The sequence below is a fragment of the Methylomagnum sp. genome (assembly GCF_054333355.1).
Genome location: NZ_JBTEKS010000004.1, coordinates 1 through 45,754, shown reverse-complemented (window position 1 = coordinate 45,754; position 45,754 = coordinate 1). Strand labels below are relative to the sequence as shown.

Genomic DNA, 45,754 nt, shown 5'->3' with positions numbered 1-45,754 from the left:
TGGCCTTGTCGATCACCTTGCGGTCGGCCAACTGATTCTTGGTGTCCTGCAATTCCTGCCGCAGCGCCTCGAACTCCCGGAAGCGGGCCATCGCGACTTCCACGATGGGCATGATCCGCTCCCGGCTCAGGCCATCCACCACGTAGGCGCTCACCCCGGCCTGCACCGCCTGGCGGATGTAGTCGCCGTCGCGCTTGTTGGAGAACAGGATGATGGGCTTGGGCTGGTCGCGGCCAATCTCGCGCATCTGCTCCAAGGTGTCGCGGCCCGGCGATTCCATGTCGATGACGACGATGTCCGGCTGATGGTCCTGCACCTCCCGCAGCAGACTCCGGCCCGCCTCGACCCGCGCCACCACCCGGTGCCCGGCGTCGGACAGGGCTTGTTCCAGGATGGCGCTGCGGCCCGGATTCTGATCGACGAGCATGATCTTGAGGCCGCTCATGGGTTCACCCCGGCCAGCTCGTCCAGGGACAGCTTGAGCGTGTGGATGTCGAAACCGGCCAGATACCCCACCGGGTCCGCCGGATCGAACACCCGGCCATCGCAGAAGCAATCCGGTCCCAGCGAGAGTGGCGCGGTGGCTTCGCTCAGGTGTTGGACGTGGTCGTGGAGTCCTTCAATCTTGTAGCCCCGCGTCGGGAGCGGCAGGCCCAATTCCCGCGCCGCCTCCCGGTACAAATCGGGCCGGTAGACCTGCTCCGCCAGCTTGCGGATGTTCACCGCCTCGCGGAGTTGCCCCCAGCGGTACATCTGGGTGATGAACCACACGGCGTGGGAATGCCAGGGAAAATTCGCGGCGTAGCGGTGGAACACGTTGAAATCCGGCATCGCCACGGGTTCCTCGTCAACCCCAAATCGGAACGAGCCGCCCATGGACAGGCTCACCACGCCCGGGGCGGCGTTCACGTAGTCCTCGCGGGCCAGAATCTCCACCACTTCGGGGCGGTTGTCCGGCTGGTCGATCCACTGGGCGGCCTCGATCAGGGCCATCAGCACCGCCTTGTGGGTGTTGGGATGGCGCTCCGCCCAATCCAGGGTCACGCCGAACACCTTCTCCGGGTGGTTGTTCCAGATTTCGTAATCGGTGACGAGACCCCGGCCCACGCCCTCGGCGATGGCCTGGCCGTTCCACGGCTCGCCGACGCAGTAGCCGTCGATGTCCCCGGAACGCAACGCATCCACCATATAGGGCGGCGGCACCACTTGCAGGCGCAGGTCGCGATCCGGGTCGATGCCCGCCGCCGCCAGCCAGTAGCGCAGCAAGTAGTTGTGGGTGGAGAACGGAAACACCATGGCGAAATTAAGCGGGGCTGAATCCGCAGAGATGAGTTTTGCCAAGGCCCGCGCCGTGTGGGAACGGTTCGCCATGGCGGCGGGGTCAACCTCCCGCATCCGCTGGTAAAGCCCGTTGGAGACGGTGATGGCGTTGCCGTTCAGGTCCAGGGACAGGGCGGTGATTAAGGGTGTGCCCACTTCGCCGAGCCCCAAACTGGTGGCGATTGGCATGGCCGCCAGCATGTGGGCGCCGTCCAGCACGCCCGCCGCCACCTTGTCGCGGATGCTGGCCCAGGACACCTGGCGGGATAGGGTCACGTCCAGGCCGTGCTGGCGGAACAAGCCTTTTTCCAGGGCGACGGCCAGCGGGGCGCAGTCGGTCAGGGGGATGAAGCCGAGGGTTAGGCGGTTTTTTTCCGGGCCGTTGTCGGTGGTGATATTCATGCGTAAATCTTTATTGTGCTGGTTCCCACGCGCCGCGTCACTGCCATTGAGTTATCGCGACTTACAACCGGGTTCGATACGACGGGTCGCGAGGTAGGGGCGAATTAATTCGCCCCTACAGGTGTGGCACGTATCGAATCCGAATGAACACCGCTATTAAAACGGGTTTGGAGTCCGAACTTTAGTTTGGACACGGGCGTAAGCCACCAGGCGCTTGTCCAAACTAAAGTTCGGACTCCAGGTTTCCATAGGAATCTATTCGCCATAAATCTGCCGCAACAAGCCCTTCAACTCCGGCACGCAGGAGCCGCACTTGGTGCCCGCATGAAGGGCGCGGCCAATCTCTTCCGGCGTGGTGAGATTGCGCTGCCGGATGGCGCTCACCAAGGTCCGAACACCGACGCCGTAGCAGGAACACACGATGCGCCCCTTGTCCTCCATGGGCGAGGCGGGACGTCCGACCAACAGGCTGGTCCGCGCTGCGTCCGGCAGGCTCTCATGGGCGAATAAACCGCCCAGCCAATCGCGGGGCGGCAACTCCGGCCCGGCGCTGGCGAACAGGCAGGCGTTTAACCGGCCTTCGCGCAGCACCGCGCAACGGTAGCGTCCCGCGTGCGGGTCGGCGAATTCCAGCCACTCGCCCGCCGCCTCCCCATCCTGAAGCACATCCCGTGCCCAGCCGCCCCAATTCTCCGGCGCGGATTCCCCGGCCAGTTCATACAACCAATAACCCTCGCCCCGCACGCTGACCCGGTAATCGGCGGCGTCCACCGCGACAGGTTCCCGCGCCAAGAGGAAGCCATGCCAAGCCGGTCGGTAAGCTTCCACCCGCACCGGGGTGTGCTTGGATTCCGGCTCGCCGGAAATGGGATCGACCACCGGATTCACCAGCGCATTCACCCAGCCTTTGGGGGCGTTGCCTGCGGTCCAGTGCATGGGCATGAACACCGAGCCGGGCCGCTGCTCCTCGCTGACGCGGGCGCGGGCCAGGGCTTCCCCGTGGCGGGAAACCAACCGGACCAAGGTGCCGTCTTCGATGCCGAAACGGATGGCGTCGCGGGGGTGAAGCTCGGCGTAGGGTTCCGGCAGATGGCGGGTCAGGCGCGGCGTCTTGCCGGTGCGGGTCATGGTGTGCCATTGGTCGCGGATGCGGCCCGTGTTCAGCACCAAGGGATATTCCTCATCCGGGATATTGGCCGGTCCACGGTGGGAGAGAGGCAACAGCTTGGCGCGGCGGTTCGGTCCCGGAAATCCACCCTCGCCAAAAAGCCGGGCGGTGCCGTAGGGATGCGCCACGTTCACCGGCCATTGCACCGGCTTCAATCCGTCGTAAGCCAACCCGTCCAAATCCGCCAAGCCGGAAATGTCGAACCATCGTCCGCCCTCGTTGCGGAAGCCGGACAGCCGGGCGTGTTCCCGGAAAATCTCGTGGGGCGAGGCGAACTCGAAGCCCTCTCGGAAACCCAGCCGCTTCGCCACTTCGCAAATGATCCACCAATCCGGCTTGACCTCGCCGGGCAGTGGCAGGAAGGCCCGCTGCCGGGAAATGCGCCGCTCGGAGTTGGTGACGGTGCCCTCCTTCTCGCCCCAGGCCGCCGCCGGTAGGCTGACGTGGGCGTAGGGCGCGAGGTCGGTCGTGGCCTCGCACTCGCTGACCGCCACGAATTCGCACTGTTCCAGCGCCGCCCGCACCGCGTTGGCGTCCGGCAGGCTCACCGCCGGGTTGGTCGCCATGATCCACACCGCCTTGACCTTGCCCGCGCCGATGGCTTGGAACAGGTCCACCGCTTTCAGGCCGGGTCGTTCCGCCATGCGGGGCGCGTTCCAGAATTCCCCGACCAGGGCGCGGTGGGCTGGGTTGTCGAGGTCGAGGTGCGCGGCCAATTGGTTCGCCAAGCCGCCCACTTCCCGCCCGCCCATGGCGTTGGGCTGGCCGGTGAAGGACAGCGGCCCCATGCCGGGTCGGCCAATCCGCCCGGTGGCGAGATGGACGTTGATGATGGCGTTGACCTTGTCGGTCCCGGCGGAGGACTGGTTCACGCCCTGCGACCAGGCGGTGACGGTCTTCTCGGTGCGGGCGAAGGATTGGTAGAAGCTGGCGAGGTCCGTCTCCGCCACGCCACAGGCTTCCGCCACGGCGGGCACAGTGCATTCGTTCACGCTTTGCAGCGCTTCGGCCAGCCCGGATAAATGGGATTCCAAAAATCCGTAATCCAGCCGGTCGTGCTTACGCAGGTAATGCAGCAGGCCGTTGAACAGCAATACGTCAGTGCCGGGCCGGATCGCCAGATGCAAATCGGCGGATTCCGCCGTGGTGGTGCGGCGCGGGTCGATGGCGACGACCTTGAGCTTGGGGTTGTTCTGCCGGGCTTTGGCGATGCGCTGGAATAGCACCGGATGGCACCACGCGGTGTTGGAGCCGACTAGCACGATGAGTTCTGCCAACTCTAAATCTTCATAGCAACCGGGCACCACGTCCTCGCCGAAGGCCCGCTTCTGCCCGGCCACGGTGGAGGACATGCAGAGCCGCGAGTTGGTGTCGATGTTGGCCGAGCCGAGGTAGCCCTTCATCAGCTTGTTGGCGACGTAGTAGTCCTCGGTCAGCAATTGGCCGGACACGTAGAGGGCCACCGCATCGGGGCCATGCTTTTCGATGATGGCCCGGAACCGCTCCGCCACCGTGTCCAGCGCCTCGTCCCAAGTGGCCCGCCGCCCGCCGATTTCGGGATGGAGCAAGCGGGTTTGCAGGGACAGCGTTTCGCCCAGCGCCGCGCCCTTGGAGCAGAGCCGCCCGAGATTGGCGGGATGCTCCGGGTCGCCTTTGATGTCCGCCGACTCGGGGCCGGTGGGTTTCGCCAGGAGGCCGCAGCCTACGCCGCAATAGGGGCAGGTGGTTTGGGTGGGGGCTTGGGTGTTCATGGCTGGGTGCCTTTCGTCTTGGCTGTTCGGTTGACAATCATGGGCTTAGGCAGACACGATTGCTGGCATTAATTCGTAATGGCAAGAGCAAACCTATGTCGGATAGTAATGCGAATTCCGGGGAAATCGTTGTTCTTACAGCGTGCGGCGGACGGAAGACAGCGATGGCCCGCTCCGAGGCTAAATCCGTTTTAAAACTAGCGGTTGAATTCCAGGCGGTGATGTTCGATTTCTCCGATATGGAATTCATCGGCCCGTCCTTCGCGGACGAAATCTTCCGGGTGTTTGCAAATGAGCATCCGGGTGTTGAGCTTGTTTCGGTCAATGCGAATCCCGATGTGCAGAAAATGATTTCCCGAGCAATCCACCGCCGTCATGAATCCTGAAAATCCGAATCCAACGACAGACTTTGATGCCTCCGAGCCACTTGAATACCGCAATGGCTTTCCTGTCTTTTCGCGCCGAAACGAAACCATGACCCTGGACCACATCCGTCGGTTGATGGATGAGGAATTGTTGTGGGAGATGCGTGCTGCCCGGGCTGATTTCTCAGCCTTTGAGGCCGTTTTAGCCAAAGTTCCAGATATTGAGCCAATCCCGGAGGATCGCCTTTCAGTTAGTGGTGCGAAAAAAAACGGCGGGCCAGGAGCAACACGGTTGGCCCGCCCAATCTCCACACTCTCTACGCCTTTACCAAACTCTGTGGATCGGGTTTAAACCCGACCTACGTTTCAAACCTTTACCGGCGGACCCAAATAAACCCGCCCCGCCTCCACCCGCACTGCATAAGCCCCCGCGCAGCCCACATCCGGCGCCACCGCCTCGCCCGATTCCAACTCGATCACCCAGTTATGCAGCGGGCAGGTCACGCGCTTGCCGTGAACAATGCCCTGCGACAGCGGCCCGCCCTTGTGGGGGCAGCGGTCGCGGACGGCGAACAGTTGGTCATCAATGGTGCGGAACACCGCGATATCCCCGAAGTCCGTCGCGACGATGCGGGAGCCTTGCGCCGGAATGTCTTCGATTTGGCCGATTTCGATCCAGTTATTCATTGCGTGTTCAACCTCGTTGATTTTGGGTAGCATCGTCCGGCCCACATTCTCGACCGATTCGGAGATGTCCCCATGAAAATTTCCTTCGAAAAACTCGGCACCGCTGGCGCTTGGCTGGCCGCCGCCGCTAGCGCCGCGCCTTGTTGCTTGCCCCTGCTGGCCTCTGCGGGTGGCGTGCTGGGCCTGAGCTACCTAGCCGCTTACGCGGATACCCTCGTTTACGTCCTGCAAGCCTTTATCCTGCTGGCGGCGGTTGGCCACTGGTCGGCCTTCCGTCGGCATCGCAATCGGTTCCTGCTCGGCGCCGGATGGGCGAGCGCCGCCGCCCTTCTGTATGCCTACAACTGGGCGCCCACCGCCGCCGTCCCGATTTACGGCGGACTCCTGGGTCTCGCGGGAAGCGCCGTTTGGAGCTATCTGGAAAACCGCCGGTGTTCCGCCTGTCAACCTACGGCGCGGTTGCAATCGTTGCTGACTTGCCCTCACTGCGGCTTTCAGCGGGAGGAAACCATGCCCACCGATGCCTGCGTGTATTTCTACGATTGCCCCGGCTGCGGCCAGGTGTTCAAGCCCAAGCCCGGCGACTGCTGCGTGTTCTGCTCCTACGGTACGGTGAAATGCCCGCCGATCCAGGCCGGAACCGGAGCCTGCTGCGCCTGACGCGGAATCCCGCGAGTTCCGGGAAGCGGTCATCCCACCTTTCTCAATGGCTCAAACTGCCCACGCGCCGACTCCTGCGCCAACTCCGCCCAGGGGTCGACCTGCGCGGTTTGCTGGGATAGCAGGAAGCGCTCGTACAAGGTCTTGCGCCCCTCGCCGTCCTCGACGATCCGCGACTTCACATAACTCAACCCCACCCGCTCGATCCACGGCGCGGTGCGCTCCAGATAGCGGCCCTCCTCGCGGTAAAGCTGCATGAAGGCGCCGCAGTATTCCTTCACCTCCTCCTCGGTCGCGACCTTGCACAACAAATCGGTGCCGCGAATCTTGATGCCGCCGTTGCCGCCGACCTGGATTTCGTAGCCGGAATCCACGCAGACCACCCCGAAGTCCTTGATGGTGGCCTCGGCGCAATTGCGGGGGCACCCCGACACCGCCATCTTGAATTTGTGCGGCGTCCAGGAACCCCAGGTCATCTTCTCCAACTGGACGCCCAGGCCGGTGGAATCCTGCGTGCCGAAGCGGCACCACTCGGAGCCGACGCAGGTCTTCACGGTGCGAAGGCTCTTGCCGTAGGCGTGGCCGGACACCATCCCGGCGGCGTTGAGGTCGGCCCAGACTTTTGGCAGGTCTTCCTTCTTCACGCCCAACAGGTCGATGCGCTGGCCGCCGGTGACTTTCACGGTGGGAATCTGGAACTTGTCGGCCACGTCGGCGATGGCCCGCAGTTCGCCCGGCGTGGTGAGTCCGCCCCACATGCGCGGCACCACGGAATAGGTGCCGTCCTTCTGGATGTTGGCGTGGGCGCGTTCGTTGATGAAGCGGGATTGCGGGTCGTCCTGGTAGGTCTCCGGCCAGGCGCACAGCAAGTAATAATTCAGCGCCGGGCGGCAGCTATGGCAGCCGTCGGGGGTCTTCCAGTTCAGCGCGGAGAACACCGCCGGGAGCGAGGTCAGGCCGCGTTCCTTGATGGCGGCGCGTACCGTGTCGTGGGAATGCTCCGTGCATTTGCACATGGGCTTTTCCTTAGGGCTAGGGTCGTAGCTGCCGACGGTGGCGGCGAGGATTTGCTCCACCAGCCCGGTGCAGGAACCGCAGGAGGCCGACGCCTTGGTGTGGGAGCGCACTTCGTCGAGGGTGAACAGCTTCTTGCCGACGATGGCGTCCACGATGGTCTTCTTACAGACGCCGTTGCAGCCGCAAATCTCGGCGCTGTCGGCCATGTTCATGACGCTCTGGCCTTCGCGGCCCTCGTCGGCCATGTGGGCGCGGCCGAACAGCACGGTTTCCCGGAAGTCGCCGATGTCGGTGGCCTCGCGCATCAACTGGAAATACCAAGCGCCGTCCACGGTGTCGCCGTACATCACCGCGCCCTTCACCTTGTTGTCCTTGACCACCAGCTTCTTGTAGACGCCTCGGGCGTGGTCGTGGAACACCAGTTCCTCGAACCCCGCGCCGCCCTGGAAATCGCCGGCGGAGAACAGGTCGATGCCGGTGACTTTCAGCTTGGTGGACGTGACCGAGCCTTGATAGCGGCCTATGCCGTATTCGGCCAGATGGTTGGCGCAGACCTTGGCCTGCTCGAACAGCGGCGCGACCAGGCCGAACAAATTGCCGCGATGCTGCACGCATTCGCCCACGGCGTAGATGCGCGGATCGTAGGTCTGCATCGTGTCGTTGACCACGATGCCGCGCTCGCAGTGGAGCCGGGCGGATTTCGCCAGTTCGATGTTGGGGCGGATGCCGACGGCCATCACCACCAGGTCGGCGGGGATTTCCAGGCCGTCCTTGAAGCGTATCGCCCGGACCCGCGCCCTCACCCCCGACCCCTCTCCCAGAGGTAGAGGGGAGGAGAGCAGGGCTTCGGTCTGGGCTTCCATGAGGAAATTAAGGCCCGAATCTTCCAGCGCCCGTTTCAGCAGGGCGGAGGCGGGCTTGTCCAACTGCCTCTCCATGAGGCTGTCGAGGACGTGGACCACGGTGACTTCCATGCCGCGCTTGCGGAGTCCATTGGCGGCTTCGAGGCCCAGCAAGCCGCCGCCGATGACCACGGCGTGGCGATGCTTCGCGGAGGCTTCCAGCATCAGGTCCACGTCGCGGATGTCGCGGAAGCCGATGACGCCCTCCAGGTCTTTGCCCGGCAGCGGCAGGATGAAGGGCGCGGAGCCGGTCGCCAGCAACAGCCGGTCGTAGCTTTCCTCGTGGCCGCACTCGGTGCTGACCCGGCGGTGGCGGCGGTCGATGCCGATCACCTTCTTGCCCTTGTGCAGGGTGATGCCGTGTTCGGCGTACCAGGCGTCGCTGTTGATGATGATGTCGTCCAGGGTCTTCTCACCCGCCAGCACCGGGGAGAGCAGGATGCGGTTGTAATTGGGGTGCGGCTCGGCACCGAAGACGGTGATGTCGTATTTGTCCGGCGCGTGCTTCAGCAGTTCTTCCAGGGTCCGCACACCGGCCATGCCGTTGCCGACCAGGACGAGTTTTTGTTTGTTCATAGCCTTTCCTTCCTTTCACATGCCCGGTTCCGGCGGGTGGCGCGGGGTTCGGGCTGTTCTTTGGGCATAAAAAAAGCGCCAGGCATTCACCCGGAGATGGGTGGATGCATGACGCCTTTGTCGTGTGGCTTTAAGCGCCGCCGTTGGCGCGTGGGGCCGTTTGGACGTGAATTAGCAGGGATCGTGCCGGGTTGGGCGCGGGCTGGAAAATGCGGTATTTGGTGGGTGTTGAACGGGCATGGGCGCACCAGATGGGGGGAGGGTTGCGCGGTTGTGGTGCGGGGTTTCAGAAAACCCGCACGGTCGAGCCGTAACGGGTCAAGGCGGGATCGACCGTCAGAAGAATCAGCGGTTCGGTCAGGCTTTGCGCTACCAGCAGCCGGTCGAACGGGTCTTTATGGTCGGCGAATACCAGGAGGGAACGGACTTCCAGTAGGTGCGCATTCTTGATGTCCAGCCATTCGAAACCATCCGCTTCGATTTGGGCGATGAATTTCTCCAAATCCATGCGCAGCTTTCCCAAGGATATTTTGATGGCCATTTCCCATAGCGAAGCCCGGCTCACGTACACCGTCTCGGCTTGGTATTGAATGAGTTCCGAAACTTGTTCCGGCAAGCGTGGATGCTTCCCTTCCCACCACAGCGCCAAATGGGTATCCAGCAAATAGTTCACGGCGCCTCCCCTTCCCGCTCAAAATCAAACAGGTCATCCAAAGGGGCATCGAAATCATCCGCCATCCAAATCTCGCCCGCCATCCCGCCGGGTGGGGCGATTTTACATTCGGGTGGGCGATAAGGAATCAGGCGGATCACGGGTCGGCCCGCCCTGGCGATTACCACATCCTCACCGGATTCCACCTGTTCAAGCAGCCTGGATAAATGGGTCTTGGCTTCATGGACGTTGACGATTTGCATAGTGATTGCCTCGGGGATGGCTAAGGCTTAGTTTAGGCAGCAGGCGGAATTGAAGGCAAATGAAAACAGCAGTAGGTCGGGCATGAGTACATGGCCGATCTACCGCCCTACACCAGCCGAAACAAACACGCCATCATCCCCCCGAACAAAAGCAGCGACGTGAGCTTCCAGAACAACAGCGGATTGCGCTCGTACCAGGGCACCCGCCGCGTTGGCGTCCGCTTGCCGCCGCCCTTGGCGAGGCCCGCCTCCAGTTCGTAGGCCAGCTCGATGCTGTCGGCATAACGCTTGGCCGGGTCCACGGCGAAGGCGCGGGCCAGCACCGCGTCCAGCCAAGCCGGAAGGTCCGGGCGGAAGCTATCCAGCGGCTTGGGCCTGCCGAAGCGCGGCGTGCTGAACGGCTCCACCTCGCCGTAGGGATAGGCGTCGGTGAACAGCCGGTAGATCGTCACCCCCAGGGCGAACACATCGCTGGCGACGCTGCCCCGCTCGCCGTGGAACAGCTCCGGCGCCATGTAGCTGGGCGTGCCGGGCACCGGGTCGGCGGCGCCCTCGTCCCAGGCGGGCAGCCGGGCTATCCCCAAATCCAGCAGTTTCAGCCCGCCATCCTCCGCCAGCAGCACGTTATCCGGCTTGATGTCGCGATGCACCACGCGCTGCCGGTGCAGGGCATGGACCGCCTTGCACAGCTTGAGGGCGCGGTCTATCCCGGCTTCCAGCGCCATGGGCGGCCCGCGTCGCACCCGTTGCTCCAGCGTCTCGCCCGGATAAAACGGCATGACCGAATACAGCCGGGTCTGGCGTCCGGGTGGCTGCTCCAGGATTTCCGCCACCCACGGGCTTTTCACCCGCGCCCCGATCCAGGCTTCCCGCAGGAAGGCGTCGTGATATTCCCGCTCGGTCGCTACCCGTGGATGGGGGAATTTCAGCACCACCGGATTTTTGTTGCGCTCATCGGTGGCGATGAACAGGGCGCTGTAGCGGCCCGAGGCCAACAGCCGCTCCAGCCGGAATCCGTCCACCGTGTCGCCCGGCTTGGGCAAATCGAGCAAGGGCAAGGCTTCGATGATCTCCCGGAAAGAATGCCGGTCGGCCTTGGGCAAAGTCAGCACGTCCGCCACCAAGGCGGTCACGTTGTCCTGGCTGCCCCGTTGCAGGGCCAAATCGACCAAGCCCTCCGCCGTGCTGTCCGGGGTGGCCCTTGCCAGCAGGACGCGGGCGATGTCGGCCTGTTTCAACGCGCCGTACAGGCCGTCGCTGCATAGCAGGAAGCGGTCGTGGGGTTCGAGGGGATGCTCGCTGTAGTCGATGCGCAGCCGCGATTCCAAGCCCACGGCCCGGTACAGGATGTGGTCCTGCTCGGCACCGCCCAGGGTGTGGTCTTCGGACAGGCGCTCCAGATTCTCCCCCCGCAGCCGGTAGATGCGGGAATCCCCCACATGGGCCAGATGGGCGCGGCGTCCCCGCAGAATCACCGCGCTGAAGGTAGTGCCCAGACCGGCGAGGTTGGGATCGCGGCGGCCCATGGCGTGAATCCAGTGATTGGCCGAACCCAGCGCCCGGTCCACCCGTTGCTCCACACTCAAGGTTTCCGGCAGCCCGTACCACGCCTCCATGAAGCCATGCAGGCACATTTCCGCCGCCACCCGCCCGCCCTTGGCCCCGCCCATGCCGTCCGCCACCGCCAGCACGGCGCCGCACAGGGCCAAGTCCTTAGCCGAGGGCTGGGCGATGTCGGCGAAATCCTGGTTGTCCTCGCGGCGTCCCTGGCGGGAGGCGATGGCGGCGCGGAAGCTGAGTTGGGGGTCGGTCATCGAATCCAAGCGAAGGTTAATGGCTCATGATGCGCGACTTTTAGTGCCGTAGGTCGGGCATGTACTCATGCCCACCAAATAGCTAGGTAGGCTGGGTTGGAGCTTTGCGGAAACCCAGCATCGCCATACCCTGGGATGCTGGGTTTCGTGCCTCAACCCAGCCTACAACTGACCACTGCCTAAACCCGCGCCCCCGACACCGCCCCCCAAGTGGTGCGCCAGCGCCGCTTGACCAGCATCAACCCCGCCAAGCCCAAGAGCGGCAGCCCCGCGAACACGCTGAACCCTAAAGCGAAGCTGTGTTGCATGTCCCAGGACACGCCCAGCATCTTGGCGAGGAAGAAGCCGCCCACCCCGCCCGCGCAACCCACCAGTCCCGTCACCACGCCGATTTCCTTGCGGAAGCGCAGCGGCACCAACTGGAACACCGAGCCATTGCCCATCCCCAGCGCGAGGGTGCCCACGAAGAAGATGGCGACCGCGCCCCAGGCCAGCGCGGGCAATTCAAAGAAGCCCCAGCCAGCCACCTTCGCGTCGGCGCTGGTGACGGGCGCCGCCGGGCCTTCCGGCATGAAGGAGATGGCTAGGTAGCTCATGGACACCACCACGAACAGGACTTGCAGGACACGGATGCCGCCCATCCGATCCGCCAAGTAGCCGCCCAGGGGCCGGAACATCGACCCGGCGAACACCACAATCGCCGCCATCAAGCCCGCCGCCACGCCGGAGACGTGATACCAGTGGGTGAAGTACAGCGGCAGCGCGTTGCCCAGCCCGACGAACCCGCCGAAGGTGATGGAATAGAAGAACATGAACCACCAGCTATCCGGGTCTTTCAGCACGGCGGCGTAGCTGGCGAACGAGACCGGCGTCCGCTTGTCCGGGGCGTCCTTCACCAGGACGGCATAGATGACGAGGACGATGAGCAGCGGGATCATCAGGAAGCCGAACACCGCCTGCCAACCGAATTTCTCCGCCAGCACCGGCACGATCATGGAATCCAGCACCACGCCCATATTGCCCGCCCCGGCGATGCCCATTACCACGCCCTGGAACTTGGGCGGATACCAGCGGCTGGCCTGCGGCAGGGCCACCGCGAAGCTGGCCCCGGCCACGCCCAGCAATAGGCCGAGCAGTTCGACCTCCAGCTTGGAATGCAGGCCGAAGATGAACACGTAGGCCATCCCCAGGATCACCAGCAATTGGGCCAGGATGCCGGTCAGCTTGGCGCCCAGATGGTCGGCCATGGAGCCGAGGATGATGCGGAACACCGCGCCGGACAGGATGGGAATGGCGACGATGGTGAATTTTTCCGCCACCGGCAGCCCCAAATCCTTGGTGATGTAAAGCGACAACGGCCCGAGCATCACCCAGACCATGAAGGACACGTCGAAATACAGAAACGCGGAAAGCAGGGTCGGCCAGTGGCCCGATTGTTTGAATTCCTTGAAGTTCATAGCCTCACACCCGTGGTTGGAACAAAACGCGCCCGATTTTCGCGGGCACAAAAAAAGGCGTCCCGCGAACACCACTCATACGAATGATGTTCGCAAGACGCCTTTGTCCGAGATCACCGCGCCGCCGTTGGCGCAGCTTCATTTAAGATTTGGGATGCATGTACGATGCCATAAACCAGCCCGCGTGGCTTGCCTTGGATTATCAGGCGATTATTCGATGCCTGAGTCCCATGTCCTAAATGGCTTTGGCTGGATGCGCACCAAATCCCGTTGGGATTGCCCTCGACTGGTGCGGCTACCGCGTGTTCATTTTGAACTTTCTGCGCCCATAAAGGCCGACTCGATTTTGAAAACCGGGGTGGCCCTACCCGATTCGTTCGGCAACCACCTCAGCCAAGGCGCGGGCGTGGGCCGCGCTGTCGTTCAGGCAAGGAATCAGGCGATACTGGGAACCGCCCGCCGCCAAGAAGGCTTCCTTGTTGGCGATGCCGATTTCCTCCAGGGTCTCCAAGCAATCCACCGCGAAGCCGGGGCACACCACATCCACCTCACGGACGCCGCGCCCCGGCAATTCTTTCAAGGTGTCGATGCAATAGGGCTGCAACCATTTCGCCCGCCCGAACCGCGACTGGAACACCACCTGCCAAGCCCCGTCGGCCAATCCCAGGCGCTCCGCGATCAAGCGGGCGCTGGCGAGGCACTGGTCATAATACGGGTCGCCCAACTCGCGACTGCGATCCGGCAGGCCGTGGAAGGACATCATCAAGAAGCCGCTGCGGCCCTGCTCCCGCCAGAAGGCTTCGATGCTGTCCACCACGGCGGCGATATAGGCGGGATGCTGGTGATAATCGCTGACGAAATGCACTTCCGGCACATGCCGCCAGCGGGTCAGCGCCTTCGCCACCGCATCGAACACCGAGCCGGAACTGGACGCCGCGTATTGGGGATACAGCGGCAGCACCAGGAATCGCTCGACGCCCTTTGCCCGCAAGGCTTCCATCTGCTTGGCGACGCTGGGCTGGCCATAGCGCATGGCGATGTCCGCCACGGCGTCAGCACCGAGCCGCCCACTCAATTCAGTCCGCACCGCCTCGCCCAGAGCCTTGGTCAACACCATCAGCGGCGAGCCGCCCTCGGTCCAGATGGATTGGTAGGCATGGGCCGACTTGCGCGGGCGCACCCGCAGAATCACGCCGTGCAGGATCAGCCACCAAATCGGGCGGGGAATCTCCACCACCCGCGCATCCCACAGGAACTCCCCCAGATAGCGCCGCACCGCCGTCGTGGTGGGCGCTTCGGGCGTGCCCAGATTGACCAGCAAGATGCCCCACTTCGGTTTTTTCTCGTTGTCCATCCCGGCCCCCCGCGCTTATTTGCGGTTGATGAGATTGAGGAATTCCGAGCGGGTGCTGATTTCCTTGCGGAACGCGCCCAGCATGGACGATGTGGTCATCACCGAATTCTGCTTCTCCACGCCGCGCATCATCATGCAGAGGTGCTTGGCCTCGATGACCACGGCCACGCCCTTGGGGTCGATGGCGGTTTGCAGCGCCGTGGCGATTTGCTTGGTCAGGCGCTCCTGGATTTGCAGGCGGCGGGCGTACATTTCGACGATGCGGGCGATCTTGGACAGGCCAATCACTTTGCCCTTGGGCAAATAGGCGACGTGGCATTTGCCAATGAATGGCAGCAAATGATGCTCGCACAGGGAATAGAGTTCGATGTCCTTGACGATCACCATGTCCTCGGTGTCCGCCTCGAAAATCGCGTTGTTGAGAACGTTGTCGAGGTTCTTGTGATAGCCGCTGTTCAGGAACTTGAACGCGGCGGCGGCGCGCTTGGGGGTATCCACCAAGCCTTCGCGGGTCACATCCTCGCCGACTTCCTGAATGATTTGGGAGAAAAGGTTTTCCATTACGTTTTTGTGCATGTTGTGTTCACCTGTGGGAGGCCGGTAAAAATATCGGCGAAATTTGGATGCGCCTTTTTCGCGCTGGTTCCGTCATAGCGCCGCCCCTATGACGAGTTTACGAGAACATGCAGGGCGGGCATGTACTCACGCCCGCCACAAGGCCCGTTGAGCCAGTGGCCGCAGGTCGGGCATAGCTTCGAGCTTTTGGCGCAAGCCGAAGTCGGGCCGGGCACGAGCACAGGCCGGACCTACGGGGATTCTCGCCTGCAAAAACCCGCCGCCGTTCGCAGCACGTCGAGACCGGTGCCCGGCTGGTTGGCATTCTCGCCGATATACCGCCGCCACACCCGACCGCCCGGCATTCCGTGGAACAAGCCCAGGATATGGCGGGTGATGGTGTGTAAGCGGGTGCCCCGGTCCAGTTCGGCGCTGACATGGGGCAGGAATTGCTCAAGGATTTCCTGACGGGATGGGATGAGATGGGCGTCGCCAAAAAGCTGCCGATCCGCCTCCGCAAGGATGTACGGGTTGTGGTAAGCGGCGCGGCCAATCATCACGCCGTCGAAGCCGGCGGCCAGATGTTGCCCGGCTTGATCCAGGTCCATGATGCCGCCGTTGAGCACGATTTCGAGGCTGGGAAAATCGCGCTTGATGGCGGTGGCCACATCGTAGCGGAGCGGCGGGATTTCCCGGTTTTCTTTCGGAGACAGCCCGGAAAGCCAAGCCTTGCGGGCGTGGATGATGAAGACTTGGCAACCGGTGGCGGCGACGGTTTGGACGAACTGGGCCAGCTCCTCATAGGAATCCCGGTCGTCCACGCCGATGCGGCATTTGACCGTGACCGGCACGGACACCACCGCCCCCATGGCCGCGACGCACTCGGCCACCAAGTCAGGCTCGGCCATCAGGCACGCGCCGAAGCGGCCCCGCTGCACGCGGTCGCTGGGACAGCCGACATTCAGGTTGATCTCGTCGTAGCCGCAGCCCTCGGCGATGCGGGCGCATTCAGCGAGGTCGCTGGGGTCACTGCCGCCGAACTGGACGGCGAGGGGGTGTTCCAGCGGATCGAATCCCAACAGCCGGTCCCGATCCCCGCGCAGGATGGCGCCGGTCGTCACCATCTCGGTGTACAGCAGGGCGTGACGGGAAATCAGCCGCAGAAAATAGCGGCAGTGCCGGTCGGTCCAGTCCAGCATGGGGGCGACGGAGAGCAGTCTTTGCATAACAGGGGCACGGCCATCTTGGCCGTGATAACAGAGGGGAAACAGGCGCTTATGGACGGGCGGGATGCCCGCGTTCCTTGGGATCAGATCCCACGGTCAGCGCCGGGCGGCAAAAGCGGTGTCCGCAGGGACATGGCTTCGAGGTAGCGGGCATTGCGGCGCTGCAACACCCAGTAATAACCCAGCATCAAGGCGGTGCCCGTCGCCAGCCCGGCGGCGCAGAAATAAACGAGGTTTTTCAGTTCGCCCGCCTCCCGCAGCAATTCGTCATTGCGGGGCACGGGCTTCAATTCGGGCACGGCCCGGAAGCGGTCATGCTCCCGCCGAGCATAGTCGAAGCCCTGCGTGCCGTCGGTGACGGCGTAGTCTTCCAGCGCCTCAATGTCTTTCTGCAATTCGCCGAACGCCTTGAGGTCATCAAGATTGACCTTGCCGCTCGCCACCGTTTTTTCTAGTTCCTTAAGCCGGGTCTCGACGGATTCTTCCAAAAGCCCATGGAATCTGCCGCGCAATTCGCCTAGATGCTGGCTCATGGCCCGCAACCGGGAATCGCCGCCGGACTCCACCGCCAGCTTGGTCTCGACATGGCCGAGAAAGCCACGCACCTGCACGAACAACACCAATACCGAGCCGAGCAACAAGCATAGCGCCAGGAACGCCACGAGCTTGGCACGCCAACCCACCACCACGGGGGCCGGATGCCAGGGGCCTTCGGGTTGGCAGATCAATTCAGCCGCCATTCGCTCGCCTCGATAGTGTTCGTACATTCCGCTACCCCTGCCGGGTTGGGCCAAGTGTGCGCAAGCCTTTGTAATAAAAGGTTTCGGTCTGGTTCGTTGCGGGCGCAACTATCGCAGAATACGCCCTAGCGGTCAATTTCACAGGTCAACCTCAGAGCGATGACGCCTTGCCTCTGGTCCCCTCTCCCACCGGGAGAGGGCTAGGGTGAGGGGGATCAAATTAAGATTTCTTCCTTAATTGTCGCTTCGGCAGAGGGGCATGAAACGGCGAGCGACAAGGAAAAAATCCTTTTTCTTCCCCTCACCCCACCCTCTCCCGGCGGGAGAGCGGGAAATCATCGCCTGTCAAGGAAGCCCGCGCCGTTTCCATCAGGCGCTTCATGTCCCGGACGGCCAGGTCCAAGCCGGAGAATAGCGCCCGTGCCACGATGGAATGGCCGATGTTCAGCTCCCGGAATTGGGGAATCCGGGCGATGTCGGCGACATTGTGATAATGGATGCCGTGCCCCGCATTCACAATCAGCCCCAAACCCTCGGCCAATTCGGCGGCGGCACGCAGGCGGCTCAATTCCCGGCGCCGTTCCGCGCCTGCGGCGGCGTCCGCATAGTGGCCGGTGTGCAACTCGATGACCGGGGCGCCCGCCTTGGCGGCGGCTTCCACTTGGCGCGGGTCCGCGTCGATGAACAAGGACACCTCCACACCGGCTTCGCCCAAGGCTTGGCAGGCGGCGTAAACCCGCTCGAAATTTCCGGCCACATCCAGCCCGCCTTCGGTGGTCAGCTCCTCGCGCCGCTCCGGGACCATGCAGCAGGCCGCCGGACGCAGCCGCGCCGCGATGCGGACCATTTCGTCGGTCACGGCCATTTCAAGGTTCAGGCGGGTCTGCGCCATCGCCGCCAAAAGCTCAATGTCCCGGTCCTGAATATGCCGCCGGTCCTCGCGCAGATGGGCCGTGATGCCGTCGGCCCCGGCCTGTTCCGCCACTAGGGCGGCTTGGATGACTTCGGGGAAGCGGGTGCCCCGGGCTTGGCGAACCGTGGCGATATGGTCGATGTTGACGCCCAATAGAATGGGTTGGATGGATGTCATGGGTGCGTTGCCTTGCCGAATGGCTTGAAGAGGTCGCGGCTCTTGAGGGCGCGTCCGTTGAGATAATACCGAATCACCCGCCGCATGAGTTGCTTGGCTTCCCGCCACTCGTCCGGCGTGTCCAGGTGCTTGCGCTGCAATCCCAGCAGGGTGGAGCCGCGCACGGAATCCACGCCCGGCCCGTCGGACTCGACCGGCCCCTGATCGGGAATGTACGAATAATTCTTGGCCGGGTCGATCTCCCAGCCCCGCGCCTCCCGGTCCAGGGATAGGCCGTAGCCGATTTCTTCCAGCAGGGAAAGCTCGAAAAACCTTAGCACCTTTTCTTGGCTGGGTTCGCCCCGCAATTGCCGCAGGGCGTCGAAATAAAGCTGAAAGACTGGCGGGCTGGGATCGTGCGGGGGCAGCAGGTGGAGCAGGAGCTCATTCATATAGAAGCCGCAGAACAGAGCGGCCCCATCCAGCGCCAGGGCGTTGCCAGCGGACTCCACCGCCGTCAAAGTCGGCAACTCACCCCGCCCCGCCCAGGACAGACGCAAGGGCATGAACGGCTGCAATAATTGGGCTTGGGCGTTCCGGCCCCGCCGGGCACCCTTGGCAATCAACCGCAACCGGCCATGGTCCGCCGCGAAAACATCCACCAGCAAGCTGGTTTCCTGGTAGGCCCGGCGATGGAGAACGGCGGCGTGCGCCAGCAGGACGCGCTCGCCCTCACCGGCCATGCCTATTCCGAATAGCCCAGGCTGCGCAGGGCGCGTTCGTCGTCGGACCAGCCTTCCTTGACCTTGACCCACAGTTGCAGGAAGACCTTGCCGTCCAGCAGCTTCTCCATATCCAGCCGCGCCCGCTCGCCGACTTTTTTCAACACCTCGCCCTTGGTGCCGATGACGATGGCCTTCTGCCCCTCGCGCTCCACCCAGATCAGGGCACTGATGCGGGTCAACCCGCCTTCGATCTTGAATTGCTCGATTTCCACCGTCAGCGCGTGGGGCACTTCCAACCCTAAGGCACGGAGCAGCTTCTCGCGGATGATTTCCGCCGCCATGAAGCGCACCGAGCGGTCGGTGACTTGATCCTCGGGAAAGATCGGCTCGCCCTCGGGCAAGAGCTCCATAATCTTGCCTTCCAGCACGCCGAGGTTGGCACCTTTCAGGGCCGAGGCAGGAATCATGGCGGCGAAGGGATGCAGGGATTCGGCTTTTTCCAGGAACGGCAGCAGCAGCGCCTTGTCCTCGATCCGGTCCACCTTGTTGATGACCAGGATGACCGGCGCGCCCGATGCCTTGATGCGGTCCAGCACCAGTTCGTCCTCGGCCTGCCATTCGGGCCGGTCGATGACCCACACCACCACGTCCACATCCAACAGGGCCGTGCCCGCCGCCCGGTTGAGATAGCGGTTCATGGCCCGCTTCTGACTGGCGTGAATGCCGGGCGTGTCCACGAACACCGCCTGGCCCTCATCCGTGGTTTTGATGCCATGGATGCGGTGCCGCGTGGTCTGTGGGCGGCGCGAGGTGATGCTGATCTTCTGGCCGACCAGATGATTGAGAAGGGTCGATTTGCCCACATTGGGCCGCCCGACCAGGGCGACGAAGCCTGCTTTCATGGCTTGAATCCGAATTCCTGAGTGAGTTTGGCCAGCATTTTTTCCGCCGCTTGCTGCTCGGCTTTCTTGCGCGACGAACCAACGCCCTCGCAGGTCTCGGAGGTCAAGGAAACCCGGCACTCGACGCAAAAGCTTTGATCGTGGGGCTGGCCGACCACCGATTTGAGCGTATAGGCCGGCAATTCCAGGCCCCGGGCCTGCATGGTTTCCTGCAAACGGGTTTTCGGGTCTTTCTTCCAATCGCTCACCGATAGGGCGTCGATTTGCTCGGCGAACAACCCGAGAATCCACTGGCGGCAAGCGTCCATGCCCTGATCGACCAATAGCGCACCGATCAAAGCTTCGACCGCGTCGGAAAGGATCGAATCCCGCCGGTAGCCGCCGCTTTTGAGTTCGCCGGAACCCAGGATCAAGTATTCGCCCAGATTGAGCTTGCGGGCGATGTTGGCGAGGGAGGTTTGATTCACCAAGGTGGCACGCAGGCGGCTCAGCACGCCCTCGTCAGCGGTGGTGAATTTTTCGTATAGGCGCTCGGCAACCACGAATCCCAGCACGGAATCGCCCAGGAATTCCAGCCGTTCGTTATTGTCCGCTTCGGCGCTGCGGTGAGTCAGCGCCCGCCTAACCAGAGCCGGATTCCTAAATGTTAATCCGAGTTTCTTGGCAAGTTTTCCAGGCTCCTGGGTCAATTCGCATCCACCTCAATGGCGTCGTCAAAATGTATTAGTGCATCCACGTTGCCGAGGATGGGTTTGGTAACGTCGTAAGCAATTTGCACTTTGATATGATGAATATCCTTGATGATCGTCACGTCATCCCTGGTCACGCTGTCAATCATGTCGATGTCCCAGCGTTTCTCGAATGTCCTAAGAATTTCATCCCGGCTCCGGGAGGCCAAATCCTTGTCATTTTCCAGCGACTTCAATACCGACACCACCTTATAATGATCCAGATAAACCGGTGCCAACTTCAAGGCAACCAAGGCCACAAACCCTACCCCCACCATCAGCAACACGAAGCCGATAAAGGTAATTCCACGTTGGCCGGACGGAAACCTAATCATTTCGCCACCTGCTTTATTATTCGATTGAATTGCCATGAAGATATGGTCTGGATACCGGCCATCCAGGGATGATAGCCCTTTATCTAATTAAGCACCGAGCCAATCCGATTGAAGGCGATGCCGGGTTTATCCGCATCCCAGCTCATCCAAATAAAGAACGCCCGCCCCACCAAGTTCCCTTCCGGCACAAATCCCCAGAAACGGCTGTCGTTACTATTGTCCCGGTTATCGCCCATCACGAAATACTTCCCCGGCGGCACATTGAACTCGCCCTCCTTCACCGACGGATCACCGTTTTTCACTAATATGTCGTGGGTGACGGAACCCAATTCCTCGCTCAACAGTATTTCGCCGCCAGTGGTCCCGGACACGCCTTCATAAGCGCCAAGGGGCACCTGCTTGATCGGCTCGCCATTCACAAAGACTTGCTTATTGAAATAGCCAATGCGGTCGCCCGGCAAGCCAATAACCCGTTTGATGTAATCCACCGTGGGATCCCTCGGGAAACGGAATACTACAATATCCCCCCGCTTCGGTTCGCCCATCTCAACAACCTTGGTATTAGCGACCGGCAGGCGGATACCATAGGTGAACTTATTCACCAGAATGAAATCGCCGATCAACAGGGTCGGCATCATGGAACCCGAGGGAATGCGGAATGGCTCCACGAGGAACGAGCGCAGCAATAGAACGATTAATACGATGGGGAAAAATGAACGGGCATATTCCACAATCATCGGCTCGTTTTCCGGCGGGGTTTCCCCTGCCGGTTGCAGCCGCAGCATCAGCAAATATCCGCCCCAAATAACCCCGGTGACAAAGGTCGCCAGCGCCAGAAAAAACGAGAAGTCGTAATCCATGAGGTTGAATCGTTGTTATTTTCAGGAATCTTTATTGACGCGCAGCACCGCCAGGAAAGCCTCTTGCGGAATATCTATTTTGCCCACTTGCTTCATGCGTTTCTTGCCCGCCTTTTGCTTCTCCAGAAGCTTCTTCTTACGGGTAATATCGCCGCCGTAGCATTTCGCCAAGACATTCTTGCGCATGGCCTTGACCGTGGAGCGGGCGATAATCTTGGAACCGACCGCCGCTTGAATGGCAACCTCGAACATCTGCCGAGGAATCAAATCCTTCATGCGATCCACCAAATCGCGGCCCCGGCTTTGGCTGATATCCCGATGCACAATCAAAGATAGCGCATCGACACGTTCATCGTTGATGAGGATGTCCAGCTTAATCAAGGGCGCGGCTTGGAACCGCTGGAATTCATAATCGAAGGACGCAAAGCCCCGACTCACGGATTTCAGCCGGTCGAAAAAGTCCAATACCACTTCGCTCAAGGGCAGTTCAAAACTGATGGCGACCTGCCCGCCGATGTACTGCATCTTCTTCTGCACGCCCCGCTTTTCGATGCACAGGGTCATGACATTGCCCAGATAATCCTGGGGCACCAGGATGTTCGCCTCGATGATCGGCTCGCGAATCTCGACGACTTCGTTGGGCGGCGGCAGCTTGGACGGGTTGTCGATTTGAATGGTGGTTTCGTCGGTCTTCAATACCTCGTACACCACGGTGGGGGCCGTGGTAATCAGGTCCAGGTCATATTCCCGTTCCAGCCGCTCCTGGATGATCTCCATGTGGAGCATCCCGAGGAATCCACAGCGGAAACCGAAACCCAACGCCTGCGAAGTCTCCGGCTCGTACTGCAAAGCCGCGTCGTTAAGATTCAGCTTGTTGAGCGCTTCCCGCAAATCCTCGTAATCGTCGGATTCCACCGGATAAAGCCCCGCGAACACCCGTGGCTGCACCTTTTGGAAGCCCGGCAAAGGCGCTTCGCAGGGGCGGTCGGTGGCGGTGATGGTGTCGCCGACGGGGGCACCGAAAATATCCTTGATGCCTGCGACGACAAAGCCGACCTGCCCGGTTTGCAGCACGTCCTTGTCCAAGGGCTTGGGCGTGAACACCCCGAGCTTTTCCACCTGATGGCTCTTGCCGGTGGACATGATGAGGATCTTTTGTTTGCGGCTGATGGTGCCGTTCACCACCCGCACCAGCGACACGACCCCCAGGTAATTATCGAACCAGGAGTCGATAATCAGCGCTTGTAATGGGCCGTCCGGGTTGCCTTTCGGGGCGGGCACCTTGGCGACCAGTTGCTCTAGAAGATCGTCGATGCCGAGTCCAGTCTTGGCGCTGATCCTGAGCGCCTCGTCGGCGGGCACGCCAATGATTTCCTCGATTTCCGTGCAAACCCGCTCCGGCTCCGCCGAGGGCAGGTCGATCTTGTTCAGCACCGGCAGGACTTCAAGTCCCTGCTCGATGGCCGTATAGCAATTGGCGACGCTTTGGGCCTCCACGCCTTGGGCCGCATCCACCACCAGCAAAGCGCCCTCGCAGGCCGACAGCGACCGCGACACCTCGTAGGAAAAATCGACGTGGCCGGGCGTGTCGATCAAATTAAGCTGGTAGGTCTCGCCGTCCTTGGCCTTGTAGTTAAGCGTGACGCTCTGCGCCTTGATGGTGATGCCCCGCTCGCGCTCAATATCCATGGAGTCAAGCACCTGGGCGGACATCTCCCGTTCGCTCAAGCCGCCGCAGATTTGGATGAAACGGTCCGCCAGGGTCGATTTGCCATGGTCGATGTGGGCGATGATGGAGAAATTCCGAATGCGCTGCTGCTGGTCTGACACGGCGTCAATCCTTGAGCTTCAGGGCCAGGAACAAGGAGCCGCCGCGCCGCTGCACCAGCGTCGCCACGGATTTGCCTTTTGGCAGGCTTTTCACTACTTCGTTAAAATGCTTCACGTCTTTAATCGTTTGGTCTTGAATACGGAGGATCACATCACCACGCCGAATACCCGCGTCATAGGCCGGTCCCGGCTTCACGCCCAGCACCAGCACGCCGTGTTTCGGCACTTCCAACTGCTCGCGCTGCTCGGCGTTGAGGTTGATTACGCTGACAGCCAATCGGCCCACGGTGTCGCCACCGGGTTCTTGCTGGGTATTTCCAGCCAACGGCGCTTCTTCTTCGGGCAAAAGGCCAATCTTGATGTCCACTTCCTTGGTGCCGCCTTGCCGCAAGAGCTTGAGCTTAGCCGACTCGCCGATCTTGGTCATGCCCACCATCGGCGGCAGCGACGCCGACGAAATGATTTCCTGGCTGTTGTACTCGGTGATGATGTCGCCGATCTGCAAGCCCGCCGCTTCCGCCGGACTCTTGGGCAAAATCTTGGACACCAAGGCGCCCTGCGGCTTTTTCATGCCGAAGGACTCGGCCAGTTCGCGGGTCACGTCCTGGATTTGCACGCCCAGCCAGCCCCGCGAGACATGGCCCTGGGATTTCAACTGATCCACCACCTGCATGGCGACATCAATGGGGATGGAGAACGACAACCCCATGAAGCCGCCGGTGCGGCTGTAGATTTGGGAATTGACGCCCACCACCTCGCCATCCAGATTGAACAAGGGACCGCCGGAATTGCCGGGATTGATGGCGACATCGGTCTGGATGAACGGGACATAGTTATCGCTGGGGAGGCTACGTCCCTTGGCGCTCACGATGCCCGCCGTGACGGAATGGTCGAAGCCAAACGGCGAGCCGATGGCCAGCACCCATTCGCCCACCTTGAGCTTGCTCGCCGAACCCATCTTGGCGACCGGCAAATCCTTGGCTTCCACTTTGAGCAGGGCGATATCGCTGCGCTTGTCGGAGCCGACCACCTTGGCGACCAATTCCCGCCGGTCCTGCAGGCGCACCACGATCTCGTCCGCGTCCTTGACCACATGATGATTGGTGATGACGAAGCCATCGGGGGATATGACGAAGCCCGACCCGAGTGACTTGGATTCGCTGGGTTCGCCGTTGCCCGGCCCGCCGGGTCCGCCGGGTCCACCCTCGCCAAAGTAATGCTTGAAGAATTCGTCCAGGGGCGTGCCTTCCGGTATGTCCATACCCTCGGGTATCTGCGTTTGCTCGGTGGCGGACACCTTTTGAGTGGTGCTGATGTTCACCACCGCCGCGCTGTTTTGCTCAACCAGCACGGTGAAATCGGGCAACTGGGCCAGCACCGCTGCCGGCGTCGCCGTCAGCAGGGAAAAACTTAACAACACCGCAGCCCACTTGGCTTTAAGCATGACAAACTCCCAAGTCGTCAAGGACCAAAAAATAGAAATAGCAATCGGGGATTAGCTGAGCTTCCGCAGCACAACCGGCCGCAGTTGATGGCGTGGCAACACGGGGGTGAACTTCAACAAGGCGAGGGTTCCCATCAAGCCGAGCAACCCGCCGATAATGGCGGCGGCGTCCGCCGGGATGGCGAATAAGGACGGGCCAATGGCATTGCCCAGTATTGAACCCGCGAACATGCCAAGCAGCGGCAAGAGGTAGAGGCCCAGCGATCCTTTGAGGAAAGCGCCTTCGCTGACGCCGACCACCACCCGGTCTCCGGCATTGACGTCAATCGCCGAAGTGGCCGGGAGGCTCACAGTCGAATCGCCGAAATAATCGCCGACAGTGGCGGACGGGCAACCTTTATCGCACGAAGCACAGGCGGACTGCCTGGATTTTTCCACCCAGACCGTTCCCGCCTCATCCACCCTGGCCACCACGGCTTCTTCTTCAATCATGGCTGCGGCGCATTCTGGTGTTTCAGGCCGTGGGCGATGACTTCAACGGTTTTGGCGGGAACCTCGCCCATCACGGTCACGGAATAATCGTCGATTCTTAAAGACTTGGCGTTAAGGGTTCCGAGCCGTTTGGAATATTGCGTGGTAAATCCGCCTTTTTGGGTCTCCAGGTAAATGGAAACGGACGAGAAGCCATCGCTCAGCAGCACATGATCCACGGCGCGATTGGCCGGGGAGCGCTTCATCCGGTTATAGGAAACGATCCGAAATCCTTCGGGCACATTTTGCAGCGTCCAGCGCAAGGAATCCAAAGGCAGGGTTTCCGTCTGACCAGACTGCTGGGTGAACGCCCCCGCCTCAACCGAAGGCTCCAATTCCTTTTGGGGGATGCTTTCCTCCAGGCTGACCGAGGTGAAAACCATTTGTTCGACGGTTTGACCGTCCTCGTCCAGCATTTCGAATTTCAATGGCAACTTGGAATCGGTATCCACCCAAATAAGGCGGGCATACCGATAATCATCCCGAGGCTCGATGCCCACCACCTGGGATAAGCGACGGGCCACATACTCCTGGCCTTGCAGATTAACCCGGTAATAACGGGTAAGCCGACTTAAATCTTCCGGCAAATCCACCAAGGCGGAAGAATGATTTCCCGCCTTGTTTTCAATGAAAACTTTTTTGGTGTCGGGAAAATAGCACGATACTTTTTCCGCATTCCGAATGACTTCCCGCAACGGGCTATTCATGGAAACCAAGCGCTCCTGCTCCACCCCGGATTTCGAGGCGTGGAACAATTGGAAGCTTTCCATTTGTTGCCCATCCTTCAGATAGGCCACCACGCCCTTGTAATTCCGTTCCGCGACCGCGTGTCGCATGTCGGTGAGCCAGCCCAGGGCCGTTGTTTCGGAAGAATCCATGGATTCGGCCTTCACACTCGCGGTTGCCAGCAGCAGACACGACAAAATCGCCCGACCCAGCCATTTTATTCGAGCGGAAGGAAGCAGAAAGCGCATTGTGAGTCGTCGAATAAAGGCTTAGTGGGTTGAGTCGTTGCTGGCCAAGCGCACCGACGGCAACATGCCTTGTGCGCCAGCCAGATAGGCGGTCCCGTAATGGGCCACGAGATAGTCCTGGAATTCCGGTGCCATGGTCGCCTGGGTTGAAGATGGACCCATCAAATCGGCCATTGCCAGGAAATTGGAGCCATTCACGGGCGAGTATTCGTTGAAGGATTTCGCCACCAGCACCGCCACCAGCGCCAAAGACGCCGCCAGTGCCGTCGTCACCAGCCGTTCCCGTGTCTGCCGCTTACGGGGCAAGGCCGTGGGCGCCAGGATGGTCGGCTCGTCCGCCAAGGCCGCGTTAAGCCGATCCGCGAATCCATCATCCGCCATTAATATTTGGCCCGAACGCATGGCCGCGCTGATTCGCGAATAACGATTCCACTGTGCCCTGACGGCGGAATCTTTTTCGACCCGCTCGAACAACCTTAAAGATTCTTGCGAATCCAATTCGTCGTCGAGTAATAAACTCAGTTTTTCTTTCAGATTGTTTGCGGTCATGGAGTGCCCCCTAACCAAGTAAATGTTCAAGCTTTTTGTCGATGGCTTCACGCGCACGAAAAATCCTGGATCTCACCGTGCCCACCGGACAATTCATAACCTGGGCTATTTCGTCGTAACTCATACCCTCGAATTCCCGGAGGCTGATCGCCGTCCGTAATTCCTCGGGAAGTTCGTCCAACGCCGATTGAATCGCCTGCGCCAATTCCTCGGTGAGAAGAAGCCCCTCAGGGGTTTCCTGGTCTCTTAGATGTACCGCTGATTCAAATTGTTCCGCGTCCTCAATTTCTATTTCGTCATCTGACGGACGCCGGGCGCGCATCGCGAGGTGATTTTTCGCCGTATTGATCGCGATTCGGTACAGCCAAGTATAAAAAGCGCTCTCGCCACGGAAGCCCGGCAAGGCCCGGTAAGCCTTAATGAACGATTCCTGGGCAACGTCCAATGCCTCGTGGGGGTCTTTGATGTACCGATTGATAAGCTGGGCGATCTTATGCTGATACTTAAGGACGAGAATATCGAACGCTTTTTTGTCTCCCCGCTGTACGCGACGGACTAAATCCTCATCAAGTTGCTCTCCCATGACGGGAAGTCCTTCTTCTGTAAGGGGCGGCCCCGGATGACGGGGAGCGGTTTCCGGTCGCCCGTGAACAGCCGCGAATGTTTGGATTTTTTGGTATGTCCATCAACGATGAAACGCCCGACTCCGGCATCCAGGCGCTCGGCTCAAGGCCCGGTCCACCATGGGGCATTATCGTTGTTTGGAAAGCGCTGTTCAATGAGTGGTCCCGCCTAGCGTCCGGCTTTATCGAGCCTAACTATTGGCGATTTATTCACAATAATCGCTTTTACCCGGCCCCACCGGCCCAAGACCGTTAAACAACCATGGGCCTGTCATTGTATGCCAGTCATCGGCCAAGCGGCTGACCATAATCGGGCAATGGAGCGCCTCCCAAACACGAGCCTCATCCCGACACGGCCCGTTTTGTTTGAGGCCAACCCGTTTTACAGTACGATGACAACACACTCACCACCGGCCTCCACCCATGTCATCCACCCTTCACGACGTTCTGGTCATCGGCAGCGGCGCCTCTGGCCTCAGCTTGGCGCTACGTTTGGCCGACCATGCGCGGATCGCCGTCATTTCCAAGACCGCCCTGACTGAAACCAACACGCTTTATGCGCAGGGCGGCATTTCGGCGGTGTTGGACGCGGGCGATTCCATCGAATCCCACATCCAGGACACGCTCATCGCCGGGGGCGGACTGTGCGACCCGGACATCGTGCGGCTGGTAGTGTCGCAGGGTAAGGCGTGCATCGACTGGCTGTTGGAGCGCGGCGTGCCCTTCACCGAGGTGGAATCGGAGAATGGCGGCCACCATTTGCACCTGACCCGCGAGGGCGGCCATTCCCACCGGCGGGTGGTCCACGCCGCCGACGCCACCGGGCGGGCCGTGGAAACTTCCCTTGAGCAGCACGCCCGCGCCCATCCCAACATCGAGATTTTCGAGCATCACAACGCGGTCGATCTCATCACGGCCACAAAGCTGGGCCTGCCGGAACAGCGGGTGTTGGGTGCCTACGTGCTGGACTCGCAGACCCACAAGGTGAAGACCTTCCGCGCCCGCTTCGTCGTGGTGGCGTCCGGCGGAGCCAGCAAGGTTTACCTCTACACCAGCAACCCGGACATCGCCACCGGCGACGGCATCGCCATGGCGTGGCGGGCGGGTGCCCAGGTCGCCAACATGGAATTCATCCAATTCCATCCCACCTGCCTTTATCACCCCCACGCCAGCTCCTTCCTGATTTCCGAAGCGGTGCGCGGCGAAGGTGGCCGCTTGACCCTGCGCGATGGCTCCCCCTTCATGCCGCGCTTCGATCCACGCGGCGAACTGGCCCCCCGCGACATCGTGGCCCGCGCCATCGACCACGAAATGAAGCGGCTGGGCGCGGATTGCGTGTTCCTGGACATTTCCCACAAGCCCGAGGATTTCATCAAGAGCCACTTCCCCACCATTCACGCCCGCTGCCTGGAATACAACATCGACATCACCCGCGAACCGATCCCGGTGGTGCCCGCCGCCCATTACACCTGCGGCGGCATCCTCACCGACAGCCACGCCCGCACCACCCTTCCTGGTCTGTACGCCGCCGGTGAAGCGGCCTGCACGGGCCTGCACGGAGCCAACCGCATGGCGAGTAATTCACTGCTGGAATGCTTGGTATTCGCCAAGCAAGCCGCCGACGATATTTTGGCGGGACTGGCCGATAGCCCGATTCCGCCGGAACTGCCGGAGTGGGACGAATCGCAAGTGACCGATTCGGACGAGGAAGTGGTGGTTTCCCACAACTGGGATGAAATCCGCCGCTTCATGTGGGACTACGTGGGCATCGTCCGCACCAACAAGCGCCTGGAGCGGGCTTTGCGGCGGGTGGAATTGTTGAAGCAGGAAATCGCCGATTATTACGGCCATTTCCGCGTCACCAGCGATTTGCTGGAATTGCGGAATCTGGTCATCGTGGCGGAACTGATTATCCGCTCGGCGCTGTTGCGGAAGGAAAGCCGGGGGCTGCATTTCACGCTGGATTATCTGGGCTTGGATGAAACGCAGCCGCCGCGCAATACGGTGCTTGGGCCGGATTAGCTAGCCGACGGCCACTGCCCGATTCATACTCACCGGCACCCGCTTCGCCCCCCACGCTCCCGCCCGCGCCTCGAATACCCCGGCGCAGCGCGTGCCGCACTGGTTGCACGCGCCCTCCGGCGTCAGGTTCCAGTCGGATAGCTGATACCAATCCCGCCCGATCAAAAGCTGTCCGCAGTGATGGCAATACGTGCTGTCGCCCGCCTTGTTATGCACATTCCCCACGTAGGCATAACGGACGCCGTTGCGCATGGCAATCTCCCGCGCCCGGAGCAGCGTTTCCGCCGGGGTGCGGGGCTTGTCCTGCATTTTCCAATCGGGGTGGAAAGCCGAGAAATGCAGCGGCACATCCGGTCCCAGCTTGTCCGCCACCCACGCGGTCAGGGCGTCCAACTCGGCGTCCGAATCGTTCTCGCCGGGAATCAGCAGCGTGGTGATTTCCAGCCACACCGGGGTTTCGTGCTTGATGTATTGCAGGGTTTCCAAGACCGGCTGCAAATGCCCGCCGCAAACCGTGTGGTAGAACTGGTCGGTGAACGCCTTGAGGTCGATATTCGCCGCGTCCATGTGCTGATAGAACTCGACGCGGGGTTCGGCACACATATAACCCGCCGACACGGCCACGGATTTGATGCCGAGCTTCCGGCACGCCTTCGCCACATCAATCGCGTATTCATGGAAGATAACGGGATCGTTGTAGGTGTAGGCCACGCTACGGCAGCCCAATTGCTGCGCGGCGAGGGCAATGGACGCGGGGTCGGCTTGGTCCAGCAACGAATCCATTTCGCGGGACTTGCTGATGTCCCAGTTCTGGCAGAACTTGCAGGCCAGGTTGCAGCCCGCCGTGCCGAACGAAAAAATCGGCGTGCCGGGCAGAAAATGGTTCAGCGGCTTCTTTTCAATCGGGTCGATGCAGAATCCGCTGGACCGGCCATAGGACAGCAGCACGATCCTCCCGCCCACATTCCCGCGCACGAAGCACAAGCCCCGCTGGCCTTCGTGCAGCTTGCAGAATCTCGGACATATGGTGCATTCAGTGCGGCCATCGTCCAAGGCACGCCAATAGGTGGTGGGAAACCCTTCTGTGGAATCAAGGTTCGGGTTCATAATTCACCTGTACTCACTGGATTGAAACAGCAGGACTTACGCAAGGTGGTGTTGCCTCTGCCGTTCGCCCTGAGGTGTCGAAGGGTGAAGGCAGAGGCAACCGACCGTTCATGCTTCGATACCTCAACACGAACGGTCGGTTGCGTCGGTCCTGAACAGGATTCAAGCAACGCTGCGTTCCTGCCTCGATACTTAATCTAAGGGAATAACATGGGCTTTAATGCCCCCATGCGAACGGAAAGCCGCCAGCTTAGGCTGGCCCGATTTGAACACGGTAATTCATCATGAACACCATACGCCCTCCGGCGGTCGCCGGACTTTTCTATCCCAAGGACAGCCACGAATTGCGGACCATGGTTCAAGGCTTTCTGCGGCAGGCGGCCAGCACTGGTCAGCCGCCCAAAGCCATCATCGCGCCGCACGCCGGGTATGTCTATTCCGGCCCCGTGGCGGCCAGCGCCTATGCCCTGCTGGCGTCCGCCAAGAAGGTCATCCGCAAAGTGGTGTTGATGGGTCCATCCCACCGGGTGGGGTTCCGGGGCATCGCCTTCGCCAGCGCCGATTATTACGGGAGTCCTTTGGGGAATGTGCCTATAGACCGCGAGGCGCTGGGGAAGATTTCCGATTTGCCCTACGTGGGGTTGTTGGATCAGGCCCACGCCCAGGAGCATAGCCTGGAAGTCCACTTACCCTTCTTACAGGAAGTGTTGGGCGAGTTCGACTTGATTCCGCTGGTGGCGGGCGACGCCACGCCCGAGCAAGTGGGCACGGTGCTGGATCGGCTGTGGGGTGGCCCGGAAACCTTGATCGTCATCAGTTCCGACCTGAGCCATTACCACGACTACGCCACCGCCCAGCGCATGGACCAGGCCACCAGCGCGGCCATCGAGCAACTACGCCCGGAGGACATCGGCTACGAATCGGCCTGTGGCCGGGTGCCGGTGAATGGCTTGTTGCGGCTGGCCCAGCGGCGGGGCTTGGCGGCCCGCACCGTCGATCTCCGCAATTCCGGCGACACCGCCGGCGGCAAGGATAAAGTCGTGGGGTATGGCTCTTATGTCTTCGAATAACCCTAATGGCGGGCTAAGCTCCGAACAGGGCCGCTTGCTCCTTGACCTGTCCCGGCAGTCGATACGCCACGGTCTGGCCCATCGCCACCCACTGCCAGTCGATTTGGACGGGTACGCGCCGGAACTCCGCATCGAACGGGCCACTTTCGTCACCCTGAACTTGCATGGGCAACTACGGGGCTGCATCGGCAGCCTGCAAGCCCACCGGCCCTTGGTGGTGGATGTCAGCCACAATGCCTATGCCGCCGCGTTCCAAGACCCGCGCTTCCCGCCGGTCAGCGATGGCGAGTGCGACCGGCTCGAACTGCATATTTCCCTGCTGACATCGCCCGAGCCTTTCCCCGTCGCTTCCGAAGCCGATTTGCTGGCACAGATGGTGCAGTTCGAGGATGGCTTGATATTGGCCGACGGCCACCGGCGCGGCACCTTCCTCCCGGCGGTGTGGGAATCGCTGCCCGATCCGGCGCAGTTCTTGGCCCATCTCAAAATGAAGGCGGGCCTACCGGCGAATCACTGGTCGGATACTGTGCGGGTCTGGCGTTACCGCGCCGAAGTCATCGGCGAGGATGGCGAGACCCATCACGGAGGCAGACCGTCATGATTGGGAATTGGCTGGCCTTGATGCTGGGCGCGGGCTACCTGGTGGTCATGTCGCACGCCGCCGGATTCAGGTCGGCGGTCGCGGTCGGTGTTCCCATCGCGGTGCTGATCGCCGTGATTTGGCGGGCGGAGTCGCTGGGCGCTTATATCGGCTGGGCGGGCTGGGCGTCCGTCTCCCAGAACACCCCGGCCTTCCTGCTGCGGTTCTTCGCCTGGGCGATGCTGGCCTTGCCCGCCGCGATTCTGCTGGCAAGCTTGCTGTGGAAATGACGACGGCGGCCCCCCATGATTCCAAGAAAAGCGCCCACCTACGACGAAGCCTGCGCCACCGCGAAACTGCTGCGCCAAGCCCTCCAGGCCATTGAGGCGGCGGAAACGGTCGAGGATTTGAAGCTTTCCGAGCGGGCCAAGCTCCGCGCCGCCAAGGATGCCTTGGACGAGGCGCTGCTGCGGATTGCCATCGGTTTGCTGGAGAGGGAAATGGACGCCCTGGAACAGGTGGAATGGCGACCGTATTGGCGGGATACGCGGGTGCTTTCGGCGGATTAGAACGGCGGCAAAGGCCGACTCGGTTTTCAAAACCGAGTCGGCCTACAAGGCCACCCAAACGAAAAGGCCCGGCGCTCATCGCGTCGGGCCTTTTTCAATTCAGCGAATCGAAGCGGTCGGGCTTAATAGCCTTCCTTTTCGATCAAATAACGCTGCACCGCCGACTCATAGACTTCGGTGGAAATCTTCACGCCGTAGATCACCGTCTGGCAGTGTTCCTCGACAATGATGCTGAGCAGCCGGAAGGCGTTGCGCGGGGTCAACTGGCGGACGATGAACTGGGCCTTGCTCTCGCCATCCTCCTCAAACACATCGGACAACTGGATGGGCGGACTGCCGGGCTTGCGGCCCACGTTCATGCGCTTCTCGATGAGCCGGATCATGTTGTCGGGGGACCAACTGATGGACGAGATCGTCTTGATGCGGTCGCTGCGGTAATACTTCTTGAGGTCGTGCAACTCGTAGGGCAGGAATAGGATGATGCCCAAGTGGTCGATCTGGAAAAGCTGGTCGTCGAGGATGGGCGTCACCAGTTCGCGCATCTTTTCCGGGTCACCCTTGATGCTGGTGGGTTCGTCCACCCGGTCCACCAAGAGATAAACGCCCGCCAGCCCGAAGTACAGCACCAGCTCCATGAAGCTCTTGAGCAGGGTGAAGCGGTTCTCGGTGGTGCGCGGAATGCCGTGGAACTCGAACAGGCCCGGCCCGATTTCCTGAATGATCTTGAAGGTGCCCTCCAGCGAGACGGGCACGCCCCGGATGTTGCGGTAAATCTCCGCCGCCAGCGCCTTGGATTGATTCTTGGTGAAGAAATTGCTGCGCTTCTTGTTGTCGGCGATTTCCAGCAAGCGCCGCAGGGCCGTGACCTTGCCGGACAAATCGCTGGGCGAATAATAAAGCGCCATCAACAGGATGAATTTTTCGGCGATTTCCCGGTTGTCCTTGAGCATGTCCTCCTTCTGCGCCTCACGGATGGCGTCGTACAGCGCCTCGATGCACAGCTTGAGGATGTAGTCGAGGTGGTCGTCCAGCGTGAGCTTGCCCTCGCGGGGCAGCAGTTCTTCCTTTTTGCGCTTGATAATCCGGGTCAGCGCGGACTTGCCCATGGCGTATTCCATCGGCAGCCGCCGCGCCCTCGACACTTCCGCCAGTAATTCGTTGAATTCCACATAAGGAATCGCCAGCACCTTGTCCCGGTATTCATTAAGATACCGCTCGGTGTCGATCCGCATGGAGGATTTGCCAGCGCCGCGAATCGCGAAAATCACATAGGGACTGGGCTTTTCAATATGTAGCAACACCGACCGTAACGAGGTGTTCTCCACCATGGCGGTTTGCAGATAAGGATCACGGTCAGCGTCGAAGATTACGAAGGGATTGTGTTCAAACTGCCAGACCTGCAGCCACTCTTTGATTTCCATGAAGCTCTCGATGGTTTCTTATGGGTCGGGTTCTTGGTATGGATCGCTGGGATTGCAACTCGAATGCCCGTTTAAGGACTAGCTCCAAGGCCTATCATTCCCCGATGGTCCGGTCGCTGCCGCTGGCGAACTATAGCACAGTTCTATTTTACCCCACCTGCCGGGGCGGTCGGAATTACGGCAACTCCCGCACGGTGGCGTAACAATTCCTACGCGGTTCAGGCCAACGCCCACGCCACTGGATTACCCGAGCAATCCACTAAACATTTAATAAAAACAAGCACAAACCTCACCTGGGTGCTTGAACCACCAGCGGAACACGGCTACCCTTCCGCCTCGCCGAATCACCCACGCCCCCTATCGAACCATGGCCGATCCAGACTCCAAAGAACCCCCTGTTCCCCCCTCTCCACACGCGGATGCGGTGCCCGCCGTCGAGCCGAGCTGGAAGCCGCTGCTCTGGTTCGGTGGCGGACTGGCCATCATCATCGGCCTGGGCGAAGTGTTTTTCGACCTGCTCCTAGAAGTGCTGGAAATGTTCGGCGAAGCGATATTTTTCGCCGTCGAAGGCAGCGAGGAGCTACTCGAAGACAAAATAGAGGAATGGTTCGAACTCGACCCCTACCACGCCGAAATCGTCACGGCCTGGACCATGTCGCCGGTCAAGCTGTTCCTGGCCTTCCTGGCTCTGCGCTGGCTCTGGCGGCACAGTCACAGCAAGCTCTTCCCCAAAATCCGGGCTTATCTCCACCGTCAATACACCGCCGTCCGCTTGGCCTGGCAAGCTTTGGCGTGGTACTACAAAATTCCGCTGGTCGTGGTCGTTTTGGGGATTCTCGTCATTCTTATCTGACCAGGGAGAATCCGTTTCCTGACGGCGCACGCCCCGTATAATGGTTTCCTTTCGCAGCTTAACAAGAGGAAACCCATGTCCCAATTCGATCAGGTCAGCGTCGTCAAGAAAGCCAATGTCTACTTCGACGGCAAGTGCGTCAGCCACACCGTCCTGTTCGCCGACGGCACCCGCAAGACCATCGGCGTCATTTTCCCCTCCGCCCTGACCTTCAACACCGGCGCACCGGAAATCATGGAAATCGTCGGCGGCGTCTGCCGTGTGCGCCTGGACGGCGAAGGCGAGTGGAAGAGCTACGGCGCGGGCGAATCCTTCCAGGTGCCCGGCGATAGCAAGTTCGACATCGAAACCGTGGAATTCCTGGATTACGTCTGCCATTTCGGCTAGCCCGCCCGCCGCGCCAGTCCGATGTCCATCCTCATCCGCCCCGCCGAACCCCGCGATGTGGACGGCATGGTCGCCCTGCTGAAATCCCTATTCGGAATCGAGGCGGATTTTGCCTTCGACGAGTCACGGCAACGGGCGGGCCTGCGTTTGCTTCTGCAACGCGGGAACGGCCATGTGCTGGTGGCCGAGCGCGAAGGCCGGGTGGTGGGCATGGGTTCGGTCCAGACCGTCGTTTCCACGGCGGAAGGCGGTCTATCCGGTTGGGTGGAGGACGTGGTGGTGGCGGAGGATTGTCAGGGCCAGGGCATTGGCCGGCGCTTGCTGGAACGGCTGGAAGGCTGGGCCATCGACCACGGGGTGAGCCGGTTGCAACTGCTGGCCGACCGGAATAACGACGCGGCCTTGCGCTTTTATGAGCGGATGGGATGGGGCGGCACGGCCTTGGTGGCGTTGCGGAAACATCCGGGGCGGCTGATTCACCCCATCGCCCCCGAACAAGCCCTAGCCGAAGTCGAGCGTTTGAAAGCACTCCTGGCCAAAAAGGAAAACTGATTCCCACCATGCCCCCCAGCCCCCTGCAAATTCTCCGCACCACCTTCGGCTACCAAGGTTTCCGTGGCCCGCAGGCCGACATCGTTGAACACCTCGTGGGCGGCGGCGACGCCCTGGTGCTGATGCCCACCGGCGGCGGCAAATCGCTGTGCTACCAGATTCCCTCGCTGGTCCGGCCCGGCACCGGGGTGGTGGTGTCGCCCCTCATCGCGCTGATGCAGGATCAAGTGGAAGCGCTGCGGCAACTGGGCGTCAACGCCGCCTTCCTCAACTCCACGCTGGGGCTGGAAGATCAACGCCGGGTGGAGCGGCAATTCCTGGACGGCTCGCTGGACCTGCTATACGTCGCGCCGGAGCGGCTGACCACCGAGCGCTTCCTCGCCACCCTGGGGCAGGCGCAAGTGAGCCTGTTCGCCATCGACGAGGCCCATTGCGTCTCCCAATGGGGCCACGACTTCCGCGCCGATTACTGGCAGCTCTCCCTGCTGCACGAGCGCTTCCCCCACATCCCGCGCATCGCCCTGACCGCCACCGCCGACGAGCGCACCCGCCAGGAGATCATCGTCCGGCTGGGGCTGGAAGAGGCGCAGGTGTTTTGCAGCGGCTTCGACCGCCCCAACATCCGCTACACCATCGGCCTGAAGCAGAACCCCAAAGCCCAATTGCTGCATTTCCTCCGGGCCGAGCATCCCGGCGAGGCGGGCATCGTCTATTGCCTATCCCGCAAGAAAGTCGAGGACACGGCGGAATTCCTGAGCGGCCAGGGTTTGACCGCCCTCCCCTATCATGCGGGGCTATCCGCCGAGCTACGCCAGCACAACCAGCGGCGCTTCCTGATGGAAGACGGGGTGGTCGTGGTCGCCACGATTGCTTTTGGGATGGGCATCGACAAACCCAACGTCCGCTTCGTCGTCCACCTGGACCTGCCCAAAAGCCTGGAAGCCTACTATCAGGAAACGGGCCGCGCCGGACGCGACGGGCAGCCGTCCGACGCCTGGATGGTCTACGGCCTGCAAGACATCATCATGCTGCGCAAGATGGTGGAGGACTCCGAGGCCGACGAACTGCACAAGCGGGTGGAGCGCCACAAGCTGGAATCCATGCTGGGCTTCTGCGAAGTGACCTCCTGCCGTCGGCAAACCCTGCTCCGCTATTTCGGCGAGGAACTGCCCGAACCCTGCGGCAACTGCGACACCTGCCTGTCGCCGCCCGTGACCTGGGACGGCACCGACGCCGCCCGCAAGGCGCTGTCCTGCGTCTACCGCACCAGCCAGCGGTTCGGTGCCCATCATGTAGTCGATGTGCTGCTGGGCCGGGACAATGAGCGCATCCAGCGGTTCGGCCACAACCACCTCAGCACCTTTGGGCTGGGCAAGGAACTGGACGAGAAGCAATGGCTGTCGGTGTTCCGGCAGCTCATCACCCTGGGCTATCTGATGGTGGACCACGAGGCGTACAACGCCCTCAAGCTCACCGAAGCCTGCCGCCCGGTGCTGCGTGGCGAGGCGCAGGTGCGGCTGCGGCGCGACGAGGAGAAGAAGGCGTCCCGCCGCGACACCTCTGCTAACGCCACCAGCAACACCAGCCTGGCCGACCCGGACAACTACCGGCTGTGGGAAGCCCTGCGTGCCCTGCGCAAGCGGCTGGCGGAGGAGCAAAACGTGCCGCCCTACGTGATCTTCCACGACTCGGTGTTGCTGGACATGGTGCAGAAGCGACCGATGGGACTCCCGGAATTGGGCCGCTTGTCCGGCATCGGCGAGCGCAAGCTGGAGCGCTACGGGGCGGACTTCCTGGCGGTGATCCGGGAACACGGCGCCGCGCCCGCGCCCAGAGCCGCCATGAACGACACCGTGGGCGAAACCCTTGCGCTGTTCCGGCTGGGGATGAACGTCGAGCAAATCGCCGCGCAACGGGAACTCAAAGCGTCCACGATTTACGGGCATCTGGCGGTCGCCATCGAAAACGGCAAGGTGGAATTGCGCGACGTGGCGACGCTGAGCGCGAAGCAATCGGCGGAGATCAAGACCGCTTGGGAAGCCTTGACGGAAGAGGAGCGGCGCGGCATGAAAGCGCTGTTCGACGCGCTGGGCGGGCGCTATGAATACGGGGTGTTGCGCTGCGTGACGGCGGATTGGAACCGCCGGGCGGGCTAGGCGCACACCGCGAGAAGCTTGCTATTCCTGTTGATTTCTCCGTGCGCCGTAACGATGAATCGCAAACCTACGGTCCTGAAATTTGAAATTGTAGGTCGGGCTTTAGCCTGACCTTATCTCCGCGCCTGCCCCAGCGTCGGGCTAAAGCCCGACCTACATCCGCTCAATGCGCCACCCACTTATCCTTGCCGCTGCGCTTGGCCTCCAGCAAAGCGGCGTCGGCCCGCTTGATCGTGTCGAAATAGCTTTCGCCCGCCCGATGCTCGGTGAAGCCGATGCTGACCGTCACCGGCAACAGCTTGTCGCCCATGGGGATGGTCAGCTTGCGCACGTCGACCAGCATCCGCTCGACCGCCGCCTGGGCGGACTCGGCGTTGGTGTCCACCAGCAGGGCGAGAAACTCCTCGCCGCCCCAGCGCCCGCATAAATCAACCCCGCGCAGGCCGCTTTTCAGGATTTGCGCGAGGCCGACCAGCACTTGATCGCCGCCGTCGTGACCGTGTTCGTCGTTGATCTGCTTGAAGCGGTCGGCATCGATCAAGGCCACCACATAGGGAAGCCCGAGGCGCATGGCCCGCTCGTCCTCCTGCTTCAGCCGCTCGATGATGAGCCGCCGGTTGCCCAGCCCGGTGAGCGGGTCGTGGGTGGAGGCTTCCTTCAGGGCGATGTTCAGGTCTTGCAGCATGAGTTGGTAGCGGTCGGAGATGCGGGTGATTTTCTCGATCTGCCGCAACTGCCGGTTATACCGCTCCGACATCGACCGGGCTTTCTCCTGAGCGATGTTTTGATAACGGTCGGAGATTTTGGTAATCCGCTCCAGCTTCGCCAGTTGATCACGGGTATTATTCCATAGCTGAAATAATGCCTCGCGCAATGGATGCCCCAGGTATTGCTCGTCCGCCAATAACGCCTCAATGGTTTTTTCGAGAGGGTCGTCGCCGTGCGAATGGGGCAGCATCTTATTCACCGAAGGAAAGGATTTCGAAGGGGAAGGTATAATCCTCTTTGAATTCCTCCGCCAATTTCGCCACCCGATGGTTCCGGTAGTCGTAAAGCCATTTTAAACCCACCTCGCAGCCCTGACCATGGGCGGCTTTCAGCAGATCGAGAATATCTATCATAGCCCGGATACTGCTGGTATTTAGGTATATCAGACAAAGCTCGATACTTAATGGGCGCTGGGCAGAGTCTAGATATTTCTCCACCCAGTTGATAACTTGATCGAAAATCTCAAAGGTGTTTTCCGGGTAGGAATCCCCCTTCATGGTCAGCACGCCGACCTCCCAATTGGCCGTGATTTCGGGCGTGGATTGCGTGCCGGGAATGGCTAGGTTGATTGCTTCGCTGCTCATGATCGGATGCCAGTTAAATGACCGCACGCAGGCTGAAAAAGGCCCGTCCTTCGCCCAGGTCGTCCAAGGTGGCCTCAAGAGGGGCGCTGGACTTGCGGGCCATCTCGATCAAGCCCAGCCCGGCGCCAGTGCTGGACTCGGACTCGCGGGGCTTGCGCAGTTGCTCCTTGTACGCCGCCTTGAGCTGGGGCTTATCCAGGCCAGCCAGCGCCTCAACTCGGGCCACCAAGTTTAGACCATCGGTCATTTCCACCATGTTGCCGGCGGACACCGTGTAGTGGCCGCTATCGTCGCTGGCGATGACCACCGTCGCCGAGGACTCCATGTCATCATATCCCCGGCTGCCCGCATAATGGCGGATGTTCTGACTCATTTCGATATACACGCTGAACACATCCATGGCCGCCGAGGCATGGGCCTCCGTGGATTGCAGGTAACTCCTAAGCGCGTTGCCGATTTCCTCGATCAAACTGCGGGAAATGGGACCATTGAAGCAGATAAGTATATGCTCGCCATTGAAGCGTTCTCGCAACGCATAAAGACTATTGGGTTTCATAAGCTTTGGCTGTCGCTGTCGGTCAATTAAAACGGAAAGACAAAATCGTTATATCGTCGCGCTGCGCCAGCCCGCCTTGATACTGGGCCAATATCCCAGAAAACGCCGCGCCCTGCTCGGGCAAGGCATGACCCGCATGGTCGCGCAACATGGCGGCGAAACGGCTGTCGCCAAACCCGAAACCATGCTCACCGCCCGCCTGGTCGAGAAAGCCATCCGTGGTCAAATAATACGTCCGGCCTTTCAACAATGGCATTTCATGGTCCTGGTAACGGCCGGGCTTCCGGTCGGCCAGGGCGCGGCGCTCGCCCTTCACCTCCTCGACGGACTCGCCATCGCTCCAATACAGCGCGATTTTGGCCCCGGCGAAGCGCAGCAAGCCCGCTTCGCGGTCCACGTAAACCAGCCCGGCGTCGGTGCTGGTGGCGATGGCGCGGGACAAATGGGCGTCCGCCAGCATGGCCCGCATGACCTCGTCGGTCTTGGTCAGCACCGCCGCCGGGGACGCGATGCCGACTTGCTGAATGGCGCGGTCCACGCCCGCCCGCGCCAGCATGGTCATCATGGCGCCGGGGACGCCATGCCCGGCGCAATCGGCGATGCCAATCAAATACCGGCCCTGGTCGTCACTGTGGAACACATAGAAATCGCCGCCCACCTGGTCCCGTGGCTGCCACAGCACGAAATGGTCGGCGGCGAAGGCTTGCATCAATTGCCGCTCCGGCAGGATGGTGCGCTGCAACAGCCCGGCGTAATTGATGGAATCGTCGATCTGCTTATGGGCGGCCCGCATCTGCCGGTTGGCCGAGTCCGCCTCCTTGAGCGCGCTGCGCATCCGCCGCAGCACCGCGTTGAACGCCTCGGCCAAAAGCCCCACCTCGTCACGGGAATATACCGACAATTCCTGGCCGGGACGATCATCGAGGATTTGCTCGGACTCCTCCGCCAGCAGCGTCAGGGGCCGGACGATGCGCCGCGCCATGATTTGGTAGGACGCCGTGGCGGACAGGCCCAGCAGAATGATTAACAGAATGGTGAGGTCGAGGAACTGGTCCTGGAGCCGGATGGCGGCTTTGACCAGCCGGTCGGTGCGGGCGTCGAGCAGGTCGTAGGCGGCGCTGAGGGGGCGCATGATCTTGGCTTTGGCCAAGTGATACGCCCCGTCGTGCATGAGGCGGCGGGCCAATTGGGGATCGGGCTTGCCCTGGACCGAGAACTCGCCCAGCGGGTCCATGAACACGCCCTTGATTGCATTCATGGCGGCTTTCTCGATGCTGGCCAACTCATTGGAATTGGCCTCGGACTCTTTGAGCTTGCCCAGCTCCCCCGCCGTGAAGCCCAGTTGCTCCATGCGCTTGGCGAGCGGCACCGCCGTCGTCGGCGCGTCGGCCCGAAACGCCGAGTCCACGGCGGCGATGTCCCAGTAGATCGCCTCATATCGTTCCGGTCGAGGCTGGGTGCCGTTGCGGATGGCAAGGGCATCCCAATACAGCCCTTCCCATTTGGGTTCGCCCGTCACCACATAGGTCCGGGCGAACCGGGTCAGATCGTCCGAGCTTTGCCGCAATTCGTCCACCAGCAGATAAGAGCGGTAGCGAATCGCGTTGGTGCGGTCCAAGCCCTTGGAGGCGTCCATCAGCAACAACGAACTGACCATGAGCGCGACCAGCACCATGCCATTGAACAGCGCCATCAGCGCAAAAACCCGCTGAATCGACAGGGTTCGACCCGCATTCTGCTCGGCCTCGCTAAGCGTCCGAAATTTCCCCGATTGGATGTTCACAACCCTCGCCATTATTTTAAATTCGGGTTAGCGGATGCCGAAGAATCAGGAAATCGCCTGTAATAATGGATTCCGCATAGCCAGCCAATACTTGTCTCGCGTTTCAGCCGCCCTGTCAATAATCATGGCCTTGCCCAAAAACGCACGCTTAAAAGACGAAACCCATCAAAAAAGATGCATTTATGGTGGCCCGGCCATACCCGTAATCACCATACCGTTTATCGGGTCACGATGGATTATCATTCAATCTGCGGCATGTGCCCCCTTACCCAAGGCGCTGTAAAAAGAAAGGGCCGGATTTGATTTTCCATGAGGAAACAATCCGGCCCTCGTTTTGGCATCGAATTGCCTATCGGGTCACGCGCAAACCGCCTGCCCAGCCCTAGCGCCTTCGAAGCGGTATGCGCTGGACAGGCAGTGATCCAGCCAACGCGCCAGGAAATAATTCAGGGTCCACTTGTAATCCAGCACGGCCCCCGCGCTGGTTTCATGGCGCAAGGCGTCCAGCACACTGGGCCGAGTGGCGTCGCTGAGCGCCTCGGCGGTCTTGGCGTCCAGGCAGACGCGGATTTTCACGGCGGGTTCCGCCAGCGCCTCGTAGCCGCCCGCGAAGTCATGGGTCAACTCCAAAGTCAGGGTATAGGGGGAGCGCTCCAATAGGCGCACATGCAGGGCCGGCTTGCCGTCGGCCAGGGCCGTGGCGGCATCGCCCATCTGGGAGAGGTCGGGAATTAAATCAGCGAGTTTGCGGTAATTGGCCTCGCAGACTTTGTGCAGCCAAAAGGCCTTCTCGGCGGGATAAAAAGCACTCATCGAATGAATGGGATGGTCAAGGTTCGCTGTAGGTGGCGTAGGCGCTGGCGGTTTCCCACAAGGCCACGGATTGGACGTTGAGTCCACGACTTTTGACATGGGCGAAGATCATTTTCGCCAGAAGCTCCGCCGTGGGATGCTCCTCCAGCAGCGTGAAGCGCTCGCCCGCCGCCGCGAGGGTCGGCACCAAGGGATCGTTCCGGTGCAGCAGCAAATTATGATCCAGTTCCGCGTCGATGTAGGCCGCCGCCACGGCGGTGATGTCGGCGAAGTCGCAGACCATGCCCTGTTCGTTCAGGGTCGGCGCGGCCACGGTGATGGACGCCTTGACGCTGTGGCCGTGCAGATGGCGGCATTTGCCGGCGTGCGCCATCAGGCGGTGGCCGTAGCAGAAATAAATCTCTTTGGTGATGGTGAACATGATCCTGCGTTATTCGCTTTTGATGCCCTGAATCGCGCCCGCGATCCGGTAATCGCCATTCTCGCCCGGCTCGCAACGGACCACCTCGATGTAGGCGGTCAGGGGCGGAATGATGTGATTTTCCGGGAACAGATTAAGCTCCGCCGCCTTGCCTATGGCCAGGGGCAAACCGCCCCGGAACGAGATGCCGGAGCCGCTGATGTTTAAGCAGCTCCCCTCGCAATAAGCGCCGCTCCCCGCCAAACGGTAGCGCACCGGGCCATCGGCCAGCACGCGGGCGAACTTGCGCTTTTCGTCGTATTCCACCTCAATCCTCCTATGTTTCGGGCCGGTCCATTTTAGCAGCAAAGGGTGCCAAGCCACGCCCGGCAAGGGTTTGGCAGGAGTTCCGGTTTATGTCATATTGCGCAACTTTCCGCCGGGTGGCCCCTCCCTCCCCATGCGGAGGGCCATCAAATAAACGGCCTCCGACGTTGCGACAACCTTTTCCCCCGATCATCCCAATGACCAACAAATCCATCGTCCTGACCGGCATCACCACCACCGGCACCCCGCACCTCGGCAACTACGTCGGCGCCATCCGCCCGGCCATCGAGGCCAGCCATCGCCACGACGTGCTGCCGTTCTATTTCCTGGCCGATTATCACGCCCTCATCAAATGCCAAGACCCGGAGCGGGTCCAGCGCTCCACCCTGGAAATCGCCGCCACCTGGCTGGCGCTCGGGCTGGACACGGCCAACGCGGTGTTCTACCGCCAATCGGACGTGCCGGAAATCGCCGAGCTGGCCTGGCTGCTCAGCTGCGTCACCGCCAAGGGCTTGATGAACCGCGCCCACGCTTACAAGGCCGCCGCGCAGGCCAACGAGGACTCCGGCGAATCCGACCCGGACAAGGGCGTGACCATGGGCCTGTTCAACTATCCGGTGCTGATGGCCGCCGACATCCTATTGTTCAACGCCCACAAGGTGCCGGTGGGCAAGGACCAGATTCAGCACATCGAAATGGCCCGCGACATCGCCGGGCGCTTCAACCATATTTATGGCGAGCATTTCCGGCTGCCGGAAGCGGTCATCAGCGAGGACACCGCCACCCTGCTCGGCATGGATGGCCGCAAGATGAGCAAGAGCTACGACAACATCATTCCGATGTTCCTGGCGGAGAAGCCGTTCCGCAAGCTCATCAACAAGATCAAGACCAACTCGCTGGAACCAGGCGTGCCGAAAGACCCGGACACCTGCACCTTGTTCAGCATTTATAAGGCGTTCGCCACCAAGGAAGAAACCGCCGCCATCCGCCGCCGCTACGAGGAAGGCATTGGCTGGGGTGAAATGAAGGGCGTGCTGTTCGAGTATCTGAACGAGCATTTGAAGGCGGCGCGGGAGCGTTATGACGCGCTGCTGGAATCGCCGGACAAAATCGAGGACGCCTTGCAGGAAGGCGCGGCCAAGGCCCGTGAGTTCAGTGCGCCGTTCATGAAGAAGATTCGGGGGAGCGTGGGGATTCGACCCTTGGGGCGTTAATTTGAGATTAAAGGAGTAATACTTATGTCGCACGCTCAATATTATCTAGGACGGGATTATGGCTGGGATATTGAGGTTTATGGACGGGATCAGCAGCTTGTTCTTGTCGGTGAAGTAAAAAGCAAAATCGGAGTATCACCTCAATGGGCTGCTCAGTTTCGCCGCAATATTTTGGCTCATGGCGTCTATCCAAATGCGCCATATTTGCTGATGGCTTTTCCTGACCGCTTTTATTTATGGAAAAATGCTGGTTTAAATCCAGGAGAGATTGAGCCAACTCATTCCATAGATGCGCGTCCTATTCTCGAACCTTATTTTAAGAGGGCGGGAATTTTGGGAAATCGGATTAGTGGCCAGAGCTTTGAACTGATTATCGCGTCTTGGTTAAGCGAAATTATTCACGCCTCACTAGGGTCACTAGATTCATCTCAACAATGGCTGATTGAATCAGGCTTATATGATGCTGTGGCGGGAGGTAGCCTTGACCATGGGGTTCCGGCGTGAATGTTTACGTTGAAACCAATTTTGTTTTGGAACTTGCATTTGCGCAGGAGCAATGGCAAAGCTGCGATAACATCCTAAGTGACGCCGAGTGCGGCAAGATTCGTCTTGTTCTTCCAAGTTACTGCTTGGCCGAGCCACTGGAAAAGCTCAAGCGCCAAGAAGCGAAACGGCGACAGTTACAGAACGACCTTAAAATCGAACTGAAACAACTCAAGAGAACCTCACCTTACGAGTCAAGAATCGATGGCATTCAAGATATAGCGGACCTTTTAGTGCAAAGCAGCGAAGAGGAAAGAAAGCGCTTTGCCAACTATCGTGATCGCTTGCTGAGTGCAGCGGAAGTCATCCCTCTTACTAGTAGACATGTTCCCTACCTAAGTTGGTGTTTTCAATGAGAGTTTAAAGTTCCAGAGGCCCGCTCCAATATAAATAAAGGTATCTAATAGACATGTTCCCTACCTAAGTTGGTGTTTTCAATGAGAGTTTAAAGTTCCAGAGGCCCGCTCCAATATAAATAAAGGTATCTAATAAATGTGTCAGATGATTTCTTGAGCGATGTACCAAACTATGAAGACATTTCATCCCGCCAATGGCGTGTTCGACGACAAC

At 60.9% G+C, this 45,754-nt stretch carries 50 protein-coding genes and 1 pseudogene; 17 read left to right on the top strand and 34 right to left on the bottom strand.

Features of this window, described 5'->3' with window-relative positions; translation table 11 throughout:
* The 3 genes from ACXWUF_RS01085 to ACXWUF_RS01075 all read right to left on the bottom strand — a co-directional run.
* On the bottom strand, positions 1-445 hold a 445-nt coding region (locus ACXWUF_RS01085; protein WP_458492796.1), incomplete at its 3' end, for an ANTAR domain-containing response regulator.
* Complete coding sequence (locus ACXWUF_RS01080; RefSeq protein WP_458492795.1) at positions 442-1,722, bottom strand: CmpA/NrtA family ABC transporter substrate-binding protein; 1,281 nt, start codon at positions 1,720-1,722, stop codon at positions 442-444. The genes ACXWUF_RS01085 and ACXWUF_RS01080, both read right to left, overlap by 4 nt.
* Before the next feature lie 255 nt (positions 1,723-1,977).
* Complete coding sequence (locus tag ACXWUF_RS01075; RefSeq protein WP_458492794.1) at positions 1,978-4,641, bottom strand: molybdopterin-dependent oxidoreductase; 2,664 nt, start codon at positions 4,639-4,641, stop codon at positions 1,978-1,980.
* A gap of 59 nt (positions 4,642-4,700) precedes the next feature.
* On the opposite strand from ACXWUF_RS01075, the gene ACXWUF_RS01070 reads away from it, so the two are divergent.
* Positions 4,701-5,027 (top strand): STAS-like domain-containing protein, encoded by a 327-nt coding sequence (locus ACXWUF_RS01070; protein ID WP_458492793.1) that lies wholly within the window; start codon positions 4,701-4,703, stop codon positions 5,025-5,027.
* Complete coding sequence (locus tag ACXWUF_RS01065) at positions 5,017-5,358, top strand: hypothetical protein (RefSeq protein ID WP_458492792.1); 342 nt, start codon at positions 5,017-5,019, stop codon at positions 5,356-5,358. Before ACXWUF_RS01070 ends, ACXWUF_RS01065 begins: the two co-directional genes overlap by 11 nt.
* A 14-nt stretch (positions 5,359-5,372) precedes the next feature.
* Here the strand turns inward: ACXWUF_RS01065 and nirD are convergent, their stop codons facing one another.
* Positions 5,373-5,693 carry a nitrite reductase small subunit NirD gene (gene nirD / locus ACXWUF_RS01060; RefSeq protein ID WP_458492791.1) on the bottom strand — a complete coding sequence of 107 codons (321 nt, stop codon included), beginning with the start codon at positions 5,691-5,693 and terminating at the stop codon, positions 5,373-5,375.
* A gap of 72 nt (positions 5,694-5,765) precedes the next feature.
* Between nirD and ACXWUF_RS01055 the strand changes: the two are divergent.
* Positions 5,766-6,098 (top strand): annotated as a pseudogene (locus ACXWUF_RS01055) (MerC family mercury resistance protein); the annotation flags it as partial.
* Positions 6,099-6,110: 12 nt separating this feature from the next.
* Complete coding sequence (locus ACXWUF_RS01050; RefSeq protein WP_458492797.1) at positions 6,111-6,353, top strand: GDCCVxC domain-containing (seleno)protein; 243 nt, start codon at positions 6,111-6,113, stop codon at positions 6,351-6,353.
* Between the two features lie 29 nt (positions 6,354-6,382).
* Here ACXWUF_RS01050 and nirB read toward each other — a convergent pair whose 3' ends face one another.
* The 21 genes from nirB to rpoE form a co-directional block, all read right to left on the bottom strand.
* Positions 6,383-8,848, bottom strand: a complete 2,466-nt coding sequence (gene nirB, locus ACXWUF_RS01045; protein WP_458492790.1) for a nitrite reductase large subunit NirB — start codon at positions 8,846-8,848, stop codon at positions 6,383-6,385.
* A gap of 286 nt (positions 8,849-9,134) precedes the next feature.
* Positions 9,135-9,521 carry a type II toxin-antitoxin system VapC family toxin gene (locus ACXWUF_RS01040; RefSeq protein WP_458492789.1) on the bottom strand — a complete coding sequence of 129 codons (387 nt, stop codon included), beginning with the start codon at positions 9,519-9,521 and terminating at the stop codon, positions 9,135-9,137.
* Positions 9,518-9,763 carry a type II toxin-antitoxin system Phd/YefM family antitoxin gene (locus tag ACXWUF_RS01035; protein ID WP_458492788.1) on the bottom strand — a complete coding sequence of 82 codons (246 nt, stop codon included), beginning with the start codon at positions 9,761-9,763 and terminating at the stop codon, positions 9,518-9,520. The genes ACXWUF_RS01040 and ACXWUF_RS01035 overlap by 4 nt, the downstream gene beginning before the upstream one ends.
* A 107-nt stretch (positions 9,764-9,870) precedes the next feature.
* Complete coding sequence (locus ACXWUF_RS01030) at positions 9,871-11,577, bottom strand: bifunctional protein-serine/threonine kinase/phosphatase (RefSeq protein WP_458492787.1); 1,707 nt, start codon at positions 11,575-11,577, stop codon at positions 9,871-9,873.
* A 179-nt stretch (positions 11,578-11,756) separates the two neighbouring features.
* Positions 11,757-13,034 (bottom strand): nitrate/nitrite transporter, encoded by a 1,278-nt coding sequence (locus ACXWUF_RS01025; protein ID WP_458492786.1) that lies wholly within the window; start codon positions 13,032-13,034, stop codon positions 11,757-11,759.
* A gap of 364 nt (positions 13,035-13,398) precedes the next feature.
* Positions 13,399-14,388, bottom strand: coding sequence for a ferrochelatase (gene hemH / locus ACXWUF_RS01020; protein WP_458492785.1), 990 nt, complete (start codon positions 14,386-14,388; stop codon positions 13,399-13,401).
* Positions 14,389-14,403: 15 nt separating this feature from the next.
* Positions 14,404-14,964, bottom strand: a complete 561-nt coding sequence (gene folE, locus ACXWUF_RS01015) for a GTP cyclohydrolase I FolE (protein WP_458492784.1) — start codon at positions 14,962-14,964, stop codon at positions 14,404-14,406.
* A 230-nt stretch (positions 14,965-15,194) separates the two neighbouring features.
* Complete coding sequence (dusA, locus tag ACXWUF_RS01010; protein WP_458492783.1) at positions 15,195-16,169, bottom strand: tRNA dihydrouridine(20/20a) synthase DusA; 975 nt, start codon at positions 16,167-16,169, stop codon at positions 15,195-15,197.
* Positions 16,170-16,252: 83 nt separating this feature from the next.
* Positions 16,253-16,909, bottom strand: a complete 657-nt coding sequence (locus ACXWUF_RS01005) for a hypothetical protein (RefSeq protein WP_458492782.1) — start codon at positions 16,907-16,909, stop codon at positions 16,253-16,255.
* 301 nt (positions 16,910-17,210) lie between these two features.
* Complete coding sequence (gene pdxJ / locus ACXWUF_RS01000) at positions 17,211-17,999, bottom strand: pyridoxine 5'-phosphate synthase (protein ID WP_458492781.1); 789 nt, start codon at positions 17,997-17,999, stop codon at positions 17,211-17,213.
* On the bottom strand, positions 17,996-18,721 hold the full coding sequence (gene recO, locus ACXWUF_RS00995) for a DNA repair protein RecO (protein ID WP_458492780.1): 726 nt from the start codon (positions 18,719-18,721) through the stop codon (positions 17,996-17,998). The genes pdxJ and recO overlap by 4 nt, the downstream gene beginning before the upstream one ends.
* A gap of 2 nt (positions 18,722-18,723) precedes the next feature.
* Complete coding sequence (gene era, locus ACXWUF_RS00990) at positions 18,724-19,605, bottom strand: GTPase Era (protein ID WP_458492779.1); 882 nt, start codon at positions 19,603-19,605, stop codon at positions 18,724-18,726.
* Positions 19,602-20,294 carry a ribonuclease III gene (gene rnc, locus ACXWUF_RS00985; RefSeq protein ID WP_458492778.1) on the bottom strand — a complete coding sequence of 231 codons (693 nt, stop codon included), beginning with the start codon at positions 20,292-20,294 and terminating at the stop codon, positions 19,602-19,604. The genes era and rnc overlap by 4 nt, the downstream gene beginning before the upstream one ends.
* Complete coding sequence (locus ACXWUF_RS00980; RefSeq protein ID WP_458492777.1) at positions 20,291-20,704, bottom strand: DUF4845 domain-containing protein; 414 nt, start codon at positions 20,702-20,704, stop codon at positions 20,291-20,293. The genes rnc and ACXWUF_RS00980 overlap by 4 nt, the downstream gene beginning before the upstream one ends.
* 47 nt (positions 20,705-20,751) lie before the next feature.
* Positions 20,752-21,528 carry a signal peptidase I gene (gene lepB / locus ACXWUF_RS00975; protein WP_458492776.1) on the bottom strand — a complete coding sequence of 259 codons (777 nt, stop codon included), beginning with the start codon at positions 21,526-21,528 and terminating at the stop codon, positions 20,752-20,754.
* A gap of 21 nt (positions 21,529-21,549) precedes the next feature.
* Positions 21,550-23,358 (bottom strand): translation elongation factor 4, encoded by a 1,809-nt coding sequence (lepA, locus tag ACXWUF_RS00970; protein ID WP_458492775.1) that lies wholly within the window; start codon positions 23,356-23,358, stop codon positions 21,550-21,552.
* 4 nt (positions 23,359-23,362) lie between these two features.
* A complete protein-coding gene (locus ACXWUF_RS00965) occupies positions 23,363-24,802 on the bottom strand; it encodes a DegQ family serine endoprotease (protein WP_458492774.1) in 1,440 nt (479 codons plus the stop codon).
* 51 nt (positions 24,803-24,853) lie between these two features.
* Positions 24,854-25,294 carry a SoxR reducing system RseC family protein gene (locus ACXWUF_RS00960; RefSeq protein WP_458492773.1) on the bottom strand — a complete coding sequence of 147 codons (441 nt, stop codon included), beginning with the start codon at positions 25,292-25,294 and terminating at the stop codon, positions 24,854-24,856.
* Positions 25,291-26,211 (bottom strand): MucB/RseB C-terminal domain-containing protein, encoded by a 921-nt coding sequence (locus ACXWUF_RS00955; RefSeq protein WP_458492772.1) that lies wholly within the window; start codon positions 26,209-26,211, stop codon positions 25,291-25,293. The genes ACXWUF_RS00960 and ACXWUF_RS00955 overlap by 4 nt, the downstream gene beginning before the upstream one ends.
* Positions 26,212-26,328: 117 nt before the next feature.
* Positions 26,329-26,856, bottom strand: coding sequence for an RseA family anti-sigma factor (locus ACXWUF_RS00950; RefSeq protein ID WP_458492771.1), 528 nt, complete (start codon positions 26,854-26,856; stop codon positions 26,329-26,331).
* Positions 26,857-26,866: 10 nt separating this feature from the next.
* Positions 26,867-27,439, bottom strand: coding sequence for an RNA polymerase sigma factor RpoE (gene rpoE / locus ACXWUF_RS00945; protein WP_458492770.1), 573 nt, complete (start codon positions 27,437-27,439; stop codon positions 26,867-26,869).
* A gap of 95 nt (positions 27,440-27,534) precedes the next feature.
* Between rpoE and ACXWUF_RS00940 the strand changes: the two genes are divergently transcribed.
* Positions 27,535-27,735 carry a hypothetical protein gene (locus ACXWUF_RS00940; RefSeq protein WP_458492769.1) on the top strand — a complete coding sequence of 67 codons (201 nt, stop codon included), beginning with the start codon at positions 27,535-27,537 and terminating at the stop codon, positions 27,733-27,735.
* Positions 27,736-27,902: 167 nt separating this feature from the next.
* On the top strand, positions 27,903-29,501 hold the full coding sequence (nadB, locus tag ACXWUF_RS00935) for an L-aspartate oxidase (RefSeq protein ID WP_458492768.1): 1,599 nt from the start codon (positions 27,903-27,905) through the stop codon (positions 29,499-29,501).
* Here nadB and amrS read toward each other — a convergent pair whose 3' ends face one another.
* Positions 29,502-30,608 (bottom strand): AmmeMemoRadiSam system radical SAM enzyme, encoded by a 1,107-nt coding sequence (gene amrS, locus ACXWUF_RS00930; RefSeq protein WP_458492767.1) that lies wholly within the window; start codon positions 30,606-30,608, stop codon positions 29,502-29,504.
* Between the two features lie 284 nt (positions 30,609-30,892).
* Here amrS and amrB point away from each other — a divergent pair, with 284 nt between their 5' ends.
* From amrB to ACXWUF_RS00910, 4 genes are read left to right on the top strand one after another with little or no spacing between them, the layout of a single operon-like run.
* Positions 30,893-31,678, top strand: a complete 786-nt coding sequence (gene amrB, locus ACXWUF_RS00925; protein WP_458492766.1) for an AmmeMemoRadiSam system protein B — start codon at positions 30,893-30,895, stop codon at positions 31,676-31,678.
* Positions 31,665-32,279, top strand: a complete 615-nt coding sequence (amrA, locus tag ACXWUF_RS00920) for an AmmeMemoRadiSam system protein A (RefSeq protein WP_458492765.1) — start codon at positions 31,665-31,667, stop codon at positions 32,277-32,279. The genes amrB and amrA overlap by 14 nt, the downstream gene beginning before the upstream one ends.
* A complete protein-coding gene (locus ACXWUF_RS00915) occupies positions 32,276-32,548 on the top strand; it encodes a hypothetical protein (RefSeq protein WP_458492764.1) in 273 nt (90 codons plus the stop codon). Before amrA ends, ACXWUF_RS00915 begins: the two co-directional genes overlap by 4 nt.
* A gap of 15 nt (positions 32,549-32,563) precedes the next feature.
* On the top strand, positions 32,564-32,827 hold the full coding sequence (locus tag ACXWUF_RS00910; RefSeq protein WP_458492763.1) for a hypothetical protein: 264 nt from the start codon (positions 32,564-32,566) through the stop codon (positions 32,825-32,827).
* 122 nt (positions 32,828-32,949) lie between these two features.
* Here the strand turns inward: ACXWUF_RS00910 and ACXWUF_RS00905 are convergent, their stop codons facing one another.
* On the bottom strand, positions 32,950-34,248 hold the full coding sequence (locus ACXWUF_RS00905; protein WP_458492762.1) for a hypothetical protein: 1,299 nt from the start codon (positions 34,246-34,248) through the stop codon (positions 32,950-32,952).
* Between the two features lie 367 nt (positions 34,249-34,615).
* On the opposite strand from ACXWUF_RS00905, the gene ACXWUF_RS00900 reads away from it, so the two are divergent.
* The 4 genes from ACXWUF_RS00900 (at position 34,616) to recQ (ending at position 38,196) form a co-directional block, all read left to right on the top strand.
* The gene (locus ACXWUF_RS00900; protein ID WP_458492761.1) at positions 34,616-35,101 is read left to right on the top strand and encodes a hypothetical protein; all 486 of its coding nucleotides are present in this window, start codon (positions 34,616-34,618) and stop codon (positions 35,099-35,101) included.
* 75 nt (positions 35,102-35,176) lie between these two features.
* A complete protein-coding gene (gene ppnP / locus ACXWUF_RS00895; protein WP_458492760.1) occupies positions 35,177-35,488 on the top strand; it encodes a pyrimidine/purine nucleoside phosphorylase in 312 nt (103 codons plus the stop codon).
* 21 nt (positions 35,489-35,509) lie between these two features.
* On the top strand, positions 35,510-36,040 hold the full coding sequence (locus tag ACXWUF_RS00890) for an N-acetyltransferase family protein (RefSeq protein ID WP_458492759.1): 531 nt from the start codon (positions 35,510-35,512) through the stop codon (positions 36,038-36,040).
* A gap of 8 nt (positions 36,041-36,048) precedes the next feature.
* A complete protein-coding gene (recQ, locus tag ACXWUF_RS00885) occupies positions 36,049-38,196 on the top strand; it encodes a DNA helicase RecQ (protein ID WP_458492758.1) in 2,148 nt (715 codons plus the stop codon).
* Positions 38,197-38,359: 163 nt separating this feature from the next.
* Here recQ and siaD read toward each other — a convergent pair whose 3' ends face one another.
* The 7 genes from siaD to ACXWUF_RS00850 form a co-directional block, all read right to left on the bottom strand.
* The gene (gene siaD / locus ACXWUF_RS00880; protein ID WP_458492757.1) at positions 38,360-39,154 is read right to left on the bottom strand and encodes a biofilm regulation diguanylate cyclase SiaD; all 795 of its coding nucleotides are present in this window, start codon (positions 39,152-39,154) and stop codon (positions 38,360-38,362) included.
* A 1-nt stretch (position 39,155) separates the two neighbouring features.
* Positions 39,156-39,548: a biofilm regulation phosphoprotein SiaC gene (gene siaC, locus ACXWUF_RS00875; RefSeq protein WP_458492756.1), complete on the bottom strand. Its 393-nt coding sequence runs from the start codon at positions 39,546-39,548 to the stop codon at positions 39,156-39,158.
* 13 nt (positions 39,549-39,561) lie between these two features.
* The gene (gene siaB, locus ACXWUF_RS00870; protein WP_458492755.1) at positions 39,562-40,104 is read right to left on the bottom strand and encodes a biofilm regulation protein kinase SiaB; all 543 of its coding nucleotides are present in this window, start codon (positions 40,102-40,104) and stop codon (positions 39,562-39,564) included.
* Positions 40,105-40,126: 22 nt separating this feature from the next.
* On the bottom strand, positions 40,127-41,887 hold the full coding sequence (locus ACXWUF_RS00865) for a SpoIIE family protein phosphatase (RefSeq protein WP_458492754.1): 1,761 nt from the start codon (positions 41,885-41,887) through the stop codon (positions 40,127-40,129).
* Positions 41,888-42,244: 357 nt separating this feature from the next.
* A complete protein-coding gene (locus tag ACXWUF_RS00860) occupies positions 42,245-42,700 on the bottom strand; it encodes a DUF1249 domain-containing protein (RefSeq protein ID WP_458492753.1) in 456 nt (151 codons plus the stop codon).
* Positions 42,701-42,716: 16 nt separating this feature from the next.
* Positions 42,717-43,121 (bottom strand): 6-pyruvoyl trahydropterin synthase family protein, encoded by a 405-nt coding sequence (locus tag ACXWUF_RS00855; RefSeq protein ID WP_458492752.1) that lies wholly within the window; start codon positions 43,119-43,121, stop codon positions 42,717-42,719.
* A gap of 9 nt (positions 43,122-43,130) precedes the next feature.
* Positions 43,131-43,427, bottom strand: coding sequence for a PilZ domain-containing protein (locus tag ACXWUF_RS00850; RefSeq protein WP_458492751.1), 297 nt, complete (start codon positions 43,425-43,427; stop codon positions 43,131-43,133).
* Positions 43,428-43,624: 197 nt separating this feature from the next.
* Between ACXWUF_RS00850 and ACXWUF_RS00845 the strand changes: the two genes are divergently transcribed.
* Genes ACXWUF_RS00845 through ACXWUF_RS00835 form a run of 3 tightly spaced genes read left to right on the top strand, consistent with a single transcriptional unit; the run spans position 43,625 to position 45,540 of the window.
* The gene (locus tag ACXWUF_RS00845; RefSeq protein WP_458492750.1) at positions 43,625-44,641 is read left to right on the top strand and encodes a tryptophan--tRNA ligase; all 1,017 of its coding nucleotides are present in this window, start codon (positions 43,625-43,627) and stop codon (positions 44,639-44,641) included.
* A gap of 24 nt (positions 44,642-44,665) precedes the next feature.
* Entirely contained in the window at positions 44,666-45,145 is a 480-nt protein-coding gene (locus ACXWUF_RS00840) for a hypothetical protein (protein WP_458492749.1), read from the top strand.
* Entirely contained in the window at positions 45,142-45,540 is a 399-nt protein-coding gene (locus ACXWUF_RS00835; protein WP_458492748.1) for a PIN domain-containing protein, read from the top strand. Before ACXWUF_RS00840 ends, ACXWUF_RS00835 begins: the two co-directional genes overlap by 4 nt.
* Positions 45,541-45,754 lie beyond the last annotated feature (214 nt).

Bases quoted from the DNA above. Each gene is read 5' to 3' on its own strand.
- amrS (WP_458492767.1), bottom strand. From the start codon at position 30,608: ATGAACCCGAACCTTGATTCCACAGAAGGGTTTCCCACCACCTATTGG.
- ACXWUF_RS01005 (WP_458492782.1), bottom strand. From the start codon at position 16,909: ATGGCGGCTGAATTGATCTGCCAACCCGAAGGCCCCTGGCATCCGGCC.
- ACXWUF_RS00845 (WP_458492750.1), top strand. From the start codon at position 43,625: ATGACCAACAAATCCATCGTCCTGACCGGCATCACCACCACCGGCACC.
- recO (WP_458492780.1), bottom strand. From the start codon at position 18,721: ATGGCCGGTGAGGGCGAGCGCGTCCTGCTGGCGCACGCCGCCGTTCTC.
- ACXWUF_RS00950 (WP_458492771.1), bottom strand. From the start codon at position 26,856: ATGACCGCAAACAATCTGAAAGAAAAACTGAGTTTATTACTCGACGAC.
- folE (WP_458492784.1), bottom strand. From the start codon at position 14,964: ATGCACAAAAACGTAATGGAAAACCTTTTCTCCCAAATCATTCAGGAA.
- ACXWUF_RS00840 (WP_458492749.1), top strand. From the start codon at position 44,666: ATGTCGCACGCTCAATATTATCTAGGACGGGATTATGGCTGGGATATT.
- ACXWUF_RS00960 (WP_458492773.1), bottom strand. From the start codon at position 25,294: ATGATTGAAGAAGAAGCCGTGGTGGCCAGGGTGGATGAGGCGGGAACG.
- ACXWUF_RS00965 (WP_458492774.1), bottom strand. From the start codon at position 24,802: ATGCTTAAAGCCAAGTGGGCTGCGGTGTTGTTAAGTTTTTCCCTGCTG.
- ACXWUF_RS01080 (WP_458492795.1), bottom strand. From the start codon at position 1,722: ATGAATATCACCACCGACAACGGCCCGGAAAAAAACCGCCTAACCCTC.
- amrB (WP_458492766.1), top strand. From the start codon at position 30,893: ATGAACACCATACGCCCTCCGGCGGTCGCCGGACTTTTCTATCCCAAG.
- siaD (WP_458492757.1), bottom strand. From the start codon at position 39,154: ATGCTGCCCCATTCGCACGGCGACGACCCTCTCGAAAAAACCATTGAG.
- lepB (WP_458492776.1), bottom strand. From the start codon at position 21,528: ATGGATTACGACTTCTCGTTTTTTCTGGCGCTGGCGACCTTTGTCACC.
- siaB (WP_458492755.1), bottom strand. From the start codon at position 40,104: ATGAAACCCAATAGTCTTTATGCGTTGCGAGAACGCTTCAATGGCGAG.
- dusA (WP_458492783.1), bottom strand. From the start codon at position 16,169: ATGCAAAGACTGCTCTCCGTCGCCCCCATGCTGGACTGGACCGACCGG.
- ACXWUF_RS00855 (WP_458492752.1), bottom strand. From the start codon at position 43,121: ATGTTCACCATCACCAAAGAGATTTATTTCTGCTACGGCCACCGCCTG.
- rpoE (WP_458492770.1), bottom strand. From the start codon at position 27,439: ATGGGAGAGCAACTTGATGAGGATTTAGTCCGTCGCGTACAGCGGGGA.
- ACXWUF_RS01035 (WP_458492788.1), bottom strand. From the start codon at position 9,763: ATGCAAATCGTCAACGTCCATGAAGCCAAGACCCATTTATCCAGGCTG.
- ACXWUF_RS01065 (WP_458492792.1), top strand. From the start codon at position 5,017: ATGAATCCTGAAAATCCGAATCCAACGACAGACTTTGATGCCTCCGAG.
- nadB (WP_458492768.1), top strand. From the start codon at position 27,903: ATGTCATCCACCCTTCACGACGTTCTGGTCATCGGCAGCGGCGCCTCT.
- ACXWUF_RS00955 (WP_458492772.1), bottom strand. From the start codon at position 26,211: ATGGATTCTTCCGAAACAACGGCCCTGGGCTGGCTCACCGACATGCGA.
- ACXWUF_RS00910 (WP_458492763.1), top strand. From the start codon at position 32,564: ATGATTCCAAGAAAAGCGCCCACCTACGACGAAGCCTGCGCCACCGCG.
- recQ (WP_458492758.1), top strand. From the start codon at position 36,049: ATGCCCCCCAGCCCCCTGCAAATTCTCCGCACCACCTTCGGCTACCAA.
- ppnP (WP_458492760.1), top strand. From the start codon at position 35,177: ATGTCCCAATTCGATCAGGTCAGCGTCGTCAAGAAAGCCAATGTCTAC.
- ACXWUF_RS01025 (WP_458492786.1), bottom strand. From the start codon at position 13,034: ATGAACTTCAAGGAATTCAAACAATCGGGCCACTGGCCGACCCTGCTT.
- ACXWUF_RS00980 (WP_458492777.1), bottom strand. From the start codon at position 20,704: ATGGCAATTCAATCGAATAATAAAGCAGGTGGCGAAATGATTAGGTTT.
- nirB (WP_458492790.1), bottom strand. From the start codon at position 8,848: ATGAACAAACAAAAACTCGTCCTGGTCGGCAACGGCATGGCCGGTGTG.
- ACXWUF_RS00860 (WP_458492753.1), bottom strand. From the start codon at position 42,700: ATGAGTGCTTTTTATCCCGCCGAGAAGGCCTTTTGGCTGCACAAAGTC.
- ACXWUF_RS01075 (WP_458492794.1), bottom strand. From the start codon at position 4,641: ATGAACACCCAAGCCCCCACCCAAACCACCTGCCCCTATTGCGGCGTA.
- ACXWUF_RS00900 (WP_458492761.1), top strand. From the start codon at position 34,616: ATGGCCGATCCAGACTCCAAAGAACCCCCTGTTCCCCCCTCTCCACAC.
- ACXWUF_RS00915 (WP_458492764.1), top strand. From the start codon at position 32,276: ATGATTGGGAATTGGCTGGCCTTGATGCTGGGCGCGGGCTACCTGGTG.
- nirD (WP_458492791.1), bottom strand. From the start codon at position 5,693: ATGAATAACTGGATCGAAATCGGCCAAATCGAAGACATTCCGGCGCAA.
- ACXWUF_RS01030 (WP_458492787.1), bottom strand. From the start codon at position 11,577: ATGACCGACCCCCAACTCAGCTTCCGCGCCGCCATCGCCTCCCGCCAG.
- siaC (WP_458492756.1), bottom strand. From the start codon at position 39,548: ATGAGCAGCGAAGCAATCAACCTAGCCATTCCCGGCACGCAATCCACG.
- ACXWUF_RS00940 (WP_458492769.1), top strand. From the start codon at position 27,535: ATGTCCATCAACGATGAAACGCCCGACTCCGGCATCCAGGCGCTCGGC.
- ACXWUF_RS00905 (WP_458492762.1), bottom strand. From the start codon at position 34,248: ATGGAAATCAAAGAGTGGCTGCAGGTCTGGCAGTTTGAACACAATCCC.
- hemH (WP_458492785.1), bottom strand. From the start codon at position 14,388: ATGGACAACGAGAAAAAACCGAAGTGGGGCATCTTGCTGGTCAATCTG.
- ACXWUF_RS00890 (WP_458492759.1), top strand. From the start codon at position 35,510: ATGTCCATCCTCATCCGCCCCGCCGAACCCCGCGATGTGGACGGCATG.
- era (WP_458492779.1), bottom strand. From the start codon at position 19,605: ATGAAAGCAGGCTTCGTCGCCCTGGTCGGGCGGCCCAATGTGGGCAAA.
- amrA (WP_458492765.1), top strand. From the start codon at position 31,665: ATGTCTTCGAATAACCCTAATGGCGGGCTAAGCTCCGAACAGGGCCGC.
- pdxJ (WP_458492781.1), bottom strand. From the start codon at position 17,999: ATGACATCCATCCAACCCATTCTATTGGGCGTCAACATCGACCATATC.